Annotated in this window: 57 protein-coding genes (2 of these 57 cut by a window edge); 46 read left to right on the forward strand and 11 right to left on the reverse strand. The window is 70.5% G+C overall.

Annotated features, from left to right (window positions below; translation table 11 throughout):
* Positions 1-316 carry the 5' portion of a DUF4395 domain-containing protein gene (locus J2Y46_RS10980; protein ID WP_310242256.1) on the reverse strand. 224 nt of this gene lie to the left of the window's left edge, so 316 of the gene's 540 nt are visible here — the first part of the coding sequence; it begins with the start codon at positions 314-316; its stop codon lies beyond the left edge, outside the window.
* Positions 309-746: a thioredoxin family protein gene (locus tag J2Y46_RS10985; RefSeq protein ID WP_045297283.1), complete on the reverse strand. Its 438-nt coding sequence runs from the start codon at positions 744-746 to the stop codon at positions 309-311. Before J2Y46_RS10985 ends, J2Y46_RS10980 begins: the two co-directional genes overlap by 8 nt.
* Positions 747-892: 146 nt before the next feature.
* Between J2Y46_RS10985 and J2Y46_RS10990 the strand changes: the two genes are divergently transcribed.
* The 18 genes from J2Y46_RS10990 (at position 893) to dapF (ending at position 18,706) form a co-directional block, all read left to right on the forward strand.
* The gene (locus J2Y46_RS10990; RefSeq protein WP_310242259.1) at positions 893-1,702 is read left to right on the forward strand and encodes a thymidylate synthase; all 810 of its coding nucleotides are present in this window, start codon (positions 893-895) and stop codon (positions 1,700-1,702) included.
* Positions 1,699-2,223: a dihydrofolate reductase gene (locus J2Y46_RS10995; protein WP_310242261.1), complete on the forward strand. Its 525-nt coding sequence runs from the start codon at positions 1,699-1,701 to the stop codon at positions 2,221-2,223. Before J2Y46_RS10990 ends, J2Y46_RS10995 begins: the two co-directional genes overlap by 4 nt.
* Positions 2,224-2,244: 21 nt before the next feature.
* Positions 2,245-3,009 carry an SDR family oxidoreductase gene (locus J2Y46_RS11000; RefSeq protein WP_045297280.1) on the forward strand — a complete coding sequence of 255 codons (765 nt, stop codon included), beginning with the start codon at positions 2,245-2,247 and terminating at the stop codon, positions 3,007-3,009.
* A 416-nt stretch (positions 3,010-3,425) separates the two neighbouring features.
* A complete protein-coding gene (locus J2Y46_RS11005; protein ID WP_045297279.1) occupies positions 3,426-4,313 on the forward strand; it encodes a type IV toxin-antitoxin system AbiEi family antitoxin domain-containing protein in 888 nt (295 codons plus the stop codon).
* A 217-nt stretch (positions 4,314-4,530) separates the two neighbouring features.
* Positions 4,531-5,508, forward strand: a complete 978-nt coding sequence (dapA, locus tag J2Y46_RS11010; protein WP_045297277.1) for a 4-hydroxy-tetrahydrodipicolinate synthase — start codon at positions 4,531-4,533, stop codon at positions 5,506-5,508.
* 69 nt (positions 5,509-5,577) lie between these two features.
* Entirely contained in the window at positions 5,578-7,254 is a 1,677-nt protein-coding gene (locus J2Y46_RS11015; RefSeq protein WP_045297276.1) for a ribonuclease J, read from the forward strand.
* A 159-nt stretch (positions 7,255-7,413) separates the two neighbouring features.
* A complete protein-coding gene (locus tag J2Y46_RS11020; RefSeq protein ID WP_310242264.1) occupies positions 7,414-7,908 on the forward strand; it encodes a GNAT family N-acetyltransferase in 495 nt (164 codons plus the stop codon).
* A 98-nt stretch (positions 7,909-8,006) separates the two neighbouring features.
* Entirely contained in the window at positions 8,007-10,751 is a 2,745-nt protein-coding gene (locus J2Y46_RS11025) for a DNA translocase FtsK 4TM domain-containing protein (protein WP_310242266.1), read from the forward strand.
* A 43-nt stretch (positions 10,752-10,794) separates the two neighbouring features.
* Complete coding sequence (gene pgsA / locus J2Y46_RS11030) at positions 10,795-11,367, forward strand: CDP-diacylglycerol--glycerol-3-phosphate 3-phosphatidyltransferase (protein ID WP_310242267.1); 573 nt, start codon at positions 10,795-10,797, stop codon at positions 11,365-11,367.
* Positions 11,364-11,846 (forward strand): CinA family protein, encoded by a 483-nt coding sequence (locus J2Y46_RS11035; protein WP_045297273.1) that lies wholly within the window; start codon positions 11,364-11,366, stop codon positions 11,844-11,846. The genes pgsA and J2Y46_RS11035 overlap by 4 nt, the downstream gene beginning before the upstream one ends.
* Before the next feature lie 150 nt (positions 11,847-11,996).
* Entirely contained in the window at positions 11,997-12,305 is a 309-nt protein-coding gene (locus J2Y46_RS11040; RefSeq protein WP_045297272.1) for a helix-turn-helix domain-containing protein, read from the forward strand.
* 17 nt (positions 12,306-12,322) lie between these two features.
* Positions 12,323-12,547, forward strand: a complete 225-nt coding sequence (locus tag J2Y46_RS11045; protein WP_045297270.1) for a DUF3046 domain-containing protein — start codon at positions 12,323-12,325, stop codon at positions 12,545-12,547.
* 259 nt (positions 12,548-12,806) lie between these two features.
* The gene (gene recA / locus J2Y46_RS11050; RefSeq protein ID WP_045297268.1) at positions 12,807-13,856 is read left to right on the forward strand and encodes a recombinase RecA; all 1,050 of its coding nucleotides are present in this window, start codon (positions 12,807-12,809) and stop codon (positions 13,854-13,856) included.
* Between the two features lie 40 nt (positions 13,857-13,896).
* Positions 13,897-14,733, forward strand: coding sequence for a regulatory protein RecX (locus J2Y46_RS11055; protein WP_310242270.1), 837 nt, complete (start codon positions 13,897-13,899; stop codon positions 14,731-14,733).
* 119 nt (positions 14,734-14,852) lie between these two features.
* Positions 14,853-16,418: a tRNA (N6-isopentenyl adenosine(37)-C2)-methylthiotransferase MiaB gene (gene miaB, locus J2Y46_RS11060; protein ID WP_310242272.1), complete on the forward strand. Its 1,566-nt coding sequence runs from the start codon at positions 14,853-14,855 to the stop codon at positions 16,416-16,418.
* A gap of 34 nt (positions 16,419-16,452) precedes the next feature.
* Positions 16,453-17,370 (forward strand): tRNA (adenosine(37)-N6)-dimethylallyltransferase MiaA, encoded by a 918-nt coding sequence (gene miaA / locus J2Y46_RS11065; RefSeq protein ID WP_310242367.1) that lies wholly within the window; start codon positions 16,453-16,455, stop codon positions 17,368-17,370.
* Complete coding sequence (locus tag J2Y46_RS11070) at positions 17,367-17,789, forward strand: GNAT family acetyltransferase (RefSeq protein WP_045297376.1); 423 nt, start codon at positions 17,367-17,369, stop codon at positions 17,787-17,789. Before miaA ends, J2Y46_RS11070 begins: the two co-directional genes overlap by 4 nt.
* Positions 17,790-17,833: 44 nt before the next feature.
* Complete coding sequence (gene dapF / locus J2Y46_RS11075) at positions 17,834-18,706, forward strand: diaminopimelate epimerase (RefSeq protein WP_310242274.1); 873 nt, start codon at positions 17,834-17,836, stop codon at positions 18,704-18,706.
* Between the two features lie 6 nt (positions 18,707-18,712).
* Here the strand turns inward: dapF and J2Y46_RS11080 are convergent, their stop codons facing one another.
* Complete coding sequence (locus J2Y46_RS11080) at positions 18,713-19,369, reverse strand: methyltransferase (protein ID WP_310242276.1); 657 nt, start codon at positions 19,367-19,369, stop codon at positions 18,713-18,715.
* Between the two features lie 160 nt (positions 19,370-19,529).
* Between J2Y46_RS11080 and hflX the strand changes: the two genes are divergently transcribed.
* The gene (hflX, locus tag J2Y46_RS11085) at positions 19,530-21,047 is read left to right on the forward strand and encodes a GTPase HflX (RefSeq protein WP_045297263.1); all 1,518 of its coding nucleotides are present in this window, start codon (positions 19,530-19,532) and stop codon (positions 21,045-21,047) included.
* Positions 21,048-21,071: 24 nt separating this feature from the next.
* On the opposite strand, the gene J2Y46_RS11090 is transcribed toward hflX, so the two are convergent.
* Complete coding sequence (locus J2Y46_RS11090) at positions 21,072-23,012, reverse strand: prolyl oligopeptidase family serine peptidase (protein WP_310242278.1); 1,941 nt, start codon at positions 23,010-23,012, stop codon at positions 21,072-21,074.
* Between the two features lie 274 nt (positions 23,013-23,286).
* Here J2Y46_RS11090 and J2Y46_RS11095 point away from each other — a divergent pair, with 274 nt between their 5' ends.
* Both J2Y46_RS11095 and metE read left to right on the forward strand, forming a co-directional pair.
* Positions 23,287-24,249, forward strand: coding sequence for a methylenetetrahydrofolate reductase (locus J2Y46_RS11095; protein ID WP_045297258.1), 963 nt, complete (start codon positions 23,287-23,289; stop codon positions 24,247-24,249).
* Between the two features lie 96 nt (positions 24,250-24,345).
* Positions 24,346-26,676: a 5-methyltetrahydropteroyltriglutamate--homocysteine S-methyltransferase gene (gene metE, locus J2Y46_RS11100; RefSeq protein WP_310242281.1), complete on the forward strand. Its 2,331-nt coding sequence runs from the start codon at positions 24,346-24,348 to the stop codon at positions 26,674-26,676.
* Here the strand turns inward: metE and J2Y46_RS11105 are convergent.
* The gene (locus J2Y46_RS11105) at positions 26,673-28,181 is read right to left on the reverse strand and encodes a hypothetical protein (RefSeq protein ID WP_310242283.1); all 1,509 of its coding nucleotides are present in this window, start codon (positions 28,179-28,181) and stop codon (positions 26,673-26,675) included. The two genes, metE and J2Y46_RS11105, sit on opposite strands and share 4 nt — an antisense overlap.
* 114 nt (positions 28,182-28,295) lie before the next feature.
* Entirely contained in the window at positions 28,296-28,976 is a 681-nt protein-coding gene (gene lexA, locus J2Y46_RS11110; protein ID WP_045297256.1) for a transcriptional repressor LexA, read from the reverse strand.
* A gap of 261 nt (positions 28,977-29,237) precedes the next feature.
* Between lexA and J2Y46_RS11115 the strand changes: the two genes are divergently transcribed.
* The 7 genes from J2Y46_RS11115 (at position 29,238) to J2Y46_RS11145 (ending at position 35,118) form a co-directional block, all read left to right on the forward strand.
* The gene (locus J2Y46_RS11115) at positions 29,238-29,648 is read left to right on the forward strand and encodes a LysM peptidoglycan-binding domain-containing protein (RefSeq protein WP_084695457.1); all 411 of its coding nucleotides are present in this window, start codon (positions 29,238-29,240) and stop codon (positions 29,646-29,648) included.
* Positions 29,649-29,715: 67 nt separating this feature from the next.
* Complete coding sequence (locus J2Y46_RS11120; RefSeq protein WP_396653167.1) at positions 29,716-30,801, forward strand: histidinol-phosphate transaminase; 1,086 nt, start codon at positions 29,716-29,718, stop codon at positions 30,799-30,801.
* On the forward strand, positions 30,798-31,406 hold the full coding sequence (hisB, locus tag J2Y46_RS11125; protein WP_045297255.1) for an imidazoleglycerol-phosphate dehydratase HisB: 609 nt from the start codon (positions 30,798-30,800) through the stop codon (positions 31,404-31,406). The genes J2Y46_RS11120 and hisB overlap by 4 nt, the downstream gene beginning before the upstream one ends.
* Positions 31,403-32,074 carry an imidazole glycerol phosphate synthase subunit HisH gene (gene hisH, locus J2Y46_RS11130; protein ID WP_045297253.1) on the forward strand — a complete coding sequence of 224 codons (672 nt, stop codon included), beginning with the start codon at positions 31,403-31,405 and terminating at the stop codon, positions 32,072-32,074. Before hisB ends, hisH begins: the two co-directional genes overlap by 4 nt.
* A gap of 72 nt (positions 32,075-32,146) precedes the next feature.
* Entirely contained in the window at positions 32,147-32,893 is a 747-nt protein-coding gene (priA, locus tag J2Y46_RS11135; RefSeq protein ID WP_045297251.1) for a bifunctional 1-(5-phosphoribosyl)-5-((5-phosphoribosylamino)methylideneamino)imidazole-4-carboxamide isomerase/phosphoribosylanthranilate isomerase PriA, read from the forward strand.
* Positions 32,877-33,659: an SseB family protein gene (locus tag J2Y46_RS11140; protein WP_045297249.1), complete on the forward strand. Its 783-nt coding sequence runs from the start codon at positions 32,877-32,879 to the stop codon at positions 33,657-33,659. Before priA ends, J2Y46_RS11140 begins: the two co-directional genes overlap by 17 nt.
* 61 nt (positions 33,660-33,720) lie before the next feature.
* Positions 33,721-35,118 (forward strand): aminotransferase class V-fold PLP-dependent enzyme, encoded by a 1,398-nt coding sequence (locus tag J2Y46_RS11145; RefSeq protein WP_310242291.1) that lies wholly within the window; start codon positions 33,721-33,723, stop codon positions 35,116-35,118.
* 30 nt (positions 35,119-35,148) lie between these two features.
* On the opposite strand, the gene J2Y46_RS11150 is transcribed toward J2Y46_RS11145, so the two are convergent.
* Positions 35,149-35,565, reverse strand: coding sequence for a DUF1844 domain-containing protein (locus J2Y46_RS11150; RefSeq protein WP_396653168.1), 417 nt, complete (start codon positions 35,563-35,565; stop codon positions 35,149-35,151).
* A gap of 287 nt (positions 35,566-35,852) precedes the next feature.
* On the opposite strand from J2Y46_RS11150, the gene infC reads away from it, so the two are divergent.
* The 12 genes from infC (at position 35,853) to J2Y46_RS11210 (ending at position 47,174) form a co-directional block, all read left to right on the forward strand.
* On the forward strand, positions 35,853-36,518 hold the full coding sequence (gene infC / locus J2Y46_RS11155) for a translation initiation factor IF-3 (protein WP_084695456.1): 666 nt from the start codon (positions 35,853-35,855) through the stop codon (positions 36,516-36,518).
* A gap of 71 nt (positions 36,519-36,589) precedes the next feature.
* Entirely contained in the window at positions 36,590-36,784 is a 195-nt protein-coding gene (gene rpmI, locus J2Y46_RS11160) for a 50S ribosomal protein L35 (protein ID WP_045297246.1), read from the forward strand.
* A gap of 32 nt (positions 36,785-36,816) precedes the next feature.
* Positions 36,817-37,200, forward strand: a complete 384-nt coding sequence (gene rplT, locus J2Y46_RS11165) for a 50S ribosomal protein L20 (RefSeq protein WP_310242293.1) — start codon at positions 36,817-36,819, stop codon at positions 37,198-37,200.
* A gap of 178 nt (positions 37,201-37,378) precedes the next feature.
* Entirely contained in the window at positions 37,379-38,179 is an 801-nt protein-coding gene (locus tag J2Y46_RS11170) for an RNA methyltransferase (RefSeq protein WP_045297243.1), read from the forward strand.
* A gap of 76 nt (positions 38,180-38,255) precedes the next feature.
* Complete coding sequence (locus J2Y46_RS11175) at positions 38,256-39,071, forward strand: amino acid ABC transporter ATP-binding protein (protein WP_245619512.1); 816 nt, start codon at positions 38,256-38,258, stop codon at positions 39,069-39,071.
* A 115-nt stretch (positions 39,072-39,186) separates the two neighbouring features.
* The gene (locus J2Y46_RS11180; RefSeq protein WP_045297242.1) at positions 39,187-40,104 is read left to right on the forward strand and encodes a glutamate ABC transporter substrate-binding protein; all 918 of its coding nucleotides are present in this window, start codon (positions 39,187-39,189) and stop codon (positions 40,102-40,104) included.
* Positions 40,105-40,183: 79 nt separating this feature from the next.
* Positions 40,184-40,831 carry an amino acid ABC transporter permease gene (locus tag J2Y46_RS11185; protein ID WP_045297241.1) on the forward strand — a complete coding sequence of 216 codons (648 nt, stop codon included), beginning with the start codon at positions 40,184-40,186 and terminating at the stop codon, positions 40,829-40,831.
* On the forward strand, positions 40,828-41,745 hold the full coding sequence (locus J2Y46_RS11190) for an amino acid ABC transporter permease (RefSeq protein ID WP_045297240.1): 918 nt from the start codon (positions 40,828-40,830) through the stop codon (positions 41,743-41,745). The genes J2Y46_RS11185 and J2Y46_RS11190 overlap by 4 nt, the downstream gene beginning before the upstream one ends.
* Positions 41,746-41,789: 44 nt before the next feature.
* The gene (gene pheS, locus J2Y46_RS11195; RefSeq protein ID WP_045297236.1) at positions 41,790-42,839 is read left to right on the forward strand and encodes a phenylalanine--tRNA ligase subunit alpha; all 1,050 of its coding nucleotides are present in this window, start codon (positions 41,790-41,792) and stop codon (positions 42,837-42,839) included.
* Entirely contained in the window at positions 42,839-45,373 is a 2,535-nt protein-coding gene (gene pheT / locus J2Y46_RS11200) for a phenylalanine--tRNA ligase subunit beta (RefSeq protein ID WP_045297234.1), read from the forward strand. The genes pheS and pheT overlap by 1 nt, the downstream gene beginning before the upstream one ends.
* A 21-nt stretch (positions 45,374-45,394) precedes the next feature.
* Positions 45,395-46,135 carry a dienelactone hydrolase family protein gene (locus J2Y46_RS11205; RefSeq protein WP_310242300.1) on the forward strand — a complete coding sequence of 247 codons (741 nt, stop codon included), beginning with the start codon at positions 45,395-45,397 and terminating at the stop codon, positions 46,133-46,135.
* 58 nt (positions 46,136-46,193) lie between these two features.
* Entirely contained in the window at positions 46,194-47,174 is a 981-nt protein-coding gene (locus J2Y46_RS11210) for an NAD-dependent epimerase/dehydratase family protein (protein ID WP_310242302.1), read from the forward strand.
* Here the strand turns inward: J2Y46_RS11210 and J2Y46_RS11215 are convergent.
* Genes J2Y46_RS11215 through J2Y46_RS11230 form a run of 4 tightly spaced genes read right to left on the reverse strand, consistent with a single transcriptional unit; the run spans position 47,165 to position 49,750 of the window.
* Entirely contained in the window at positions 47,165-47,917 is a 753-nt protein-coding gene (locus tag J2Y46_RS11215; RefSeq protein ID WP_310242304.1) for an ABC transporter permease, read from the reverse strand. The two genes, J2Y46_RS11210 and J2Y46_RS11215, sit on opposite strands and share 10 nt — an antisense overlap.
* A complete protein-coding gene (locus J2Y46_RS11220; protein ID WP_310242306.1) occupies positions 47,917-48,807 on the reverse strand; it encodes an ABC transporter ATP-binding protein in 891 nt (296 codons plus the stop codon). Before J2Y46_RS11220 ends, J2Y46_RS11215 begins: the two co-directional genes overlap by 1 nt.
* Positions 48,804-49,103: a transcriptional regulator gene (locus J2Y46_RS11225; protein WP_045297224.1), complete on the reverse strand. Its 300-nt coding sequence runs from the start codon at positions 49,101-49,103 to the stop codon at positions 48,804-48,806. Before J2Y46_RS11225 ends, J2Y46_RS11220 begins: the two co-directional genes overlap by 4 nt.
* Positions 49,100-49,750: a hypothetical protein gene (locus J2Y46_RS11230; RefSeq protein ID WP_045297223.1), complete on the reverse strand. Its 651-nt coding sequence runs from the start codon at positions 49,748-49,750 to the stop codon at positions 49,100-49,102. Before J2Y46_RS11230 ends, J2Y46_RS11225 begins: the two co-directional genes overlap by 4 nt.
* Positions 49,751-50,018: 268 nt before the next feature.
* Here J2Y46_RS11230 and argC point away from each other — a divergent pair, with 268 nt between their 5' ends.
* The 6 genes in view from argC to J2Y46_RS11260 are tightly spaced (at most 13 nt apart) and all read left to right on the forward strand, a layout consistent with a single transcriptional unit that may run on beyond the window.
* Positions 50,019-51,095 carry an N-acetyl-gamma-glutamyl-phosphate reductase gene (gene argC / locus J2Y46_RS11235; protein ID WP_045297222.1) on the forward strand — a complete coding sequence of 359 codons (1,077 nt, stop codon included), beginning with the start codon at positions 50,019-50,021 and terminating at the stop codon, positions 51,093-51,095.
* Positions 51,092-52,249, forward strand: a complete 1,158-nt coding sequence (gene argJ / locus J2Y46_RS11240) for a bifunctional glutamate N-acetyltransferase/amino-acid acetyltransferase ArgJ (protein ID WP_045297221.1) — start codon at positions 51,092-51,094, stop codon at positions 52,247-52,249. The genes argC and argJ overlap by 4 nt, the downstream gene beginning before the upstream one ends.
* Positions 52,246-53,145 carry an acetylglutamate kinase gene (argB, locus tag J2Y46_RS11245; protein WP_045297219.1) on the forward strand — a complete coding sequence of 300 codons (900 nt, stop codon included), beginning with the start codon at positions 52,246-52,248 and terminating at the stop codon, positions 53,143-53,145. Before argJ ends, argB begins: the two co-directional genes overlap by 4 nt.
* Positions 53,142-54,356 carry an acetylornithine transaminase gene (locus tag J2Y46_RS11250; protein WP_045297217.1) on the forward strand — a complete coding sequence of 405 codons (1,215 nt, stop codon included), beginning with the start codon at positions 53,142-53,144 and terminating at the stop codon, positions 54,354-54,356. Before argB ends, J2Y46_RS11250 begins: the two co-directional genes overlap by 4 nt.
* Entirely contained in the window at positions 54,353-55,276 is a 924-nt protein-coding gene (argF, locus tag J2Y46_RS11255; protein WP_310242312.1) for an ornithine carbamoyltransferase, read from the forward strand. The genes J2Y46_RS11250 and argF overlap by 4 nt, the downstream gene beginning before the upstream one ends.
* A gap of 13 nt (positions 55,277-55,289) precedes the next feature.
* Positions 55,290-55,759, forward strand: the start of a protein-coding gene (locus J2Y46_RS11260) for a heparan-alpha-glucosaminide N-acetyltransferase domain-containing protein (protein ID WP_310242314.1). It continues 706 nt past the right edge of the window; the window shows 470 of its 1,176 coding nt (coding positions 1-470); its start codon is at positions 55,290-55,292; its stop codon lies beyond the right edge, outside the window.

Raw genomic sequence — 55,759 nt, forward strand, 5'->3', positions numbered from 1 at the left:
CCTCGAGCTCGCTCGGAGCCGATAGGCGCGGCGCCACGACGGTGCGGTACAGCGCGCCCCACGGCGCGGTGCGCGGCGAGACCACGCCCCACAGGAAGAGGAGGGTCGTCGCGAGCAGCAGGAGGAAGGCGGGGTCGAGGAACCGCTGGGCGACGCTCGCCGCGGAGACCGCCCATCCCTCGGCCGTCTGCGCCGTCGACAGGCCGGTGAGCCCCAGGAACACGACGATGAGCAGCAGCACGGCGGTGATGCCGGCTGCGAAGCGCGGGCCCCGGGGGTCGATGCCGCGTGGGGAAGCGTCCGCTCGGTCAGACATTCGCGTCCTCTGCGATCAGGCGGTTGAGCTCGAGCTCGAGCACGTCGCGGCCGGGCGCGCCGCCGAAACGCGTCTGCACGACGCCGTTGCGGTCGAGCACGAGCGTGGTCGGCGTCTGGAGCACCTGGAAGTGCTTCGCGATGTCGGGGCGGTGGGTGAGGTCGACGTCGAGGTGGCGCACGCCCTCGTGATCGTCGGCGATGGCCGAGAGCGTGCGGTGCACGCCGGGACAACGGGCGCAGAGCTCGGTGCTGAACTGCAGCAGGGTGGCGACTTCGCCGAGTCCGTCGGCGCCGAGGCGGTGAGGTTCGATGACCTCGTGCTCGACGTTGCGGCGGGCGTGGGACTGTCGCCAGTTCAGGAAGACACCGAGTGCCACCGTCGCCGCGAGGAGCGCGGCGAGGGCGATGAGGGCGCCGACGAGGTTCACAGCAGATCAGGCTAACCCCTTTCACCTGAATGGAGGCCGAATCGGGGAATATGACGCGATCGATGTAACAGAAGGGGCGGCGCCGTGAGGGACTCGCACGGTGCGGGCACGGCCGGGATGTCCCGGGCGCCGGTATCGTGGCAGCCGTGACGACGCCGATCCCGACCCCGTACGAAGACCTTCTGCGAGACGTGCTCGAACACGGCACCCACAAGGACGATCGCACCGGCACCGGCACGACCAGTGCGTTCGGCCGGCAGATCCGGTTCGACCTCGCACAGGGCTTCCCGCTCATCACCACCAAGCGCGTCCACTTCAAGTCGATCGCGTACGAGCTGCTGTGGTTCCTCCGCGGCGAATCGAACGTCGCGTGGCTGCAGCAGCACGGCGTGACCATCTGGGACGAATGGGCGGATGCCGCCGGCGAGCTGGGCCCGGTCTACGGGGTGCAGTGGCGGTCGTGGCCGACGCCGTCGGGGGAGCACATCGACCAGATCGCGCTCGTGCTCGACCAGATCCGCGCGAACCCCGACTCGCGTCGGCTGATCGTGTCGGCGTGGAACCCCGCCGACATCCCCGACATGGCACTCGCGCCGTGCCACGCGATGTTCCAGTTCTACGTCGCCGACGGCAAGCTGTCGTGCCAGCTGTACCAGCGCAGCGCGGACCTCTTCCTCGGCGTCCCCTTCAACATCGCGTCGTACGCGCTGCTGACCCTCATGGTCGCGCAGCAGGCGGGGCTCGAGCCCGGCGACTTCGTGTGGACCGGCGGCGACTGCCACATCTACGACAACCACGTCGAGCAGGTGCGCGAGCAGCTCACCCGCGAGCCGTACCCTTACCCGACGCTGCGCATCGCGCGGACGCCCGAGTCGATCTTCGACTACCGCTACGACGACTTCGTGCTCGAGGACTACCAGCACCACCCCGCGATCCGCGGGGCGGTCGCGGTATGACGGCCCCGATCGGCCTCATCTGGGCGGAGGCGCACGACGGCGTGATCGGCGCCGACGGCGGCATGCCGTGGCATGTGCCCGAAGACCTCGCGCACTTCAAGGCCCTGACACTCGGCGCACCGGTCGTGATGGGCCGACGCACCTGGGAGTCCTTCCCCCCGCGCTTCCGCCCGCTGCCGGGGCGGCGCAACATCGTGATCACCCGACAGGAGCAGTGGACGGATACCGGCGCCGAGCGCACCGCATCGCTCGAGGCCGCGCTGGCCCTGGCCGACGAAGGCGGGCCCCAGCGCATCTGGGTGATCGGCGGCGGGCAGCTGTTCCAGGAGGCCATCGAGCTCGCCGACCTCCTCGAGGTCACCGAACTCGATGTCGCGGTCGCGGGAGACACCCTGGCGCCCGACCGCGCCGGCTGGGTCACGGCCGCGACGGACCCGGTCGACGGCTGGCACACGTCGGGTTCCGGCATCCGCTACCGCTTCCTGCGACTGGTGCGGCCGGAGGCGCACGGCTTGAACTGACACGGCAATAGGCTGGCGCGCATGGCGAAGACGGCGCTCATCACCGGTGCGAGTTCTGGTCTCGGTGCGGAGTACGCGCGCCAGCTGGCGGCGAAAGGCGCGCACCTCGTGCTCGTCGCGCGAGACCGGCACGCGCTCGAGCAGCTCGCGGTGCGGCTGCGGTCGACCTACGGGGTCGAGGTCGACGTGCTCGGAGCCGATCTGCTCAAGCGCCGCCAGCGCGAGCGGGTCGAGGCGCGCATCGCCGACGAGGCCCGGCCGATCGAGATCCTGGTGAACAACGCAGGCTTCGGGCTGCCCCTGGCTTTCGAGCGCAACGACATCGAGGACGAGGTCCGTCACCTGGAGCTGCACGTCGAGGTGCCGATGCGCCTCACGCACGCCGCGCTGGGCGCGATGCTGGCGCGCGGGCACGGCCGCGTCATCAACGTCGCGTCGGTGGCCGCCTTCATCCCGCGCTCGACGTACGGCGCCTGCAAAGGGTGGCTCGTGAGCTTCAGTCGCTGGGCGAACGGCCGCTACGGCCCACGAGGCGTCACGGTGACCGCGGTGTGCCCCGGCTACACCCACACCAACTTCCACGAACGCCTCGGGCTGCCGCCGGGGCAGGAGGGCGTGCCCGACGGGATGTGGCTCGACGCGCGCGACGTCGTGGCCGAGTCGCTGCGCGACGCGGCACGCGGTGCCGCGGTGTCGATCCCGTCGCTGCGGTACAAGGCGCTCGTGGCCCTGGCCCGCTTCGCCCCGCCGTCGGTCGCCGCGCGCATCGGAGAGCGCGGCCGCTGAGCCGGCCCGGGTCTCACCGGGGACCCCCTCCCATTGCCGAAACACGGGTCGGCAAGGGCGACACGCCGGTGTCGGATGCCGCGGCCCGGCGTGTCGCGCGATCGACCCGTGTTTCGGCGGAATGCAGCCGGCGGTCGCACCGTCGAGCCCGGCTCGCCTGCAGCCGTCGTGAGATTCACCGGTCTGTGTGCCGAGGCACGGGTCGGTAACGGGGGCACGCCGGTGACGAATGCTGCGACCCGGCGTGTCGGATGACCAGCCAGTGCTTCGGTGGCAGCCGGGGAGGGGCCTCGTGCGCTCGGCGGTGCGACGGGGGAGGGAACCCGGGGTTCCTCCCCTGACGACTCGGCTCGAAGCTTCTCCACTGATCGACCCACCTGGTCCGCCGGTGCGAAGAGATGGCGCGACCGTGAGGCATGACCGTCGAATCCGCCGTTGCTGCCGTGGAGCTGATCGGAGGCGTCGCGCGCACCCGGGACATCGTCGCGCAGGGCGTCCGGAAGAGTGACCTCGGCCGGGCCCACGCCGAGGGGCTCCTCCTGCGACCTCGGGTCGGCGTGTACGCGACACCTTCCACCCCAACAGCAACCGTCGAGGCGCTGAGCCATCGCGGACGCATCGCATGCGTGACCGCGGGACGCGCCTACGGGCTGTGGCTCCTCGACGACGGCGATCAGGAACCGGTCCACACCTGGATCGACGAGAAGCACCACCCGATGCGGATCGCCATCCATCCTGAGCCCGAGGAAGGTGCATGCTGCGCCTTCCACCGTGACATCGCCGTTGACGAGCCGACATTGGCGTCCGTCGGAATCCTTCACTGTCTCCGGCAGATCCTTGCGTGCCGGGGCGAGGAGGCGTTCTTCGCGGCGCTCGAATCGGCTCTGCGGCAGAGTCTGGTCGATGATCAGGCGCGAGAGCGGCTGAAGCTCAGCCTCCCCGCTGGGTTTCGCTGGCTCGTCGACTTCGCTCGCACCGACGCCGGCAGTGGGCTCGAATCCCTCGTTCGGCTGCGGCTCCGCAGGTACGGGCTCGCGCTCACCCCGCAGGTCGCCGTTCCCGGGGTCGGCGTGGTCGATTTCGTCATCGGCGACTGCCTGATCGTGGAGGCCGACGGCGACACCCATGACGGACCGTCTCGGCACCGTGACCGCGTACGCGACGCCGCGGCGATGGCACTCGGCTTCATCACACTTCGCTTCGACTATGCGCTCATCGTGCACGACTGGGAGATCGTCGAGGCTGCGATCCTGGCCGCTTTCTCGCGGAACCTGCACCGGAGCCCCGCCGGCCTCACGTGGTGAGAACGGTCTGCCTCGGTCCGACCCGCGGCACGCAGCATCCGTGTCCCTCCACTCGTGCGAGCGCCGAAACACGGGTCGACGACTTCGACACGCCGGCGACGGAGGCGTCGGCCCAGCGTGTCGCGCGATCGACCCGTGTTCCGGTGAAGCCGGGTCGCCGTCGTGGGGTGACCGTCACCGGGCGCGCCGGGGCGCGGCATCCCGATAACCTGAATGCATGACGCATACGGGCAACCCCTTCGGACAGGTGCTCGTCGCGCTCGTCACCCCCATGACGGCCGACGGCGAGGTCGACTGGCCCGCTGTCGAGAAGCACATCGACGACGTCATCACCGCGGGCGCCGACGGCATCGTCGTGACCGGCACCACGGGTGAGACGTCGACCCTCACCGACGCGGAGAAGATCCGCCTCGTCGAGGTCGGAAAGGATGTCGCCGCCGGCCGCGCCAAGATCATCACGGGCGGCGGGTCGAACGAGACCGCCCACGCGATCGAGCTCTACAAGGCCAGCGAGAAGGTCGGCGCCGACGGCATCATGATCGTCACGCCGTACTACAACAAGCCCACGCAAGCCGGCATCCTGACGCACTTCCGCCTGGTCGCCGATGCGACCGATCTGCCGGTGATCCTGTACGACATCCCGGGCCGCACCGGCGTGCCGATCCGGTACGAGACGATCCTGCGCCTCGCGAAGCACCCGAACATCCTCGCCATCAAGGACGCCAAGGGCGACTTCAGCGAGGTGAGCCGCGTGCTCAACCAGACGGACCTGATGTACTTCTCGGGCGACGACGCCAACGTGCTGCCGCACCTCGCGATCGGCGCCACGGGGCTCATCGGCGTCACCGCGAACATCGCGGCGCAGCCTTACCGTGCGATCGTCGACGCCGTCAACGCCGGTGACCTCAGGACGGCCACCGCAGCGCACCAGCAGCTCGAGCCGCTCGTGCGGGCCGTGATGACCCACGTGCCCGGCACGGTGTCGGCGAAGTACATCCTCCACGGCCTCGGCCGCATCGGCAGCCCGCGTGTGCGGCTGCCGCTGGTCGGACCGGAGGAGTGGGAGGCCGCCAAGATCGAGGACGAGCTCGCTCTCGTGAACGATGTTCCCGGCGCCGACTTCTCGAACTTCCGCCCCGACCGCAACGCCGCCGCCGGCGGCGCGCTGCCGAAGGTCTCGGGCACCACGAGATGACCACCGCGCCGTCGAACCGTCGACGGCGCGCAGATGACGGGCGTCCCAGCGCCCGGAGGAGGCTTCGCAATGCCCACCACCCCGTACGACCCGCCGGAGCTCGAAGCAGGAACCCTACGGATCGTCCCGCTCGGCGGCCTCGGCGAGGTCGGCCGCAACATGACGGTGTTCGAGTACGGCGGGAAGCTCCTCGTCGTCGACTGCGGCGTGCTGTTCCCTGAGGAGCACCAGCCCGGCGTCGACCTGATCCTTCCCGACTTCGAGCCGCTCAAGAAGCGGCTCGACGACATCGTCGGCGTCGTGCTCACGCACGGACACGAGGACCACATCGGCGCGGTGCCGTACCTGCTGAAGCTGAAGAGCGACATCCCGATCATCGGATCGGGGCTGACGCTCGCACTCACCGAGGCCAAGCTCAAGGAGCACCGGATCAAGCCGTACAGCCTCACGGTGGCGGAGGGGCAGCGCGAGAACCTCGGGCCGTTCGAGCTCGAGTTCGTCGCGGTGAACCACTCGATCCCCGACGCGCTCGCCGTCGCGATCCGCACGCCCGCGGGTCTCGTTCTCGCGACCGGCGACTTCAAGATGGACCAGCTGCCGCTCGACGGCCGGCTGACCGACCTCCGCGCGTTCTCGCGGCTGGGGGAGGAGGGTGTCGACCTCTTCCTCGTCGACTCGACCAACGCCGATGTGCCCGGCTTCACGCCCCTCGAACGGTCGATCGGCCCGGTGCTCGACCAGGTGATCGGCAAGGCGCCGCGGCGCGTGATCGTGGCGAGCTTCTCGAGCCACGTCCACCGGGTGCAGCAGGTGCTGGATGCTGCCGCCGCCCACGGCCGCCGCGTGGCCCTCCTCGGCCGCAGCATGCTGCGCAACATGACGATCGCCGAGGACCTCGGCTATCTGCACGTGCCCGAGGGCGTGCTCATCGACTACAAGAAGGCCCGCGATCTGCCGGACGACCAGATCGTCTACATGTCCACCGGCTCGCAGGGCGAGCCGATGGCCGTGCTCAGCCGCATGGCGAACCTCGACCACGCGATCGAGCCCGGCCCCGGCGACACGGTGATCCTGGCGTCGAGCCTCATCCCCGGCAACGAGAACGCGGTGTACCGCGTGATCGACGGGCTCACCAAGCTCGGCGCGAACGTCGTGCACAAGGGCAACGCCAAGGTGCACGTGTCGGGCCACGCCGCGGCCGGCGAGCTGCTCTACTGCTACAACATCCTGAAGCCGAAGAACGTGCTGCCGGTCCACGGCGAGTACCGCCACCTGATGGCGAACGCGCGTCTCGCGCAGGACACGGGGATCGACCCCGAGCGCACGATCCTCGCCGAGAACGGCACCGTGATCGATCTCAAGGACGGCGGCGCGCACGTCGTCGGACAGTACGACCTCGGCTTCGTCTACGTCGACGGGTCGACGGTGGGCGAGATCACGGACGCCGACCTCAAGGATCGCCGGATCCTCGGCGAAGAGGGCTTCATCTCGGTGATCGTGGTGGTCGACGCGTCGACCGGCAAGATCATCTCCGGACCGGAGGTGCACGCCCGCGGCTTCGCCGAGGATGACGCGGTCTTCGAAGACGTCAAGCCCAAGATCGCCGCAGCGCTCGCCGAGGCAGCCAAGTCCGGCGTCCGCGACCAGCACGCACTCTCGCAGATCGTCCGCCGCACGATCGGCCGCTGGGTCAACCAGTCGCTGCGCCGCCGGCCCATGATCGTCCCGCTCGTCATCGAAGCGTAGCGAGATGACCATCAAGCGGAGAATCGAAGCGTAGCGAGATGACCGTCACGCGGAGAATCGAAGCGTAGCGAGATGACCATCACGCGGAGAATCGAAGCGTAGCGAGTTCGCCATCCGCGGAGTATCGAGGCGTAACACGCGAGCCGTACGATCGGCGTCGTGGCCACTTCGTTCCGCATCCGCCCCGCCGTGTCGGCCGACGGCGCCTTCCTCGGCGACATGGTCGTCGAGGCGGCCAACTGGCGCCAGGGCGGCGCGCGGCCCCGTCACGAGGTGATCGGCGGTGCCGAGCACCGGCGCTACGTGGCGGGCTGGATGCGGCCCGGCGATGCCGGCTTCGTGGCGGAGGACGCCAACGGCGAGCCGGTGGGCGCCGCCTGGTACCGCATGCTCCCGCGCGACGAACCCGGGTTCGGGTACGTCGGCACGGGGGTGCCCGAGCTCATCATCGGCGTCCGCCCGATCTGGCGCGCCCACGGGGTCGGGCGCGCACTGCTGCAACGGCTCTGCGAACACGCGGGAGCGCAGGGGTTCGCGCGCATCAGTCTCAGCGTGGAGCGGGGCAACTTCGCCTCGACGCTGTACCGCAGCGAGGGCTTCGCCGTCACGCAGAGCGGATCGGGCCGCGACACGATGGTCAAGCGCCTGCGCTGAGGCGTCCGGCGAAGCGGGCCCCCGCGACGCGCCCGGCCCGCGGCGTCACGGCGGCGTGGTTGCGGGCAAATGTCGGGCTGTCGGCCTACCGTGGGGGGATGGCCAGGAGCTCAAGCCCGACCAGCCGGTCGCGCGCGTCTTCGAGCGCGTCGACGAACGCGCGTTCGAGCGCGTCCTCGTCGACGCGCAAGCCCGCGGCCGCGAAGCCGGCACCCGCACCCAAGCGCTACGTCGACGAACCCGACCGTCCGCCGGTCATCGTGCGGGCGTGGATGGGTCTCGCGCACGCCACCGGCGGCCTGTTCCGCGCGTTCGGTCCCGAGGTGCTCGAGAAGGACCAGCGCCGCGACGGCTTCCCGTTCCTTCTCGTGCTGCTGGCGATCGCCGGCGCCGTGAACGAGTGGTTCTTCATCGGCGGCGAGGTCGCCAAGACCATCAGCGCGTACACCGTGGGGGGCCTCATCGGCCGCGAGGCGTTCGTGCTCCCCGTGCTGCTGCTCGTGCTCGCGGGCTGGATGTTCCGGCATCCGTCCTCCGTGCACGACAACGGGCGCGTGGGCATCGGCTTCGGTTTGCTCGTCGTCACGATCGCGGGCTTCTGCCACGTGGCGGGCGGACGCCCCCAGCCCAACGAGGGGCTGCCGGCGCTGAGCGAGGCGGGCGGCCTCTTCGGCTGGATGCTGGGCGAGCCCCTCGCACTGGTGCTCACCGACGTCGGCGCGTACATCGTGCTGTCGCTGCTGGCGGTGCTCAGCATCCTGATCATCACGAAGACGCCCCCGAACCGCATCGGGCGCCGCCTGGGCGAGCTCTACGCCTGGATGTTCGGCGCGGAGCCCCGGGACGAGAAGGCGACGACGGATGCTGCGGCCCCGGCCGCTGCGGACGACGAAGGCGACCCCTCGCTGCCGTTCTGGCGCCGCAACAAGACCGGACGCGAGAAGGACCCCGAAGGCGGTCTCGGCTCCCAGGATCTGACGGAGCTGCTGCCGGCCGGTTCGTCGCAGGGAGGGTTCGAGCAGGCGGTCGTCCAGCCCGTGCCGCCACCCCCCGCGCCCCCGACCGACGCGCTCACCGAGGTCATCGACCCGGCGGTGCTGTCGGCGGCGAAGGCGGCGACCTCCTCGCGCACGTCGCTCCGCGACGACGCCGAGGTCATCGAAGACGACGGCACTCTTCCCGGCCTCGACGGAATCGGCTCCGTCGCGTCGGTCGATTCCCCGTCCGCACCGTACCGACTGCCCTCGGTCAACGCGCTCGCCGCGGGGTCGCCCCACGTGGCGCGCTCCCAGGCCAACGACGACACGGTCCGGGCGATCACGAGCGTGCTCGACCAGTTCTCCGTCGACGCGCGTGTGACGGGCTTCTCGCGCGGACCGACAGTGACGCAGTACGAGATCGAGCTCGGCCCCGGCGTCAAGGTGGAGCGCATCACCGCGCTCACGAACAACATCGCCTACGCGGTGGCCTCCAACGAGGTGCGCATCCTCGCGCCCATCCCGGGCAAGAGCGCCATCGGCGTCGAGATCCCGAACACCGACCGCGAGATCGTGACGCTCGGCGACGTGCTGCGCTCGCAGACGGCGACCAGCCAGACGCACCCCATGACGATCGGCGTCGGCAAGGACGTCGGCGGCGGCTACGTCATCGCGAACCTCGCCAAGATGCCGCACCTGCTCGTCGCCGGGTCCACCGGTTCGGGCAAGTCGAGCTTCGTGAACTCGATGATCACGAGCCTCCTGATGCGCGCCAAGCCCGCCGACGTGCGCATGGTGCTCATCGACCCCAAGCGCGTCGAGCTGACGTCTTACGCGGGCGTGCCGCACCTGATCACGCCCATCATCACGAACCCCAAGAAGGCCGCCGAGGCGCTGCAGTGGGTCGTGAAAGAGATGGACATGCGGTACGACGACCTCGCGTCGTTCGGCTTCCGTCACATCGACGACTTCAACAAGGCCGTCGTGGCAGGCGAGATCACGCTTCCGCCGGGCAGTGAGCGCGTTCTCAAGCCCTACCCGTACCTGCTTGTCGTCGTCGACGAGCTCGCCGACCTCATGATGGTCGCGCCTCGCGACGTCGAGGACTCGATCGTGCGCATCACGCAGCTCGCGCGCGCGTCGGGCATCCACCTCGTGCTCGCGACGCAGCGACCCTCGGTCGACGTCGTCACGGGCCTCATCAAGGCCAACGTCCCGTCCCGTCTCGCGTTCGCCGTGACGAGCGTCACCGACTCCCGCGTCATCCTGGACCAGCCCGGCGCCGACCGCCTCATCGGCCAGGGCGACGGCCTCTTCCTGCCGATGGGCGCCTCGAAGGCGCTCCGCGTGCAGGGCGCGTGGGTGAGCGAGAAGGAGATCGAGGAGGTCGTCAAGCACGTCACCCACCAGGCGCGACCGGAGTATCGCGCCGACGTGGCGGCGGTGGCCGAGAAGAAGGAGATCGACGCCGATATCGGGGACGACCTCGAGCTGCTGCTCGCGGCGGCCGAGCTCGTCGTGTCGAGCCAGTTCGGCTCGACGTCGATGCTCCAGCGCAAGCTCCGTGTCGGCTTCGCCAAGGCGGGACGCCTGATGGACCTCCTCGAGTCCCGCGAGATCGTCGGCCCCTCCGAGGGGTCGAAGGCCCGCGACGTGCTGGTGACGGTCGAGCAGCTGCCGTCGGTGCTCGCGCGGCTGCGCGGCGAGGATGTGCCCGTCGCGGCGCCCGCACCCGCGGCTCCTGCCGCGGAGGCGGACGACCGCTATGGGGCGGATGCCGTGGCCTCGCAGTACGACGGCTACCCCGTGGTCGAGAGCGAGGACGACGGCTCCGAGGACGCGTGGGGTCTCACCGGCCGCGACTGACCCCAGGCTCCGCCCGACCGGGGCGCGCCGATAAGCTCGGGCCATGGCGATCCCCCGGCAGCTGCCCAACGCGATCACGATCGTGCGCATCCTGTGCGCGCCGGTCTTCCTGTGGATGCTCCTGGCCGACGGGGGAGCGGACGGCGCCCTGCGGTGGTGGGCGGCCGTGCTGTTCATCGTGGCGATCGCGACCGACGGAATCGACGGCTACCTCGCGCGAAAGCACGACATCGTCACCGATCTCGGCAAGCTGCTCGACCCCATCGCCGACAAGGTGCTCACGGGCTTCGCCTTCATCGGCCTGTCGATCCTCGGCGAGCTGCCCTGGTGGATCACGATCATCGTGCTCATCCGCGAGATCGGGATCACGGTGTACCGGTTCATGGTCGTGAGCGACCACGTGCTGGCGGCCGCCTGGATGGGCAAGCTCAAGACCCTCGCCCAGGGTCTCGCCCTGTCCTTCGCCCTGCTGCCGCTGTGGACCCTCGTGGGCGACTGGATCTTCTGGGTCAACGGGGGGCTCATGACGATCGCGGTGATCCTGACGATCGCGAGCGGCATCGACTACATCGTGACCGAGATGCGTGCCGCCGGCGCGAAGCGGAGGGACGCGTGACGGATGCCGCAGCCGCGGTGCTGCGCGCACTCGACGGTCGCGGCTGGTCCATCGCGGCAGCCGAGTCGCTGACGGGCGGGCGCGTCACCGCGACGCTCGTCGACGTTCCGGGGGCCTCCGCGCACGTGCGAGGGGGGATCGTCGCGTACGCCACCGACATCAAGGCGACCCAGCTGGGCGTGGATGCCGATCTTCTGGCGGACCGCGGTCCGGTCGACGCGGAGGTCGCGGTGCAGATGGCGAAGGGCGTGCGTCGCGCGCTGCACGCCGACGTGGGCGTCGCGACGACCGGAGTCGCCGGCCCGGATCCGCAGGACGGCAAGCCCGTCGGCACCGTCCACATCGCGGTCGTGACACCCGAGGAGGTCGTGTCGTCATCCCTCGAACTGGCGGGAACGCGCGACGAGATCCGCACCCGGACGGTCCAGAGCGTCCTGGAGCTCGCGCTCACCGTGGTGGGAGGCATCCGTCATCCGTGAGACCGAGTCCGGGAACAGAAGGTGTTTCGTCTCGGTTACATTCGGTGATTCCCACCCATTGCCCAGTTCACGGGATTAGATTGACATCATCCGGTGCTGTACTGTTGGCCACCCGGACGACGGTGGAATCAGAAGTGAGGAGGGGCCCTGATGATCCTGGTACGTCAAGAGATCGGCGAAGTGCTTCGTGATTTCCGCCAGCAGAAGGGACGGACCCTCCGCCAGGTGGCCAGCCGCGCAAGCGTGGCGCTGGGCTATCTGAGTGAGGTGGAGCGCGGCCAGAAGGAGGCCTCGAGCGAGATCCTCGCGTCGGTGGCCGAGGCGCTCGATGTTCCCATCTCGATCATCATGCGCGAGGTGGGCGACCGCATCTCGGTCCTCGAGGGCCTGCAGACCTTCCCCGACGTCGTCCCCGACGACCTCATGGCATCGGTCGACGCCGAGCTTTCGCTGCGCTGATCGCGCCGCTTCTCCATATGCGTCGCAGTGAGTTCCAGCGCGCCGTGAGCGACGAGTTCGGCGCACGCGCGAACGCCGTCGTGACGGATCTGTATCTGTCGAAGGTGGGCGGTCGAACAGCCGCTGAGGCGATCGATGCGGGCGTCGACCCGCGCGAGGTATGGCTCGCACTGTGCGAAGAGCTCGAGGTTCCCGCCGAGCGCCGGTACGGCGTCGGACGACTCGAGCCGCGCCGCCGCTGACCTGCTCCGCGGCGCGCGTTTCCGCCGCCGCGGCACGGCGTGTCATCGAAGAAGTGTTCGAGATCCGCGTAGGCTCCTGCACAGCAGATGTCGAGAGCGTGTTTTCCACGCAGCGGGAAGGAGCGAAGACGGATGTCGGAGCCCCTCCCTAACGTGAACAGCGTCGAACGACACCTCACGCCTTGTCGCAGCATCCGTCCCACCGGGACCGAGCGCGACAGCCTACAGGCGACGGAACGCGAGCACAGAGGAGCACGTCATGCCATCACCCGTTGACCGCGAGAAGGCCCTGGAATCAGCCCTCGCCCAGATCGACCGGCAGTTCGGGAAGGGCTCGGTGATGCGCCTCGGCAGCGACGAGCGCGCTCCCGTCGAGGTCGTGCCCACCGGCTCGATCGCCCTCGATGTCGCACTCGGCATCGGCGGACTCCCGCGTGGCCGCATCATCGAGATCTACGGACCGGAGTCGTCGGGTAAGACGACGCTGACTCTCCACGCGATCGCCAACGCGCAGCGCGCCGGCGGCATCGCCGCGTTCATCGACGCCGAGCACGCGCTCGACCCCGACTACGCGCAGAAGCTCGGCGTCGACATCGACGCACTGCTCGTCTCGCAGCCCGACACGGGTGAGCAGGCCCTCGAGATCGCCGACATGCTCGTGCGCTCCGGCGCGATCGACCTCATCGTGATCGACTCCGTCGCCGCTCTCGTGCCCAAGGCCGAGATCGAAGGCGAGATGGGCGACTCCCACGTGGGTCTGCAGGCGCGCCTCATGTCGCAGGCGCTGCGCAAGCTCACCGGTGGTCTCAACCAGACCAACACCACGATGATCTTCATCAACCAGCTGCGCGAGAAGATCGGCGTGTTCTTCGGCTCGCCCGAGACCACCGCCGGTGGAAAGGCGCTCAAGTTCTACGCGTCGGTCCGTCTCGACATCCGTCGCATCGAGACCCTGAAGGATGGCGCTGAGGCGGTCGGCAACCGCACCCGCGTCAAGGTCGTCAAGAACAAGATGGCGCCGCCGTTCAAGCAGGCGGAGTTCGACATCCTCTACGGCGTGGGCATCTCGCGCGAGGGCAGTCTCATCGACTTCGGTGTGGAGCACGCCATCGTCAAGAAGTCCGGCGCCTGGTACACCTACGAGGGCGAGCAGCTCGGGCAGGGCAAGGAGAACGCCCGCAACTTCCTCCTCAAGAACCCGGATGTCGCGGCAGAGATCGAGACGAAGATCAAGACGAAGCTCGGCATCGGCGTGCCCAAGGCCACGGGTGAGGTCGCGGACGAGCTGGCGGCGCGCCGCCCGGCCTGATGGTCTTTGTTCCGACGGAGCTCAACGAGCGGGGTGAGCGATGAGCGGCGGGTCCGACGTGGAGAACAACGGCGGGCTCGCCCCCGTGACATCGCTCTTCGGCGACCGTAGCGCGAAGGCGTACCCGAAGACCGCGGCGGACGTCAGGCAGGAGCTCGAGGATCGCATCCCCGCGGGTCGAGTCGACCAGGGCTCCTCGGCCGGGCCCGCTTCCGCGCCCTCGGCAGCGGCTGCGGCTGAGTGGCGGACCGAATGGGACGACGACCCCGGCGCGAGCACGGGCGCACGCACGGGAGCCGAGCACGACGAGCGAGATGAGCAGCCCATCGACCTCGACGCCGAGCGCGCCGGCAGAGGACGCTCGGTCGGGGGTCGGCGAGGTGTGCCGGAGGCCGCCGATGCGGCCGAACTCGGTCTGCTGAAGAAGCTGCGCGCACGGCAGCTCTCGGTCTCGGAGGCGAAGACGTACCTCGGCCAGTACGGGCTCGGCCAGGAAGGCGTCGAGGCGATCCTCGACGCCTTCCTCCAACGCGGCTACCTCGACGACACCCGTCTCTCGGAACAGGTGGTGCACGCCGGCGTCGATCGCAAGGGACAGGGGCGGCAGGCGCTCTCGCAGAGCCTCGCGAAGCGGGGTATCCCGCGCGACATCGCCGACGCGGCGCTCGCAGAGCTGCCCGACGACGACGCCGAACGTGCGCTCGAGTTCGCCCGATCCAAGGCGGGCTCCATGCGCGGGCTCGAGCGGGACGTCGCTCTTCGTCGTCTCGCCGGCCAGCTGGCGAGACGCGGCTACGGAGGCTCGGCGGCGCTCAACGCCGCCCGGCAGGCGCTGGACGAGTCGACGCGTCCCTCCGGGCGCGTGCGGTTCGACTGACGCCCAGGCCTGAGCTCGTCCGTGGCATGCCACGGGCGGGGCCCGGTTGCCGCCGTTCGGGGACGCAGGATCCACTGCCAGCCTCCGCGCATGCGGACGGCTCGTAGAATGGCGGGATCATGTCTTCCCCTTCCGCCACCCCGACTCTGATCGCGCCCTCCCAGGCTGCGCACGATGTCGACGGGCGTGCGCGCACCTATGAGGTGCGCACGTTCGGCTGCCAGATGAACGTGCACGACTCGGAGCGTCTCTCCGGTTCGCTCGAGAGCGCCGGCTACGTCCGCGCCGAGGCGGGCGAAGAGGCCGATGTCGTCGTCATCAACACGTGCGCCGTGCGCGACAACGCCGCCGGCAAGCTGTACGGCACGCTCGGTCACCTCAAGTCCCGCAAAGACAAGCACGAGGGCAGGCAGATCGCCGTCGGCGGCTGCCTCGCGCAGATGGACAAGGATGTCGTGCAGCAGAAGGCGCCGTGGGTCGACGTCGTCTTCGGCACCCACAACATGGGATCGCTGCCGAGCCTGCTCGAGCGTGCGCGCCACAACGGCGAGGCCGAACTAGAGATCCTCGAGTCGCTCGAGATCTTCCCGTCGACGCTGCCCACCAAGCGCGACAGCGTCTACAGCGGTTGGGTGTCGATCTCGGTCGGCTGCAACAACACGTGCACGTTCTGCATCGTGCCGAGCCTGCGCGGCAAGGAGAAGGACCGCCGCCCCGGTGACATCCTGAACGAGATCCGCCTCCTCGTCGACGACGGCGCGATGGAGGTCACCCTCCTCGGCCAGAACGTCAACTCGTACGGCGTCGAGTTCGGCGACCGCCAGGCGTTCGGCAAGCTGCTGCGCGCCGCGGGTGAGATCGAGGGGCTCGAGCGCATCCGCTTCACGAGCCCGCATCCGGCCGCGTTCACCGACGACGTCATCGACGCGATGGCCGAGACCCCGGCCGTCATGCCGCAGCTCCACATGCCGCTGCAGTCGGGCAGCGATCGCATCCTCAAGGCGATGCGCCGGTCGTACCGCAGCGATCGGTTCCTCGGCATCCTCGACCGTGTCCGCGAGAAGATGCCCGACGCGGCGATCACGACCGACATCATCGTCGGGTTCCCGGGCGAGACCGACGAGGACTTCGAAGACACGATGCGCGTCGTCGAGCAGGCGCGATTCGCGAGCGCCTTCACGTTCCAGTACTCGATCCGCGAAGGCACCCCGGCGGCGACCATGCCCGACCAGGTGCCCAAGGAGATCGTGCAGGCGCGCTACGAGCGGCTCGCCGCCCTGCAGGAGCGCATCTCGCGCGAAGAGAACGAGAAGCAGCTCGGTCGCGAGCTGCAGGTGCTCGTCTCGACCGGCGAAGGCAAGAAGGACGCCGAGACCCACCGCCTCACGGGCCGCGCCGAAGACAACCGGCTCGTCCACTTCGAGGTGCCCGAGGGCTCCGAGACCCCGCGCCCCGGCGACGTCGTCTCGGTCGTGGTGACGCATGCCGCGCCGTTCCACCTGCTCGCCGACGGGGTCGATGGCGCGCCGCTGCGCATCCGTCGTACGCGCTCCGGCGACGCGTGGGACCGCTCGCAGGCGGAGTCGTGCGGCATCCCCGCACCAGCCGGTGGCGCTTCGACAGGCTCAGCAGGCGCACCGCGCGCGGTCTCGCTGGGCCTGCCGACGCTGCGCATCGGCGTCTGACCCCTCCGTGAACACCCCGGCCGACGACGCCGCAGTGACGCCGCCGCGCCTGTGGGCCGTCGTCGGTGCGACGGGGACGGGCAAGACCGCGCTGTCTCTCGAGCTCGCCGCAGCGCTCGCGGCCGGCGACCGCCCGGCAGAGATCGTGAACGCCGACGCGATGCAGCTCTATCGCGGCATGGATATCGGCACCGCGAAGCTCCCCGCAGCCGAGCGGCGAGGCATCCGTCATCACCTCTTCGACGTGCTCGACGTCACCGACGACGCCGCGGTCGCCTGGTATCAGGATGCTGCGCGCACGGCGATCCGCGAGGTCCATGGTCGCGGCGCCGACGCCGTGCTGGTCGGCGGTTCCGGGTTGTACGTGTCGAGCGTGCTCTTCGACTTCCGCTTCCCGCCGCGCGATGAGGAGCTCCGCGCGCGCCTCGAGGCGGAGCTGGACGCGCGCGGCCCCGGAGCCCTCTACGGGCGCCTGCGCGAGCTGGATCCCGCGACGGCGGCCAAGGTCGATCCGCGCAACGGCCGCCGCATCGTGCGCGCGCTCGAGGTGCTCGAGCTCGGTGAGCGCACCCACGGCGCGATGCTGCCCGACGCGCCCGTCCGCTGGTATCCCGACACCCGCATCATCGGCGTCGCCGTGCCCCGCGATGAGCTCGTGGTCCGCCTCGACGCGCGCGTGGAGGCGATGTGGCGAGACGGGCTCCTCGACGAAGTGCGGGCGCTGCGCGCGCAGGGCCTCGAACGCGGGGTGACGGCGCGCCGTGCCATCGGCTACGCGCAGGCGCTGGCTCAGCTGACAGGCGAGATGACCGAGGCCGAAGCGATCGCCGAGACGCAAGCGCTGACGCGCCGTTACGCCCGGCGCCAGGTCTCGTGGTTCAAGCGCTACGACGATCTCCGGTGGGTGGATCCGGGAACGGATGCTGCGGCCCTGGCAGACTCGTGGTCATGAGCATCGCGATCCGGGCCTTCGATCTCCCCGACACCGAGGCGGTCGTCTCGCTGTGGCAGCAGGCGGGGCTCACGCGGCCGTGGAACAACCCGTACCAGGACATCCGCCGCAAGCTCTCCGTGCAGCCGGAGCTGTTCCTCGTCGCCGTCGACGACCGAGCGATCGTCGGCACGGTCATGGCCGGCTACGACGGCCACCGGGGCTGGCTCTACTACCTCGCGAGCGCGCCGGACCGGCGCGGCGAGGGCATCGCACGCAAACTGGTCGCCGAAGCCGAGGAGCTTCTGACCGAGATGGGCTGCCCGAAGGTGCAGCTCATGGTGCGGCCCGAGAACGGGATCGCGAGGGGGTTCTACGACTCGCTCGGCTACGAGCCGTTCGAGACGTGGAACACCGGCAAGCGCCTCATCGCCGACTGAGCCGGGCCGGGCCGGGGCCCGGATCCCGCCCGTAGACTGGTGCGATGCCGCAGACGATCGCGTTCACCAAGGGCCACGGCACCGGCAACGACTTCGTGATCGTCCCCGACCCCGACGGCGCGCTCGACCTCAGCGACGACCAGGTCGCGGTGCTGTGCGACCGGCGCTTCGGGATCGGCGGCGACGGCATCCTGCGCGTGGTGCGCGCGGGAGCGATCGACGAGGCCGCCCAGGCGGCGGAATCCGGGGCCGAGTGGTTCATGGACTACCGCAACGCCGATGGTTCGAAGGCGGAGATGTGCGGCAACGGCGTGCGGGTCTTCGTGCGCTACCTCGTCGACGTCGGCTGGGCCGACGTCGACGGTGAGCCGCTCAAGGTCGGCACCCGCGCGGGCATCAAGACCGTCACGCGCAGCGACCGCGGGTACGAGGTCGACCTCGGCCCGTTCGTCGTCGACGACTCCGGAGTGCTCGTGCGCACGCGCGGCGGGGGCGCTCCTCGTCCGGGTGTCGGGATCGACGTCGGCAACCCTCACGTCGTCGTGGCGCTGCCCGACGACGCCGAGCTCGAGGGACTCGACCTCGCGGCGCAGCCCCTGCTGCAGCCGGAGCCTCCCCACGGCGCGAACGTCGAGTTCGTCGTGCCGAGCGACCCGCTCGTGCACGAGGGCGTCGGCTCGATCCGCATGCGTGTGTTCGAGCGTGGGGTGGGCGAGACGCTGAGCTGCGGCACCGGGGTCGCGGCCGCGGCGCTCGCGGTGCGGCACTGGGCCGGTCCTGCGGCACCGGACCACTGGGTCGTCGACGTCCCCGGCGGCACGCTGGGCGTGCGGATGCCGGAGATCGACGGCGAGCGGCACGTGCTCCTGTCGGGTCCCGCGACCCTCGTCTACACCGGCGAGGTCACGCTCGCGTAGCGGCTCTCAGCCCTCGGGCAGTTCGGGCAGGTCGATCGGTTCGCTCGGCGGTGAGCCGTGGCGGCGCACCTTGAGCACGCGGAAGCCGCGAGCGGTCGCCGCGCGGTGCACGGTGAAGCGGCGGTCGAGCGTCGCCGCGAGCCATCGCTGGAGCGAGTCCGAGCCGAGGTTGCGCTGCACCGCGAGCCAGGCGTCCGCGCGGTCGTCGAGCCGGGGGAGCCAGCGCTCGAGCAGGCCGTGCAGCTCGTTCTTTCCCACGCGGATGGGCGGATTCGACCGGATCGTGCGGAACAGGATGTCGTCGGGAACATCATCGGGCAGCGACGCGTTGACGTTGGAGAGCCCGAGTGCTGCCGCGTTGCGGCGCACCAGGTCGAGCGCTCGCTCGTTCACGTCGACGGCCCATACCGTCGCGTGCGGCGCGTCGAGCGCGAGGCTGAGCGCGATCGGTCCCCACCCGCACCCGAGGTCGAGGAAGTTCCCGCTCGCCGGAGGCGGGGGAGTGTTCGACAGCAGCACCGCGGTTCCCGAGTCCACGTGATCGGGGCTGAAGACGCCCCCGGCAGTCGTGACCTCGAGATCGCGACCGGCGAGTGTGACCCGGATGCGGCGCAGGTTCTCGGGGCTGGCGGGCGTCGCACTGAAGTAGTGGTCGCTCCCCATGGCTGACGAGCCTAGCGGAGGTGCTCCGCACAACGGGAGCGCGCCGGCGATCCAGGGGTTCGGGGCGAAGCCCCATCGGGCAGAGCTAGAATTCACGGATGCTGCGAACCGGCCGATGAACGGCGGAAAACGGCATCCACGGCAACAAGCGAAGGAACACATGACGGATACCACGACACCCCAGAGCACCGACGAGACGCCGGTCGACCCGGTGGATCGCGTGCTGGCGCGCGCCGAAGCGCGCTCGGGGGTGCACGTCTTCGGAGCCGCCCAGGCGCTCCAGGACGAGGCGACGATCGGGCGTGCCGACACCGACGGCGAGCAGTGGGACCGCGAGGAGCGGGCCGCACTGCGGCGCGTCCCCGGGCTCTCCACAGAGCTCGAAGACGTCACCGAGGTCGAGTACCGGCAGCTGCGCCTCGAGAACGTCGTCCTCGTCGGCGTGCACCCGCAGGGGGAGACCGAGGACGCCGAGAACTCGCTGCGCGAACTCTCGGCGCTGGCCGAGACCGCCGGAGCGGTCGTGCTCGACGGCGTGCTGCAGCGGCGTCCGCACCCGGACCCCGCGACCTACGTGGGTCGCGGCAAGGCGGAGGAGCTGCGCGACATCGTCGCGTCGGTCGGCGCGGACACCGTGATCGCCGACACCGAGCTCGCGCCCAGCCAGCGGCGCGCCCTCGAGGACGTCGTCAAGGTGAAGGTGATCGACCGCACGACGGTGATCCTCGACATCTTCAGCCAGCACGCGAAGAGCCGCGAGGGCAAGGCCCAGGTCGAGCTGGCGCAGCTCGAGTACCTCCTTCCGCGCCTGCGCGGCTGGGGTGACTCGATGAGCCGCCAGGCCGGTGGCCAGGTGGGCGCGGGCGGCGCGGGCATGGGCTCGCGCGGCCCCGGTGAGACGAAGATCGAGCTCGATCGTCGCCGCATCCGCACGCGCATGGCGCAGCTGCGCAAGCAGATCCGCGACTTCGCGCCGGCGCGCGACGCCAAGCGGGCCGAGCGCAAGCGCAACACGATCCCGTCGGTCGCGATCGCCGGGTACACCAACGCCGGCAAGTCGTCGCTGCTGAACCGCCTCACGAGCGCGGGCGTGCTCGTCGAGAATGCCCTGTTCGCGACGCTGGACGCGACCGTGCGGCGCACCGAGACCGGCGACGGCCGGATCTACACGCTCACCGACACGGTCGGGTTCGTGCGCAACCTGCCCCACCAGCTGGTGGAGGCGTTCCGGTCGACCCTCGAAGAGGTCGGCGACGCCGACGTCATCGTGCACGTCGTCGACGGCTCGCACCCCGACCCGGCCGCACAGCTGGCGACGGTGCGCGATGTGATCGGCGACGTCGGCGCGCGCGACATCCCCGAGATCATCGTCTTCAACAAAGCCGATCTGATCGACGACGACGCGCGGCTCCTGCTGCGTGGACTCGAGCCGAAGGCGGTGTTCGCGTCCTCTCGCACGGGCGAGGGGATCGACGAGCTGCGGGCCCTCATCGAGGAGACGCTGCCCCTGCCGGCCGTCGAGGTGCGGGCGCTCGTGCCCTACGACCGCGGCGACCTGGTGTCGGCGATCCACGAGCAGGGGATGATCCTCTCGCAGGAGCACGAGGAGGGCGGCACTGCCGTGCACGCCCGCGTGGGCCAGCACCTCGCCGCGCGTCTGTCCCCCTTCACTGTCTGAGACCGCGAGCCGCCGCTCGAGACGCTAGTCGAGCTCGAGCGGCGGCACTCCCGGCGTGTCGAAGCCGAACACCTGCCCGAGGAACGCGAGTTCGGCCTCCATCGTGCGCACGAGCGTCGTCGCGCCGCGGAAACCGTGCCCTTCGCCCTCGAACGCGAGGTACGCATGGGCGACGCCGTTCGCCGCGAGAGCGTCGCGCACGGCCTCGGACTGCGACGGCGGTACGACGCGATCGTCGAGGCCCTGCTCGATCAGCAGCGGGGTGCGCAGTCGATCCAGGTGCGACAGCGGCGACCGCTCCACGTACAGCGCCTCCGCCTCGGGAAGCGGCCCGACCATGCCGTCGAGATAGCGGGCTTCGAAGTCGTGCGTGTCCTCAGCCAGCTTGCGCAGGTCGGCCACGCCGTAACGGCTGATGCCCGCGCCGAACGCGTCGGAGTTCGTCAGTGCGCACAGCACCGTCCAGCCGCCCGCCGAGCCGCCCGCGATCGCCAGCCGGCCCCCGTCGGCCGAGCCCGCCTCCGCGAGTCCGCGGGCCGCGGCCACGACGTCGTCGACGTCGACCACGCCCCACTGCCCGAGCAGGCGCTCGCGATAGGCGCGGCCGTAGCCGCTCGAGCCGCCGTAGTTGACGTCGAGCACGCCGATTCCCCGGCTGGTCAAGTACGCGATCTTCCCGGATGCCGCGCCGCCCACGTGATCCGTCGGACCGCCGTGCACGAACACGACGTACGGCGCTCGCTCGTCATCGGGCGCCACGACCCCCGGGTTCGTCGGCGGGTAGTCGAAGGCGTGCACCGGCCCGTGCGGCCCGGGCACGGTGATCGGGCGGGAGCGCGGCATCCACTCGGCTCCCCACGGTGAGGTACCGCCGACGATGAGCCGTGTCGCCGCGGGATCGTCGACGCGGACCTCCCACAGCCCGGCGCCCCCGGAGCCTGCGCCCGAGAGCAGCACGCGGGTGCCGCGGGCGTCCTCGATCGACAGACGCGTCACCGCGTCGACGGGCAGCGCGCGCCGCTCGCCGGCGGCACCGAGAACGACGAGCTCCTCCGCCCCGTTCGCCTCGACCGCGGCGATGCGCCCGTCGGCGAGCAGCGTGAACCACCGCGTGCCGAGCACCCACAGCGGACCGCCGGTGTCGGCGTCGACAGCCGCGACCGGCTCGTGGTGGAGGTCGGCCGTGAGCCGCAGCCGCCACAGGTTCCAGCGGCCCGTCGGGTCGTCGGCGTAGACGAGGTCGTCGTCGTCCACCCACTCGGGCTGCAGCGGCGAGGAGCCGCCGCCGGCGACCGTGGTCCATTCCGGACCGTCCCCGCCGACGAGTCGGCCGACGCGCAGCTCTGCGCGATCCCAGGCCATGTGGGGGTGGTTCCACGCGATCCAGGCGAGACGCGAGCCGTCGGGCGACAGCGCGGGGTGGGCGACGAAGTCGCTGCCGCTCGCGAGCGATGCCAGGCGTGCTGCTGAACCCACGCCCCCTCCGTCCCGGGGGATGTCCACGATGTCGCGAGCCGGGACCGCGGTGCCGCGGGTGTGATCCTCGCGCACGGCGAGCAGGCGGCCGTGCTGCAGCGTCAGGCCGCCGAAGCGGACGTCGCCGCCCTCGGGCGTGAGCGGGCGCGGCTCAGCGCCCGGGTCGAGCCGCCAGACGCGCTGGTCGGTCTTCTCGACGAAGTACAGCACACCTTCGTCGTCGGCCGTCCATGAGCCGCCGCCGTACTCGTGCACGCGCGATCTGGCGCTCCACGGCGCGGGGAGCACATCGACGACGGCTCCGGATGCCGCCCTCCGGCGCACCGCGGAGCGGCCGCCCTCTTCGGGCACGGACTCGCCCCACCACACGTCCGGCTCATCCGCACCGACGAAGCGCGCACCCTCCAGACGCGGCGAGGCCGCGGAGACCTCCGCGGCGGAGATGGGGGAGGGCCAGCTGCCGTAGGGGCGCACGTGCGGTGTCGTCACGACACCACGGTACGACGAAGCCGGCCGGAGCCGCGATCGAAACAGAACGTCACAGGCGGCACCACGGCGGTGCGCTCCGCTACCGTGGACGAATCGTCGCCCGGTCGTCCTCACGGACGCCCCGAACCTCGGGGCCCGGGCAGGAGCGACAGCCGAGCCCGGCACCCGCCCGCGAATGACACCCCTTCCGCCGTCCCGGCGGGTGGAGGTGCCGCGGCCGATCGGGCCTTCCCGTACGGCTCAGCCCTGTCCGCCGATCCCTGAGAAGCAGGCCATGTCGATCGACCTGAGCACTCCTCCCGTGCCGATCTCCTTCGAGGTGTACCCGCCGCGCTCCGACGCGGGCGTCGCCGCCCTCCACGAGACGATCCGCCACCTGGCGTCGGTCGACCCGCGGTTCATCTCGGTGACCTACGGAGCGGGCGGCTCCACCGGCGGTCGTTCGCTCGAGCTGCTCACCCACATCCTGCGCGAGACCCACGTCGACCCGCTCGCGCACCTCACGTGTGTCGGAAACACCTACGCCGGCGCGAACGCGCTGATCCGGGAATTCCTGGATGCCGGGATCACGAGCTTCCTCGCACTCCGAGGCGATCCGCCGGCAGGCGTATCGGAGGACGACGTCTTCCTCGGCGATCTCGACAGCGCGGCGCAGCTCGTGCAGCTCATCGACCGCGTGCAGGCGGAGCGTGAGCCCTACAGCGAAACGCCCATCCCCGGCGTGCCGGGTGCGGTCCGGCTGGCGGAGCGCCCTCGCGTCGACATCGCCGTGGCGGCGTTCCCGAACGGCCACCCGCGGTCGAGGCATCCGTTCGAAGACATCGACGCGCTGCTCGCGAAGCAGGCGGCCGGCGCGACGCTCGCGATCACCCAGCTGTTCTTCCACGCTGACGACTATCTGGCGTTCGTGCAGCGATCGCGCGAAGCCGGTGTCACGATCCCGATACTCCCCGGCATCATGCCGATCACCTCGCCCACACGGCTGCGCCGGGTGCTCGAGCTGACAGGCGAGCAGCTGCCGGCGGACCTCGCCGTCGCGCTCGACATCGAGCCCACCGTCGAAGGCCAGCGCGAGGTCGGCGTCGCGCACGCCGCGCGACTCGCTCGCGAGGTCGTGGACGGGGGCGCCCCCGGCGTCCACCTGTACGCGTTCAACAACCACGAGACGGTTCTGGACGTGCTGAGCGAAGCCGGGGTGCTCGACCCCGCCACGCGAATGCCCGACGCCGTCCGCTGACCCCGGACGCCGCGATCCGTCGTATGCCCGACGGGTCTCTTCGGCGACCCCGAAAGCCCCCCACTCCGAGATGAACGAAGCGAAAGAGAGAGCACGATGACCGAACCTCGCAGCACCTTCCCCCACGGCACGATCCTGGGCTATCCCCGGATCGGGCGCCGCCGCGAGCTCAAGCGCGCAGTCGAGGCGTACTGGGCCGGCACCGCCGACGCCGTGACCCTGGAGCAGACGGCGGCTGGCCTGCGCCGCGCGACGCGGGAGCGCCTCGCGGCGCTCGGCCTCGGCCGCGACGACTCGTCGATCCCCGAGTCCTTCTCGTTCTACGACCAGGTGCACGACGCGGCGGTGACCGTCGGGGCGCTGCCCGAGCGGTTCGCCGCGCTGCGAGATGCCGACGGCGCCATCGGCCTCGACGCGTACTTCACCGCCGCGCGCGGGGCGGGCGACGATGCTCCCCTCGAGATGACCAAGTGGTTCGACACGAACTACCACTACCTCGTTCCCGAGGTCGGCCCCGAGACGGTCTTCTCCCTCTCGAGCGACCGGTTCGCGCGGCAGGTGGCGGAGGCAAAGGCGGACGGCTTCACCGTCCGACCGGTGATCGTGGGCCCGGTGACCCTCCTCGCGCTCGCGAAGGCGACGTATTCCTCCCCCCGGGGCTTCGACCCGCTCAGCCGCCTCGACGACCTGCTGCCGGTGTACGCCGAGCTGCTGTCCGCCCTTCGCGCCGCGGGCGCCGAATGGGTGCAGCTGGACGAGCCCGCGCTGGTGAGCGAGAGCCTGCCCGCGGACCCGGCCGTGCTGGCGGACGCCGCGGCCCGCGCCTATGCCGCGCTGGGGGTTCGCGGGGACCGGCCCGCGATCCTCGTCGCGGCAGGTTATGCGCAGTTGTCGCCGGAGGCCTGGACGGCTCTCGCGGCGGCGCCGATCGAAGCCCTCGCCATCGACCTCACCCGCGGCGCGGTGCCCGAGGCCGTGCCGGGCCTGGACCGCAAGACTCTCGTGGGCGGAGTCGTCGACGGACGGAATGTCTGGCGCGGTGACCTCGACGCCGCATGGGAGCGCCTGCAGGTGCTGAGCGCCGTGGGCGCCTCGGAGATCAGCGCGGGCACCTCGACCTCGCTCCAGCACGTGCCCCACGACGTCGCCGACGAGTCCGCGCTCGATGAGCGGCTCGCGTCGTGGCTCGCGTTCGCCGACCAGAAGGTCGCGCAAGTGGTGGCGCTCGCCACCGGTCTGGTCGACGGGCGGGAGGCCATCGCCGAGCCGCTGGCCGAGGCATCCGCCGCCCTCGCGGACCGTCGCACCGCACCCGGCGTGCGCGACGGCGCGGTGCGCGCGCGGGCCGCGGTGCTGGACTCCGGTGACTTCGAACGCGGCGACTACGACGCCCGCGTCGCGGCGCAGGATGCCGAGCTCGCGCTTCCGGTGCTGCCCACCACCACGATCGGGTCGTTCCCGCAGACCGGCGACATCCGCCGGGCGCGTGCTCGCCACGGCCGCGGCGAGCTCAGTGCCGACGAGTACCAGCGATTCCTGCGCGACGAGATCGCGCGCGTCGTCACGCTCCAGGAGGACATCGGCCTCGACGTCCTCGTGCACGGCGAGGCCGAGCGCAACGACATGGTGCAGTACTTCGCCGAGAACCTCGACGGCTTCGCAGTGACAGAGAACGGCTGGGTGCAGTCGTACGGTTCGCGCGCGACGCGGCCGTCGATCCTGTGGGGCGACGTGGCGCGACCGGCGCCCATCACCGTCGCGTGGTCGACTTTCGCCCAGTCGCTCACCGACAAGCCCATGAAGGGGATGCTCACGGGGCCGGTGACGATCCTGGCGTGGTCGTTCGTGCGCGACGATCAGCCGCTCGGCGAGACCGCGAACCAGGTGGCGCTGGCGCTGCGGGATGAGATCGCCGACCTCGAGGGCGCGGGCATCCGTGTCATCCAGGTCGACGAGCCGGCGCTGCGGGAGCTCCTCCCGCTCAAGGCGGCGGACCAGCCGGCCTACCTCGAGTGGTCGGTCGGCTCGTTCCGCCTCGCGACCGCGGGTGCCGCGCAGGCGACCCAGGTGCACACCCACCTCTGCTACTCGGAGTTCGACGTGGTCATCGACGCGATCGCGGCGCTCGACGCCGACGTGACCTCGATCGAGGCCGCCCGCAGCCGCGGCGAGGTGATCGGCGACATCCGGGCGTCGGGCTTCACGGCCGGCATCGGCCCGGGCGTCTACGACATCCACTCGCCCCGCGTGCCGTCCGTCGGCGAGATCGCCGATCTCCTCGGCCGTGCGGTCGCCGAACTCCCGCTGCGCCGCGTCTGGGTCAACCCCGACTGCGGGCTGAAGACGCGCGGGTACGACGAGACGGTCGCATCGCTGAAGAACCTCGTCGAGGCGACCGAGGCGGTGCGGGCGAGCGTGCCGGCCTAGGAGCCCTTCTTCTTCGACCCGGATGCCGCGGCCACGTCGGTCGCGGCATCCGTCGCGTCCGGGATGACCTCGGTGTCGTTCAGCGGCTCCAGGACGGCGGTCTCCGCATCGCCCGCCTCTTCGTCGACGACATCGGCTTCGGCGACATCGATCTCGAGGTCCGCGGCGGCGGCCAGAGCCTCGTCGGGGCGACGCTGCAGCAGCTCGAAGACCCACCAGACGATGAGCCACACGATCAGCACGAGGAACACCTCGCTCACGCTGAGCGGCCGAAGAAGCATGAGCCAGAGGATCGCCAGGCCTCCCAGCACGATGCGCACGAGGATCCGCTGCGCGTAGAGCCACGTCCCGAAGCGGCCGGTGTCGATGCCGCGCTTCAACGCGGCCCCCCGCAGCCCCGCATTCACCGAGGCGACACCGCTGCGTGCCGCCGTGGCACCACGCCAGCGACCGGACATCCACGCGATCACGGCGATCACGACGCCCAGCAGCGTGAGCACGATCGCCGTATCGCGCATCGCGGCGGTGATCTGCTCGTACATCGACGCGAGGGCACCTGCGGGTACGCCGAGGTTCGGCGCGCTGAGCGCAAGCACCGAACCCCCGATGCCCAGCGCGATCGCAAGGATCCCCGCACCGACGGCGATCCCGACCCCGCTGCCGAGGACGGCGGTGGAGCGCCGCCGCGCGATCAGGATGCCCGCCAGGAAGAGCACGAGCGCGATGATCGGGGTCCACCAGCCGGCGGCGACGGCGAGGTTGTAGACGGTGCCGACCACCGTGAGGGCGTCGCTCTGCGCGACGACGATGGTCTTGTCGATGACCGGGATGGACTCGGCGAAGGTGATGCCGCGATCTACGAGGCGCTTCTTGACCTCCTCGATGATCGGGCCGAGCTGGATGCCCACCTCGCCGGTGTCGCTGATCACCACGGCGCCGCCGGAGGTGCCCCCGGCGGCGACGGCCGCCAGCGACTTGTGACTGGCTCGCAGCGCCGTCTCCCACACATCGGCGAACGCGTCGGACTGCACCAGACGCGTCACCGTGGTGTCGACGAGGTTCTGCAGACCTTGGGCGGCGGGTGCCCGCAGCAGATCGAGAGCGGCGAGAGCCCGCGGCGGCAGATCGAGCTGCTGGATGCCGTCGAACAGGTCGTTCGTCAGGCCCTCGAGGTCGAGCGAGTCCTCGATCGCCGTGGTGACCTGGTCGGCCACGAGTGCCTGCACCTGCGGATCTTCGGCGAGCGGGGCGAAGGTCTCCACGAACCGGGTCTCGTCGACCAGTTCGACCCGCGCCCATGCCGCGACGATCGAGACCGGCACCAGGATCGTCGCGATGACGATGCACAGCGCCGACAGGAAGGCCCGCCAGCGGTTGCCGTGCGCCCTCTCGGAAGGAGCTGGCGGCGGCGGCGATCCGGCGCGCAGTCGGGCGTTCTCGGCCTCGAGGGCGTCGAGGCGGGCGCGGAGCGCGGCGGACTCGTCCGCGGCGGTGACGTCGGTCATTCCCCCCTTATAGCGCTTGGCCGTGATCCACCGCCACCCGCCTCACGAGTTGGTGTCGAACTGTGCCTGAACGAAGGTCGACGAGATCGGCACGGCTGCGCTCGATCAACGGATTCAGACCGCGCGCAGCACCGCGACGACCTTGCCGAGCACGGTGGCGTCGTCGCCCAGGATCGGCTCGAACGCGGAGTTGCGGGGGAGGAGCCAGGTGTGGCCGTCGCGCTGGCGGAACGTCTTCACGGTCGCCTCGCCGTCGAGCATCGCCGCGACGATGTCGCCGTTGTCGGCGGTGGCCTGCGATCGCACCACGACCCAGTCGCCGTCGCAGATCGCGGCGTCGATCATCGACTCGCCGGAGACCTTGAGCATGAAGAGGTCGCCCTTGCCGACGAGCTGGCGCGGGAGCGGGAAGATCTCCTCCACCTGCTGTTCGGCCGTGATGGGAACGCCCGCGGCGATGCGTCCGACCAACGGAACGAGCGCGGCGTCGCCGACCGACGGCGCCGCGTCGGCGGGGCTCTCGGTGGCGGTGCCGGGCAGGTCGATGAGGACCTCCATGGCGCGGGTCTTCCCGGCATCGCGCCGCAGGTAGCCGCTCAGCTCGAGCTGGTTGAGCTGGTGCGTGACGCTCGACAGCGACTTGAGGCCGACGGCATCGCCGATCTCGCGCATGCTGGGCGGGTAGCCGTGACGGGCGATCGAGCGCTGGATCACTTCGAGGATCGCGAGCTGCTTGTCGCTCAGGCTCTTGCGCCGGCGGGTCTGGGGCTTCTCTCGCCCGGCCGCGTCGCTCATCTTCCGGCTCCGTCCTGCGCTCGGCCCGAGCGCTGTTTCTTCGAATGTCGGAGGCCCGTGGTGGGGTTCTCGTATCGAAACCGTATCCGGATCGCACGCGATGAGGTGGCAACCTCCCCGCGTGTCGCGTTCGAGAGATCGACGTCGGAATCCGGTATTGACATCGTACAGACTCGAAGATAGCTTCGGAAGAGAGGTTCGCATTCCCCACTCCCGGCCGAGTGGAGAATGCGAATCTCTCCCCATCAGGAGGAGACGAGCATGACCGCGATCGACTTCACGACGACCGTCCCGTCGCCGGCCCGGGCAGCCGGCGCCGCAGCCCAGCGCGCCACGCGCGCCGTCGCCGGGCGATCCACGCGTCTGCGGTTGACGGTGCGCGGTCGTCGCGTGCTCGCCGTGCTGGCCGCCCTTCCGGCGGTGATCGCCCTGAGCGTGGCGGTGCTCGGCGGCGGCGTGGCGCTTGCGTCGCGCGACGCGGGTGCCCCCGCGGGATCGTTCACCACGGTCACGGTCGCGCCCGGCGAATCGCTGTGGACGATCGCCGAAGAGGTCGCCCCCGACCGCGACCCGCGCGACGTCGTCGACGAGCTCGTGCGGCTGAACGCGCTCGACACCGTCCTCGTCCAGGCAGGCCAGCGTCTCGCGATCCCGGCGGCGTACGGCCGCTGATCCAGCGGTGCGTCGCGCGGCGTCACGCGGCGACGACGTGCCGACGGGCGGGCCTACCATGGGATGGGTGAGTGCACGTCTCGAAGACCTCCCCATACGCGCCGATCTCCGCGGGCAGAAGCCCTACGGCGCCCCGCAGGCGCCGCTTCCGGTCGCCCTGAACGTCAACGAGAACACGCACCCGGTTCCCGCCGAGGTCGCGGACGACATCCTCGACTCGATCGCACTCGCACTGCGCGACGTCAACCGCTACCCCGACCGCGAGTTCACCGCCCTGCGCGAGGGCTTCGCCGGCTATCTGGGTCACGGTCTCACCCGCGACCAGATCTGGGCTGCGAACGGCTCGAACGAGGTACTGCAGCACATCCTGCAGGCGTTCGCAGGCCCGGGGCGCACCGCCTTCGGGTTCACGCCCACGTACTCGATGTACCCGCTGCTCACGCGCGGCACCGGCGCGGAATGGATCTCGGGCACCCGCTCGGCCGACTACACGATCGACGCCGAAGACGCGGCGTCCCAGATCGCGGACGCCTCGCCCGACGTGATCTTCCTGTGCTCGCCGAACAACCCGACGGGCACACCTCTTGGCCTGGACGTCGTCGAAGCCGTGTACGAGGCGAGCGACGGAATCGTCATCGTCGACGAGGCGTACTTCGAATTCGCCCCGCACGACGAGCGCTCGGCGCTGACGCTGCTGTCGGGGCGCGAGCGCCTCGTCGTGTCGCGCACCATGAGCAAGGCATTCGCGTTCGCCGGGGCGCGCGTGGGCTACCTGGCCGCGGATCCCGCCCTCATCGACGCGCTGCGCCTCGTGCGCCTGCCCTATCACCTCAGTGCGCTGACCCAGGCGGCGGCGTCGGCCGCGCTGCGCCACGCCCCCGTCATGCTGGGCATGGTCGACGAGATCGTCGCTCAGCGCGACCGCATCTCGGCCACGGTCGAGGCGCTCGGCTACACGCCCCACGAGTCGTGGACGAACTTCGTGCTGTTCGGGGGCGTCGCCGATCCGGCGGCCACCTGGCAGGCCCTGTACGACGAGGGCGTGCTCATCCGCGACGTCGGCATCCCGTCTCACCTGCGGGTCACCGCGGGCACCGCGGATGAGACCACCGCATTCCTCGACGCCCTCGCCTCGGTAGGATCGGCGACATGAGCGCCGCACCACGTACCGCCTCGCTGCGCCGGGCGACGAGCGAGTCGACGGTCGAGCTCGAGCTCGATCTCGACGGCACCGGCCGCAGCCGCATCGACACCACGGTGCCGTTCTTCGACCACCTCCTGACGGCGTTCGCGAAGCACTCGCTCACCGACCTCACGGTCCGGGCGTCGGGCGACACCGACATCGACGCCCATCACACCGTGGAGGACATCTCGATCGTGCTCGGCCAGGCCATCCGCGAGGCGCTCGGCGACAAGTCGGGCATCTCGCGCTACGGCGACGCGCTCGTGCCGCTCGACGAGGCGCTCGCGCAGGCGGTGGTCGACATCAGCGGCCGCCCCTACCTGGTGCACACCGGCGAGCCCGCAGGCTTCGAGCACCACCTCATCGGCGGCCACTTCACCGGATCGCTCGTGCGGCACACCTTCGAGGCCATCGCTTTCAACGCGGCGCTGACCGTGCACGTGCGCGTGCTGTCGGGGCGCGATCCGCACCACATCGCCGAGGCGGAGTACAAGGCGTTCGCGCGGGCGTTCCGTCAGGCGAAGGCGCTCGACCCGCTCGTCGATGGCGTCCCGAGCACGAAGGGCGCCCTGTGACCGCAAGCACTCCCGCCGAGCGGGAGAAGCCGCTCGTCGCCGTCCTCGACTACGGTTCGGGCAACGTGCACTCCGCGGTCAAGGCCCTGGTCGCGGCCGGCGCCGACGCGCGTCTGACCTCCGATCGCGGCTTCATCATGGACGCGGACGGACTCTTCGTTCCCGGTGTCGGCGCATTTCGCGCGGTGGCCGAGGCGCTCCGCGCCAGCCGCGGCGACGAGCTCATCGAGCGCCGCCTCGCCGGGGGCCGTCCGGTGCTCGGCGTGTGCGTCGGCATGCAGATCTTCTTCGAGCGCGGAGTGGAGCGCGGCGTCGACACCGAGGGCATGGGGGAGTGGCCGGGCGTCGTGACCGAGCTCGACGCCCCCGTACTGCCCCACATGGGCTGGAACACCGTCGAGCCCGGTGAAGGCTCGCGCCTCTTCCGCGGCATCGAGCAGGAGCGGTTCTATTTCGTCCACTCGTTCGGCGCGCAGAAGTGGCTGCTCGACGTCCAGCCGCCGTTCCCCGAGCCCGTCCTGACGTGGTGCGAGTACGGCACGCCGTTCCTCGCCGCGGTCGAGAACGGGCCGCTGTCGGCCACGCAGTTCCACCCGGAGAAGTCCGGGGATGCCGGCATCCGTCTCCTCACGAATTGGATCGACGGCCTCGGCGGGGCTACCCTCTGAGACCGTGCCGTCTGCGGGAGCGCGTGCTTCCGCGATCCGCCCCACAGCTTCCCCACGTCTGAGTCAGGATCCATGAACGATTTCGCGTCCACACCCAAGCTCGTCCTCCTGCCCGCTGTCGATGTCGCCGACGGCAAGGCCGTCCGCCTGACGCAGGGCGAGGCCGGCACCGAGACCAGCTACGGCGACCCCGTCGACGCAGCCCTCGACTTCGCGCGGCAGGGTGCGGAGTGGATCCACCTCGTGGACCTCGACGCAGCCTTCGGTCGTGGCAGCAACGCCGGCGTGCTCCGCAAGGTCATCAAGCAGGTCCGCGGCGTGCAGGTGGAGCTCTCGGGCGGCATCCGCGACGACCGCACGCTCGAGGCCGCCCTCGAGAGCGGCGCGTCGCGCATCAACCTCGGCACCGCCGCGCTCGAGAACCCGGAGTGGGCCGCCGACGTGATCGGCCGCTACGGCGACGCGATCGCCGTGGGCCTGGACGTGCGCGGCACGACGCTCGCCGCGCGCGGCTGGACGCGTGAGGGCGGTGACCTGTGGACCGTGCTCGACCGCCTCGAGGCGGCAGGCTGCAGCCGCTACGTCGTGACCGACGTCACCAAGGACGGCACCCTCAAGGGGCCGAACCTCGACCTCCTGCGCGAGCTGACCACGCGCACCCCGAAGCCGATCGTCGCCTCGGGCGGCGTGTCGAGCCTCGACGACATCGCGGCGCTGCGCGACCTCGTCCCGCTCGGCGTCGAGGGCGCGATCGTGGGCAAGGCCCTGTATGCCGGCGCCTTCACGCTCGCCGAGGCGCTGGATGTCGCCGGACACTGACCCTCACGGACACGCGCACGGCGGCGACTCCGCCGGCGTGCCGTGGGAGGGGCGCAGCTTCCAGGCGAACCCGCACGCCTCCGACGACGGCTCCGCCGATCCGGCGCTGCTGGGCGCGCTCACCGCGTTCCGCGCGGGCACCGGCGGCCAGCGGGAGGTCGTCGACGCCTACCGTGCCGCGCGCCTGCTGATCCCGCTGGTCGCCGAGAAGGGCGACCACGGCATCGGGGCGCACGGCCTCGAGGTCGACAAGACGCAGGAGCTCTCCATCGTCACGGTGGCCGCTCCGGACGGCCGCCGCGTGCTCCCGGTGTTCACGTCGGTCGATGCCATGAGGCGATGGGATGCTGCGGCCCGGCCGGTTCCGGCCGACGGCGTCCGCACCGCCCTGTCGGCTGCGGCCGACGACACCGACCTCATCGTGGTCGACCCGGCGTCCGAGACCGAGTTCGTCATCCGGCGCCCCGCCGTGTGGGCGATCGGCCAGGGCCTGCCGTGGGAGCCGAGCTTCCTGTCGCCGGAAGTGGTGGCGGGACTCCACGAGAGCATCGGCGGCGAGCTGTCGGTCATCGACCTGGCCGTCGAGGCCGGCGACCCCGACGCGCGGCTGCGCGGCCCCGAGCTCGTGGTGCGCCTGCACCTGATGGACGGACTCGAGAAGGCCGAGCTCGACGCGGTGCTCGCGCGCCTCGCGAAGCGCTGGGCGGCCGACGACCGCATCGCCGTCCTCGTCGACTCCCTCACCGTCAAGCTCGTCCGCGCCTGAGCCCACCCCTTGCGCACGGGCGACCGCGCGGCGGAGGATCGGCTCGGCGAAGGGGGCTCCTATGGGCGACGGCGCGGTGACGGAGCAGTATCGGCAGGCGCTCGAGGTCGCTCACAGGCACGCGGCCGGGTGGCTGGACACGCTCGCGGATCGTCCGATCCGCCCCGAGGTCGACGTCGACGGCGTGCGTGCCCGGTTGGACGGAGTCCTCCCGGAGGAGGGGAGGGATCCCGTCGCGGTGGTCGAGGAACTGGCGGCGGCATCCGCGGATGGTCTCATGGCGATGGGATCGCCGCGCTTCTACGGCTTCGTGATCGGCGGCACATACCCCGCTGCGCTCGCGGCGGACTGGCTGGTGACCGCGTGGGACCAGAACACCGGCTCCCGTCAACCCACTCCGGCGACGGCGGCCGTCGAGGAGGTCGCAGCGACCTGGCTCCTCGACCTGCTGGGACTGCCCGCGGAGAGCGGGGTCGGCTTCGTGACGGGTGGCACGATGGCGAACTTCTCCTGCCTGGTCGCAGCGCGCGACGCGGTGCTGCGCCGGGCGGGCGCGGATCCGGCGGCGGGGATCCAGGCCGGGCCCGCCATCCGATTCCTCGCCGGCGACGCGGTGCACACGTCGATGGTGCTTGCCGGCCGCCTCGCGGGGCTCGGGGCCCCGAGGACCGTCGGCGCGGACGATCAGGGACGCATCGACGTCGCGGGCCTCGAGCGGGCGCTCGGCGCGGCGACAGGACCGGCGATCGTCGCGCTGCAGGCCGGCGACGTGCACTCCGGCGCGTTCGACGACTTCGCCGCTGCCGTCGCCGTCGCGCACCGCGCCGGCGCGTGGGTGCACGTCGACGGCGCCTTCGGACTGTGGGCTGCGGCGAGTCCCCGGCTGCAGCATCTCGTGCGCGGGATGGCCGACGCCGACTCGTGGGCGACCGACGCGCACAAGACCCTCAATGTGCCCTACGACTGCGGTGTCGCGATCGTGCGCGACGAGCCGGCGATGACGGCGGCTCTGGGGGCGCACGCGGCGTATCTGCCGAGCGTGGAGAGCATCTCCGATCCGTACGATCGCACGCCGGAGCTGTCACGCCGTGCGCGGGGGGTCCCCGTCTGGGCGGCTCTGCGCTCGCTCGGCCGTCAGGGGGTCGCCCGTCTGGTCGACGGGCTGACGGATGCCGCCACCGCCCTCGCCGCCGGCTTCGCCGGGATCCCCGGGCTCGAGGTGCTGAACGACGTGCCGTTCACCCAGGTCTGCCTCGCAGCCCCCGATGACGGGGCGACCGCGGCGCTGGGGGACTGGCTGCGAGCCGAGGGGACGGTCTGGGCCTCGTCGTCCACGTGGCGCGGCCGCACGGTGGTGCGCTTCGCGGTGAGCAATCACGGGACGGATGCGGAAGCCGTCCGGCGAACGGTCGACGTCGTGGCCCGAGGCGCGGCCGCGCTCGGCATCGGAGAGCGATGAGCGGGCGTCGCGGAAGTCAGCGCGACCGGATCAGGTGACCGGGCCGGTCCACTTCTCGCCAGGGCCCTTGCCGATCGGGTCGGGGATGACCGAGGCCTCGCGGAACGCGAGCTGCACCGAGCGCAGGCCGTCGCGGAGCGACCGAGCGTGCATGTCGCTGATCTCGGGCGCGCCGGCGGTGATGAGCCCCGCCAGAGCGTTGATGAGCTTGCGGGCCTCGTCGAGGTCGGTCTGCGTCTCGGGGTCGTCCGCCAGTCCCACCTTCACGGCGGCGGCGCTCATCAGGTGCACAGCGGCCGTCGTGATGACCTCGACGGCCGGCACATCGGCGATGTCGCGCGAGGCGGAGGCGGCCGCCCGCTCCTGCTCCTCCCAGCGCGCCTGGCGCTCAGCATCCACTGCCGTCGCGCTCGTCGGATCGCCGTCCTGGTCTCGAATCGTGTCCACGCCGTTCTCTCTGATAGACTGCTGCGGTCTCCGGTGCGTTCTGTACCGGATCGGAAAGTGGATCACATCCCACCCGCGCTTGCCGTTCCAGGCTACCGGGTCATGCACTCCGCCCCGACCGTTCCGCGGCCGGGGTAGCCGTCAGGGCGACCGGGCGGGAACTCCGTCACCGGAGAGGGTGCAGGAAGTCGGCGCTCGAAGCGTCTGACGGGTGGAGTGGATCTTCCTCCGCCCGCGATACGACTGCGTGTCGCGGTGGTCCAGCCCATATACCCAAGGAGTTCCGCATCAGCGATCCCCGCACCAACGACCGCATCCGCGTCCCCGAGGTCCGCCTCGTCGGACCCGCGGGTGAGCAGGTCGGCGTCGTCCGCATCGAGGTGGCGCTGCGCCTGGCCCAGGAGGCCGACCTCGATCTCGTCGAGGTGGCCCCGAACTCGAAGCCGCCCGTGGTCAAGATCATGGACTACGGCAAGTTCAAGTACGAGGCTGCGCAGAAGGCCAAGGAAGCGCGTCGCAATCAGGCGAACACCGTCCTCAAGGAGGTCCGGTTCCGTCTGAAGATCGAGGCCCACGACTACATCACCAAGCTCAAGCGCGCCGAGGGCTTCCTCCAGTCCGGCGACAAGGTCAAGGCGATGATCCTGTTCCGCGGTCGTGAGCAGTCGCGTCCTGAGCAGGGCGTGCGTCTGCTCCGCAAGTTCGCGGAGGACGTGGCCGAGTTCGGCACGGTCGAATCGAACCCCACGATCGACGGCCGCAACATGGTGATGGTCGTCGCACCGCACAAGAACAAGTCCGAGGTGAAGACCGAGCAGAACGCTCAGCGCGCCGCGAACAAGGAAGCTGCCCGCTCCGCCCGCAGCGGCGGTGCGACGCAGGCCGGCGCTCCGGCCGAGGCCCCTGAGGCCGACGCCCCGGCCGCCGCCCCCGAGGCAGCCCCGGCCGAGTAAGGCCCCACAGACTCCCGCACCGCGGGATACCGACTCCCGCCTGGGCGGGAAGTGAAACGAAGGAAGAAGAGATGCCGAAGCAGAAGACCCACTCGGGCGCCAAGAAGCGCTTCAAGGTCACCGGCAGCGGGAAGCTCATGAAGCAGCAGGCGAACCTTCGCCACAACTTCGAGGGCAAGCCCAGCCGCCGTACCCGCCGCCTGTCGCAGGAGCAGGTCCTCGCCCCGGGCGACGCCAAGGTCGCGAAGAAGCTCCTCGGCCGCTGACGCGCGCCGACGCAAGTTAGGAACATCAAGAAATGGCTAGAGTCAAGCGGGCCGTCAACGCCCACAAGAAGCGTCGCGTCATCCTCGAGCGCGCCTCGGGTTACCGTGGCCAGCGTTCGCGCCTGTACCGCAAGGCGAAGGAGCAGGTCACCCACTCGCTCGTCTACGCGTACCGCGACCGTCGCAAGCGCAAGGGCGACTTCCGCCGCCTGTGGATCCAGCGCATCAACGCCGCCGCGCGTCAGAACGGCATCACGTACAACCGCTTCATCCAGGGTCTCGGCCTCGCGGGTGTGCAGGTGGACCGCCGCATGCTCGCCGAGCTCGCGGTGAACGAGCCGAAGACGTTCGCGTCGCTCGTCCAGACCGCCAAGGAGGCGCTGCCCGAGAACGTCAACGCTCCCAAGAGCGCCTGACCACGGCATCCGTTGTCTCGAAAGGGGCGTCCTCCTCGCGGAGGGCGCCCCTTTTCGCATGCCCTGCGGCGAGAATCGCATGCCGGAGACGCATCCCCACGCCCTCTCCAGACGCCGCTGGCGCGTCGTCAGGAGCCTCTGGGCGCGTGGGCCCAGCCGCGACTCTAGACTGAGAGCCGTGCTCGAGAACCCTCGCTCTCCGCGTGTCCGCGCCGTCGCGAAGCTGACGAAGCGCAGCGCCCGTCAGGAGACCGGCCTGTTCCTGCTGGAGGGTCCGCAGGCCGCCCGCGAGGCGCTGGCGTACCGACCCGACACCCTCGTGGAGATCTTCGCCACGCCCACCGCGCTCGAGAAGCACACCGACGTGCGCGACGCCGCGCAGGACGCCGGACTCGAGATCGTCTACACCACCGAGGCGGTGCTCGACGCGATGGCCGACACCGTGACGCCGCAGGGCATCGTCGCGGTCGCACGTCAGTCGCCGACGTCCCTGCGCGACGTCTTCGCCTCCTCTCCACGTCTCGTCGCGATCTGCGAAGAGGTGCGCGACCCCGGCAACCTCGGCACGATCATCCGTGCGGCCGACGCGGCCGGTGCGGACGCCGTCGTGCTCACCGGACGCACCGTCGACCCGTACAACCCCAAGGTCGTTCGTGCGACGACCGGGTCCCTCTTCCACGTGCCGGTCGCGGTCGGGGTCGATCTCGCGACCGCCGTCGCAAAGGCGCACGAGGCAGGCGTCCGCGTGATCGCCGCCGATGTCGGGGGAGGGGACTTCCTCGCGTCGCGCGACGTGCTCGCGGAGCCGACGGCATGGCTCTTCGGCAACGAGGCGCGCGGACTCGAGGACGACGCTCTTGCGCTCGCCGACCTCTCGCTGCGGCTGCCGATCTACGGCGCGGCCGAATCGCTGAACCTGGCCACCGCGGCCAGCGTCTGCCTGTACGAGACCGCCTTCGCGCAGCGCGCGGCACGCTGAGGCGTCCTGTTACAACACGGTTAAGACGCGGGCAAGGCCCTGGCATCGTGTCGGAGCGCGGCTCTATGGTGTGGCTATGACGCCCGATGACAGTGCGCAGGCGCAACCGCCGGCCGCGCAGGCGAATCCGACGAGCAACATCTCGGTCCGCCGCGGTGACCCCCTCGTCCAGATCTCGAACGTTCAGAAGCACTACGGCGATTTCCAGGCGCTGAAAGACATCGACCTCACCGTCAACCGCGGTGAGGTCGTCGTCGTGATCGGTCCGTCAGGCTCCGGCAAGTCGACGCTGTGCCGCACGATCAACCGACTCGAGACCATCACGAGCGGCACGATCAGCATCGATGGCAAGGAACTCCCGAAGGAGGGGAAGTCCCTCGCGGAGCTGCGTGCCGACGTCGGGATGGTCTTCCAGTCCTTCAACCTGTTCTCGCACCTGACGATCCTCGAGAACGTCACCCTGGGGCCCATCAAGGTCAAGAAGATGAAGAAGGCGGAAGCCGAGGCCGTGGCCAAGCAGCTGCTGGACCGGGTAGGGGTGGGGCACCAGGCATCCAAGCTCCCCGCCCAGCTGTCGGGCGGTCAGCAGCAGCGCGTCGCCATCGCGCGCGCCCTGGCGATGCAGCCCAAGGTGATGCTGTTCGACGAGCCGACCAGTGCGCTCGACCCGGAGATGATCAACGAGGTGCTGGACGTCATGGTCGGCCTCGCCCAGGACGGCATGACGATGATCGTCGTCACGCATGAGATGGGCTTCGCCCGCAAGGCCGCGGATCGCGTCGTCTTCATGGCAGACGGTCAGATCGTCGAAGAGTCGACCCCGGAGGAGTTCTTCACGAATCCGCAGAGCTCGCGCGCGAAGGACTTCCTCTCGAAGCTGCTCACGCACTGACCCTCGCTGCAGCCGTCGAAAGGACGACACGAGCACACATCTCAGACTTCGAACCGCACGAACCCGACGTCGGAACATACGGAACCCGTGGAAACACATGCAACAGGAGGAACACATGCGCAAGACGAAGTTGATCGCGGGCGTCGGCCTCGCCGCCGCCGCCCTTCTCGCCCTCACCGCGTGCAACAGCGGCACGCCGGGGGCGGCCCCGTCGGAATCAGCGGCAGGCGGTGGCGAGGAGACCTCGTCGACGCCCTGGACCGTGGCCACCGACGTCACGATCGAGGGAAGCCCGACCTTCGACGCGATGACCGAGCGCGGCAGCGTCAAGGTCGGCGTCAAGGAGGACCAGCCCGGTCTCGGCTACCTCGACCCCACCACTGGTGAGCGGACCGGTTTCGACATCGACATCGCGCGCTGGATCGCGGCATCGCTCGGGTTCGACGAGGACCAGATCGAGTTCCAGGCGATCCCGTCGGCGAACCGCGAGCAGGCGATCGTGAACGGCGACATCGACTACTACGTCGGCACGTACTCGATCACCGACAAGCGCAAGGAGCAGATCTCCTTCGCCGGTCCGTACTTCGTGACCGGCCAGGGCCTGCTGGTCGCCGCCGACAACGACACCATCGACGGGCCCGAATCACTCACGTCCGACATGGTGGTCTGCTCCGCGACCGGCTCCACCTCGATCCAGCGGATCAAGGACATGGGCACGGCGCAGACGAAGGAGTACGACACCTATTCCGCTTGCGTCGAGGACCTGAAGAACGGGCAGGTCGACGCGGTGACCACCGACGAGGCGATCCTCATCGGCTACGCCGCTCAGGATCCTGACAACCTCAAGGTGGTCGGTGACGTCTTCAGCGAGGAGCGCTACGGCGTGGGTCTCGCCAAGGGCGACACGGCGCTGCAGGAGTACATCAACACGATGTTCACCGACGGCGGCGACATCTGGCAGCAGATCTTCGACAACAACCTCGGCGCTTCGGGCGTCGAGGGTGAGCAGCCGGAGGTCGACCCGGTCAGCTGACCCGATCCGTGGCGGCGCCGTCCCGGCGCCGCCACGGCAGGTCGGTTGCCGCGGCGGTGTGGACGAGGAAGGCGGTGCGATGGGAGTCATCACAGACAACGGCGACCTGTGGAGCGAGGCGATCGTCGGCACATTGGTGCTGTTCTTCGGCGGCGGGCTGATCGCGCTCGTGCTCGGGTTCATCGTTGGAGCCATGCGCGTGTCGCCGGTGCCGATCGCGCGCGCCGTCGGCGGGGTTTACGTGAACTGGATCCGCAACACCCCGCTCACGCTCGTGATGTTCTTCTTCGCGTTCTGCCTGCCGATCATGCTGCAGCAGCGCGTGTCGCCGATCGTGCTGGCGACAGCCGCCCTCGGCATCTACACGGCGACCTACGTCGCCGAGACGATCCGCTCGGGCGTCAACACCGTTCCGGTGGGGCAGGCCGAGGCCGCCCGCGCTCTCGGCCTCACGTTCGGACAGGTGATGTCGCTCATCGTGCTTCCGCAGGCGACGCGGTCGGTCATCCCGCCGATGATGAGCGTGTTCATCGCCCTGCTCAAGAACACGACGGTCGCCGCGGGCTTCTCCGTCGTCAATCTCGGCACCGTACGTTCCAATCTCAGCGAGCGCGGCGAGAACCAGCTCGTCGTGCTGCTGTGGGTGATGGTGATCTTCGTCGTCCTGGTGCTCCTGCTCGCCTGGCTCCAACGCATCCTCGAGCGAAAGTGGAGGATCGCCCGATGAGCAGCTCCGTCCTCTACGACCTCCCCGGTCCGCGGGCGGTCGTCCGCAACCGCATCATCGGCGCGGTGACCATCCTCGTCGTGCTGGGCTTCATCGGCTGGGTGCTCTGGCGCTTCTACGAGACCGGCCAGTTCAGTGCCGAGAAGTGGGAGCTCTTCACCTACTCCTCGATCTGGATGCTGTTCCTCGAGGCGACGTGGAACACGCTGTCGGCGTTCGCCGTGGCGGCGGTCGGCGCCATCGCGCTCGGCTTCGTCCTGGCGCTCGGCCGCATGTCCGATCATGCGTGGCTGAGGATTCCCGTGGGCTGGATCGTCGAGATCCTGCGGGCCATCCCCGTGCTGATCTTCATGATGCTGCTGTACTACGGCCTCCCCGTGATCGGCGTCAAGATGTCGCCGTACTGGGCGGTCGTCATCGCCCTGATCGCGTACAACGGCTCCGTGCTCGCCGAAGTGATCCGCGCCGGCGTCGAGTCGCTGCCCCGCGGGCAGAGCGAGGCCGGCTATGCGATCGGGCTGCGCAAGTCGGGAGTGATGCGGCTCGTGCTGCTCCCGCAGGCGGTCCGCGCGATGCTGCCGGTCATCATCTCGCAGCTCGTCGTCACCCTGAAGGACACCGCGCTCGGCTTCATCATCACGTTCCATGAGCTGCTCTACCTCGTGAAGCTGCTCGGCTCGCAGGCGCTGTACAACTCGCCGCTCATCCCATCGGCCATCATCGGCGGCTCCATCTACGTGGCGCTGTGCCTCGCCCTGTCATACGTGGCCTACCTCGTCGAGAAGCGCACGCGCCGCTCGCCGCGCGTGCCGCAAGTCGCCGCCGCCAACGCTCCGGCGGGCACCGACACGGAGCTCATCGTTGCGCAGCGCGTCAATGACGGATCCGACTACCGCACCGGCGGAGGCGCCTGAACGCGGGCCGGTCCTGCCCCGAGCCGTCGGTAGACTCGTGTCTCGTGTCCGACGCTCCCGAAACCACTGAGATCACGCCTGAGGCGGTGAACTCCGCCGTCGACGCCGCCCTCGAGGCCATCGCGGCCGCGGGCGACACCGCGACGCTGAAGGCCGCGCGCTCCGCGCACTCCGCGGAGGGCTCGCCGCTGGCGAAGCTCAACGCGCGGCTGCGCGACGTGCCGAACGACAAGAAGGCCGAGTTCGGCAAGCTCGTCGGTCAGGCCCGCGGCCGGGTGAATCAGGCGTTCGCCGCGCGCGAGGAGGAGCTCGCCGCGGCCGAGACCGTCGCGAGGCTCGAGGCGGAGCGCGTCGACATCACGGCGCTCGCGGCTCGCGCGCGCGTGGGGGCGCGGCATCCGATCTCCCTCCTGCAGGAGCAGATCGCCGACATCTTCGTCGGCATGGGCTGGGAGATCGCGGAGGGTCCCGAGCTCGAGCACGAGTGGTTCAACTTCGACGCGCTCAACTTCGACGTCGACCACCCCGCGCGCCAGATGCAGGACACGTTCTTCGTCGATCCGGTGGAGCGCCACCTCGTCATGCGCACGCACACGAGCCCCGTCCAGGTGCGCTCGATGCTCGAGCGCGACCTGCCGCTTTACGTCCTGTGCCCCGGGCGCGTGTACCGCACCGACGAATTCGACGCGACGCACCTGCCCGTCTTCACCCAGTTCGAGGGCATCGTCGTCGACAAGGGCATCACGATGGCGCACCTCAAGGGCACGCTCGACCACGCCGCCAAGGTGCTGTTCGGGGCCGAGGCGAAGACGCGCTTCCGTGCGAACTTCTTCCCCTTCACCGAGCCGTCCGCCGAGCTCGACCTGTGGCACCCCACGTTCAAGGGCGGCGCCCGCTGGATCGAGTGGGGCGGCTGCGGCATGATCAACCCGAACGTGCTGCGCGCGGCCGGGATCGACCCTGAGGAGTACTCCGGCTTCGCGTTCGGCATGGGGATCGAGCGGACGCTCATGTTCCGCAGCGACGTCCAGGACATGCGCGACATGGCCGAGGGTGACGTCCGCTTCAGCGAGCAGTTCGGAATGGTGGTCTGATGCGCGTCCCGCTCTCATGGCTTCGTGAGTATGTCGACGTCCCGGCGGATGCCGCGCCCGAGGACGTCCTCGCGGCGCTCGTGCGCGTCGGGTTCGAAGAGGAGGATGTCCACCGCTTCGAGCTGCAGGGTCCGATCGTGGTCGGCGAGGTCCTCGAATTCGTCGAGGAGCCGCAGTCCAACGGCAAGACGATCCGCTGGTGCCAGGTGCGCGTCGCGCCCGACGGCGAGACCGCCGCGGACGGCGGCGACGCGGTGCACGGCATCGTGTGCGGCGCCCGCAACTTCTTCGTCGGCGACAAGGTCGTGGTGACCCTTCCCGGCGCGGTGCTGCCCGGCCCGTTCCCGATCGCCGCGCGCAAGACGTACGGCCACGTGTCGGACGGCATGATCGCCTCGGCCCGCGAACTGGGGCTCGGCGACGAGCACAACGGCATCCTCCGGCTCGTCGAACTCGGCATCGACGCGCCCGTCGGCACCGACGCGATCTCCCTGCTGGGACTCGACGACGTCGCGGTCGAGATCAACGTCACGCCCGACCGCGGCTATGCGCTGTCCATCCGCGGTGTCGCGCGAGAGTACTCGCACTCCACCGGCGCCGCGTTCCGCGACCCGGCAGAGCGCACGTGGGAAGACGTCGCGCCCGGTGCGGGCTTCCCCGTGAGCGCCGAGGACCTCGCCCCCATCCGCGGCCGCGCGGGAGTCACCGAGTTCGTGGCGCGGGTCGTGCGCGACGTGGACCCCACGAAGCCCACCCCCGCCTGGATGATCTCGCGGCTGTCCCTCGCGGGCGTCCGCTCGCTCGGCATCCTCATCGACATCACCAACTACGTGATGCTCGAGCTCGGCCAGCCGATCCACGGCTACGACCTCGACAAGCTGCAGGGCGGCATCACCGTGCGCCGGGCGACGCCGGGCGAGAAGCTCGAGACGCTCGACGGCAAGGTCCGCACCCTCGACCCGGAAGACCTGCTCATCACGGACGACTCTGGCCCGATCGGCCTCGCCGGCGTCATGGGCGGCGGCACGACCGAGATGGGCGAGGCGACCCGCAACGTGCTCATCGAGGCCGCGACGTTCGACACCGTGTCGATCGCGCGCACCGCTCGCCGGCACAAGCTGCCGAGCGAGGCTTCCCGCCGCTTCGAGCGCGGCGTCGACCCGCTCGTGCCCTTCGTCGCCGCCCGTCGCGTAGCCGACCTCATGGTCGAGTACGCCGGCGGCACCAGCGACGACGAGTACGGCGCCGCGCTGTTCGCCGAGGTGTTCATCCCCGGCATCGAGCTTCCGCCGACTTTCGTTCAGCGCCTCATCGGCGTCGACTACACGCCGGGCCAGATCGAGGCCGCGCTGCGGCTCATCGGCTGCGACGTCGTCGGCGCCGAGGGCAGCGAAGGATGGCAGGTCATCCCGCCGTCGTGGCGCCCGGACCTCACCGACAAGTGGACGCTCGCCGAGGAGGTCGCCCGCATCGAGGGCTACGACCGCATCCCGTCGGTGCTGCCGCTGCCGCCCTCGGGCCGTGGCCTCACCGCCGCGCAGCAGGGCCGTCGTCGTGTGGCGAACGCGCTCGCCGCTGCGGGCTTCGTCGAGACGCCGTCGTTCGGGTTCACCAGCGAGGAGCAGAACGATCTCCACGGCTCTGCGTCGGGGGAGCAGCTCCCGAGCGTCAAGCTGGCGAACCCGCTCGACGGGCAGGCTCCGTTCCTGCGCCGTTCGCTCGTGCCGGGCCTTCTGCAGGTCGCGCACCGCAATGTATCGCGCGGCTTCACGGACCTGTCGCTCTTCGAGACCGGCGTCGTCTTCCTCCCGAAGGTCGGCGTGCGGTACGGAACGTCGTTCGTGCCGCCGCTGGCGGTGCGACCGGATGCCGCGACCCTTGCCGAGCTCGACGCCTCGATCCCGCCGCAGCACCGCCACGTCGCCGTGCTGCTCACGGGCAGCCTGGTCGCGAAGCAGCCCGGCGTCGCGCCGGTGACGGCCGACCTCGCCGACGCCCTCGATGCGGTCCGAACGATCGCGGCAGCCGCGGGCGTCACGATCGATGTCGCCCAGGGTCAGCGCGCCGCGCTGCACCCGGGCCGCACCGGCGTGCTGTCCGTTGACGGCACCGAGGTCGGCTACGTCGGCGAGCTGCTGCCGGCGGTGGCCGAGGCGTCCGATCTTCCGGGTCGCGTCATCGTGGCGGAGCTCGATCTCGATCTCGTGCTCTCGCTTGCGGGGGACAAGGTCGTCGCGGCTTCGCTGTCGGGGTTCCCGGCAGCGACGCAGGACGTGTCGCTGGTGCTCGGCGCCGACGTCCCGGCCGCCGAGGTGCGCGGTGCGCTCGTCTCCGGCGCCGGCGAACTCCTCGAGTCGGTGCGCCTGGTCGATGACTATCGCGGACAGGGCGTGCCCGAGGGCGAGAAGAGCCTGACGTTCGCGCTCCGATTCCGCGCCACCGACCGCACGCTCACGGCCGCCGAGGCGACCGAGGCGAAGCTGGCGGGGGTGGCCGTCGCGACCGAGCGTTTCGGGGCGACGCTGCGCGAGTAGCATCCGTACCGGAGGTGCCCGATGCCCGAGATGGTCACGGTGCCGCTCGCCGACGGCGGGCTCATCGACGTCTACGTCGCCCGCCCTGCGGGCGAGCCGATCGGGGGTCTCGTGCTCATCCACGAGATCTGGGGCCTGGTCGGTCACATCACCGACGTGGCCGACCGCTTCGCCGCCGAGGGATGGCTGGTCGCGGCGCCCGACATCCTGAGTCACGGCGGCGTGGCACCGGCGCTCGGCGAGGAGCTCTTCGCGCTGATGAACAGCGATGACGAGGAGACCCGCACCGCGGCGCAGCCGCGCATGCGCGAGGCCCTGTCCGGCATGCGTGCACCCGAGTACGCGAACTGGGCGGTGGCCGCTCTTCGCGCGACGGTCGACTGGCTGACGGAGCAGCCCGGGGTCGACGACCGGATCGCCGCGACGGGCTTCTGCTTCGGCGGGACCTACGCGTTCCTCATCGCTGCGCACGACGACCGCGTGCGCGCCGTCGCGCCCTTCTACGGCACGGCGCCGCCGGCGGACCGTATCGCCGATATCTCCGCGCCGGTGCTGGCCGTCTACGGGCAGCGCGACCCCGCGCTCATCGACGCCCTTCCCGCTGTGACCGAGTCGATGGCGGAGGCCGGCGTCGACTTCACGGCCGTCGTGTACCCCGACTCGGCGCACGCGTTCTTCAACGACACCGGCCGCCGGTACAACCCGACCGACGCGGCCGACGCCTGGGAGCGCGTGACGACCTTCCTCCGCAGCCACGCCTGACGTTCTGCCCTCGGCGGAGAGGGATGCCTCGGCACGGTGCATCTGGTTGGGTGGAGGCGTGACCGACGTACTGGTGCTGGGCGGGACGGGCTGGCTGAGCGGGCGCATCGCCGAGAGGTGGGCGGATGCCGGCGCCGTCGTCACCTGCCTCGCCCGAGGCGGACGCGACGCACCGTACGGGACGGCGCTCGTCGTGGGTGATCGCAACCGCGAAGACGCGTACGACGAGGTCGCGCGCCGCGAGTGGGACGAGATCGTCGACGTGTCGTCGAACCCCGACCATGTCGCCGGGGCCGTGACGGCGCTGGGGGAGCGCACGCGGCACTGGACGTACATATCGACGGTCTCGGTCTACGCCGCCGACGACGCGCCCGGCGCCGACGAGTCCGCCGGCCTGCTGACACTCGCCGGCCCCGGCGAGGACGAGGGCTACGGTCGCGCGAAGGTGCGGGCAGAGGCATCCGTCCGCGCCGGTCTCGCGTTCCGCGCCGCCATCGTGCGGCCGGGGCTGATCGTGGGACCCGGCGACCCGACCGATCGATTCGGATACTGGGTGGGCCGATTCGCTCTCGCTGCGACGGACGACGTGCTCGTGCCCGAGACGGTCGATCGGGGTGCGCAGGTGATCGACGTCGACGACCTCGCGGTGTTCGTGCAGGCCGTGGGGCGCGAGAAGTGGACGGGGGTCGTGAACGCGGTGGGCGACCCGGTCGGCCTCGACCGGCTCTTCGCGGAGGCGCGCGCCATCGCCGGTCATTCCGGCGCCCTCGTCGCCGCGGACGACGACTGGCTCGAAGAGCACGATGTCGCGTACTGGATGGGGACGCGGTCGCTGCCGTTGTGGCTGCCGGGCGGAATGCCCGGGTTCTGGACCCGCTCCAATGTTCTGTACCGGCTCCTGGGCGGGCACCTGCGTCCGCTGCGCGAGACCCTCGAGCGCACCCTCGGCGACGAGCGCGCTCGAGGTCTCGATCGCGAGCGCCTGGCCGGGCTCACCCGGCCCGATGAACTCGCTCTGCTCGGCGAGGCTCAGCGGTAGCGACGACCTTCGTCGCGTCGGTACAGCCAGACCGCGAGGACCCCCAGCACCAAGGTCCACGCGAGGATGCCGAGCACCGCCCACAGCGGCGCGCTCTCGCCGAGGGCGGCCGCGATGACGATCTCGCGTGCTTCGCGCACCCACAGGAACTTCGAGGCGAGGTCGAGCCATTCGGGGAACAGGATCGGGGGGAGGAACAGTCCGCCGCCGAACGCGAGCAGGAACATCACCACCTGTGTGATGGCGATCGCAGCCTTCGGCCCGGCGGTCGTGCCGATGATCGTCCCGAGCAGTGCCGAGGGCACCGCCGTGAGGACCGCCAGCCCGATCGCCGCGAACAGATCCCCGGGGTGCACGGCTGCTGCGGTGAAGATCCCACCGACGATCAGGAGCGGGATCATCGCGAGGATCGAGACGACGAGCGTCGCCGCCATCAGCCCGATGATCCGCGCCGCCGGCGAGCCCGGGAGCGTGCGCAGGTAGGGCCACCAGGCCTTGGAGCGCTGATCCGCCATGTCCAGGCCGATGCTGAACAGGCTCGCCGACATGAAAGCGAAAACGACCATCGACGCGATGGCGGCCGTCGCGAAATCGGGTTCGTCGACGACCATGCGCTGCGGCAGGACGAACAGGCAGAACGCGAGCGTCGGGAACACGAGCGATCCGATCACGGCGATCGGCACGCGCATGGTCTCCAAGAGGTTGTACTTCGTGTGGACGGCAGCGAGCGTCAGCGTCGACATCAGACCATCGCTCCCTTCGTGATCGTGAGGAAGGCTTCTTCGAGGGATGCTCCCCGCACCGTCAGGTCGGTGAAGGGGGCGCCGGACGCGACGAGCGCCCGGATGAGCGCGTCGGAGTCCGAGACGACCGCGGTCACGAGGCCGTCGTCCGGGTCCGCGGCGACGGCCGCTTCGGGATCGAGTGCGAGGATGCCTGCGACGGTGACCCCGCGCAGGGTCACGCGGCGGCGGCTCACGCCCGCCACCACGGCGGCGAGCGTGTCGTCGGCCCGCACCACGCCGTGGTCGATGACGACGACGCGCTCCGCCAGCTGCTCGATCTCCTCGAGGTGATGGCTGGTCACGACGACGGCGGCGCCTTCGCGATGGCGGGTCCGCACGGCCTCCCAGAGCGAGCGCCGGGCGTCGACATCGAGGCCGGTCGTCGGCTCGTCGAGGAGGACGAGCTCGGGGTCGCCGACGAAGGCGAGGGCGACCGCGACGCGACGCTGCTGGCCCCCCGAGAGCGCCCCGCACTGTTTCGCGAGCAGCGGGCCGAGGTCGAACTCCCGGATGACGCGATCCACCGGGCCCGGGGCGGGGTAGTGGGATGCGACGAACCGCAGCACCTCGCGCACCTTGAGCGCCTCCGGCAGCGCGGTGGCCTGCGGCGTGGATCCGAGCCGCGCGCGGCTCGCCGGGGTGCGCGGATCGCCGTCGAAGAGGCGCACCACACCGGAGGTCGGCGGCCGCAGGCCCTCGACGAGGGAGAGCAGGGTCGTCTTGCCGGCCCCGTTGGGCCCGAGGAGGCCGACGCACTCCCCGGCGTGGATGTCGAGCGTGACACCGTCGAGGGCGACGGTGTCCCCGAATCGCCGTGTGAGGGCTTCGGTGTGGACGACTGCGGTCATGCGGATCCTCCGAGGAGCGCGAGCAGCTGCGTGCGATATGCGCGGAACGCTCCGCGCCCGGCGTGGGTGAGTGTGATCTCGGTGACGGGCTTGCGGCCGGCGAACGACTTCGCGACCTCGACGTACCCGGCATCCGACAGCTTGGCGAGATGGGTGGTGAGGTTGCCCGCGGTCATGCCCAGGAGCTTCTGCAGCGCCGGGAAGGTGATCGTGTCGCCGTCCCCGAGCACCTCGACCAGCGTCGTCATGATGCGCAGCCGTGCCGGGGCGTGGATGACCGGGTCGAGTTCGTTCATGACCGCTCCGCGGCACCGGGTGCGACCGGTCCCCAGAGCATGAGCGCGGCCACGATGAGCATCGCAACGGGTCCGGCGATCGCGTAGACGAGGAAGTGGGTCGGCGCGCCGAAGAAGAGCCCGACGACGGCGATCACGATGAGGAAGCCGCCCAGGATGTACATCGGCACCGCCCGCCACACGGCGCCGCCTGACAGATAGAGCACGCCCACCAGGAAGATGTAGAGACTCGGGTACAGCAGCTGCGAGAGCTCCTGCGACAGGCCGTTGCTCTGCAGGCCCGAGATCAGCCCCCACGCCGCCACCATGACGATCGTCCACGAGCAGCCGTACAAAGCTCCCTGCAGCTGGCTGCGCCCGCGGATCCCGTCGCTGCCCGCGCGGATGCCGACCACTGCCGACCACACGATCGCGATGACGAGCGCACCTGCGAAGATCCACCAGCCGACTGCGGTGGGGAGCACGTCGACGCCTCCGACCCCGCCGGTGAGCCAGAGCGCACCGAACCCGACGCCCCATGCGATCGCCCAGAGCACCAGCAGCCCGGCGTAGCGACCGGTGATGCGACGGACGGCCTCACGACGGGTCGTGTCGATGAGGTCGAGCATCCGGCGCGGGTCGTTCGCGGCATCCGTTTCGTCGTCCATGCAAAGTAGTTTGCAGCGCAAAGTACTTTGCGTCAAGAGCCGCCCTGGACGAGCGGATTTGCGGATGCCGCGGCCCGGCGGCTATCGTCGGCCCATGCCTTCGGCGACCCAGGGACTCTCGACGCTCGTTCCGAGCGTCGCTCCCGCGCGCCGACGCCGTCTGGGCGAGCGCCGACTCTAGGCGACCCCGCACGCCGTCCTGTCATGGACCGTCGCGAGTGGGCGTCGCCGTCTCCGGCCCTCAGCCCCAGACTCTAAGGTGGAATCCATGACATATTCGGTCGCCGTCTCCGGCGCATCCGGCTATGCGGGCGGCGAGATCCTGCGGATCCTCGCCGCGCATCCCGACGTCGAGATCCGCACCGTGACCGCGCACTCCAACGCGGGACAGCCGCTCATCCAGCACCAGCCGCACCTGCGCTCCCTCGCGCACCTGACCCTCGCCGAGACCTCACCCGACGTGCTCGCCGGTCACGACATCGTCTTCCTGGCATTGCCTCACGGCCAGTCCGGGCAGTACACCGACGCCCTCGGCGACACGCCCCTCGTGATCGACGCGGGAGCCGACCACCGGCTCGAGTCGGTCGCCGACTGGGATCGCTTCTATGGGGGCGACTTCCACGAGCCGTGGGTCTACGGCGTTCCCGAGCTTCCGGTGGCCGGCACGAAGCAGCGCGAGAGGCTCGTAGGCGCATCCCGCATCGCGGCTCCGGGCTGCAACGCCTCCACGGTGAGCCTGAGTCTCGCGCCAGGTGTCGCTGCCGGCGTCATCGACCCCTCCGACATCGTCACGGTGCTCGCCGTCGGCCCGTCGGGGGCGGGCAAGAGCCTCAAGACCAACCTTCTCGGCAGCGAGATCCTCGGCACGGCCAACCCGTACGCCGTCGGGGGTACGCACCGGCACATCCCCGAGATCCGCCAGGCCCTCGCCGCCGCGCGCACCGCAGCGATCGAGCCGGGTGCGGACTCACCGGACCAAGGAATCCGGATCTCTTTCACCCCCGTGCTGGTGCCGATGTCGCGGGGCATCCTCGCGACCTCCACCGCCCCGATCGCTCCCGGCGTGACCGACGACGAGATCCGCGCCGCGTGGGAGTCCGCGTACGGCGACGAGACGTTCGTGCAGCTGCTGCCGGCGGGGCACTTCCCGCGCACGGCCGACGTCCTCGGTGCCAACACGGCGCTGATGGGCCTCGCGATAGACCGCGCGGCGAACCGGGTGACGGTCGTCACCGCGGTCGACAACCTCGTCAAGGGCACGGCCGGAGCCGCCGTGCAGTCCATGAACATCGCGCTGGGGCTCGCCGAGGGCACCGCGCTCACCGTGAACGGAGTCGCGCCGTGAGCGTCACCGCGCCCCAGGGATTCGAGGCGGCGGGCGTCGCCGTCGGCCTGAAGTCGACCGGCAGACCCGATGTGGCGGTCGTCGTCAACCGCGGTCCGCTCAAGGTCGGTGCCGCCGTCTTCACGAGCAACCGCGCGAAGGCCAACCCGATCATGTGGTCGCAGGAGGTCATCCGCGACGGCGTGGTGGAGGCGATCGTCCTCAACTCCGGTGGGGCGAACTGCTTCACGGGCTCGTTCGGCTTCCAGACGACGCATCAGACCGCCGAGACGGCCGCCGAGCTGCTCCAGGTGAGCGCCGGAGACATCCTGGTCTGTTCCACGGGCCTGATCGGCACCGGGGACGAGGTGTTCCGCGCCAAGGTGCTCGCCGGCACCGAGCAGGGCATCGCCGAGCTCTCCACCGACGGCGGGGAGGCAGCATCCCTTGCGATCATGACCACGGACTCGAAGCCGAAGCGCGCGGTCGCGAGCGGCGACGGCTGGTCGATCGGCGGCATGGCGAAAGGCGCCGGGATGCTGGCACCCGGCCTCGCGACGATGCTCGTGGTGATCACGACCGACGCGGTGCTGGATTCGGCACAGGCCGACGCTGCGCTGCGCGACGCCACCGGCCGCACTTTCGACCGGCTCGACTCGGACGGCTGCATGTCGACGAACGACCAGGTCACCCTCATGGTCAGCGGCGCCTCCGGCGTCACCCCCGATCCCCACGCGTTCGCGGCGGCGCTCGCCGAGGTCTGCCAGGATCTCGCGCAACAGCTGCAGGGCGACGCCGAGGGTGCGAGCCACGACATCACGATCGAGGTGGTCAACGCCGCGTCGGAGGACGACGCCGTCGAGGTCGGCCGGTCGGTCGCGCGCAACAACCTGTTCAAGGCGGCGATCTTCGGCAACGACCCGAACTGGGGCCGCGTGCTCGCCGCGATCGGCACGACGCGGGCCGCGTTCGACCCGTACGACGTCGACGTGTGGATGAACGGCGTGCGCGTGTGCAGCGCCGGGGGTCCCGACGCGCCGCGCGAAGCCGTCGACCTCACGCCGCGAGCGACCCGCCTGGTGATCGATCTGAAGGTCGGCGCGGCGACGGCGACGATCCTCACCAACGACCTCACCCACGACTACGTCCACGAGAACAGCGCGTACTCCTCATGACCGACCTGCAAGAGACCGATCCCGGCGAAGCCAGCGCCAGGGCGGTGACCCTCATCGAGTCGCTGCCGTGGCTCAGGCGCTTCCGCGACCAGATCGTCGTCGTGAAGTACGGCGGCAACGCGATGGTCAGCGAAGAGCTGCAGGATGCCTTCGCCGCCGACATCGCCTACCTCCGCTACGTCGGGGTCAAGCCCGTCGTGGTGCACGGCGGGGGCCCGCAGATCTCGTCGATGCTCGACCGCCTCGCGATCCCGAGCGAGTTCAAGGGCGGCTACCGCGTCACCTCGACCGAGGCGATCTCGGTGGTGCGCATGGTGCTCACCGGCCAGATCAATCCGCAGCTGGTCTCGAAGATCAACGCGCACGGACCGGTCGCGACCGGCCTCAGCGGTGAGGACGCCGGCCTGTTCGGCGGCCGTCGCCGCGGCGTCGTCATCGAAGGCGTCGAGCATGACCTCGGTCGTGTCGGCGACGTCGTCGAGGTCGATCCGCAGCCGGTGCTCGATCAGATCGAGGCCGGCCGCATCCCCGTCGTCTCGAGCATCGCGCCCGACCTCGACCACCCGGGACACTCGCTGAATGTGAACGCGGATGCCGCGGCATCCGCCCTCGCCGTCGCGCTCGGCGCGGCGAAGCTCGTGGTGCTCACCGACGTCGCGGGGCTCTATGCCGACTGGCCCAATCGCGACTCGCTCGTGTCGCACCTGACCTCGACGGAGCTGAAGGCGATGCTGCCCACGCTCGAATCGGGCATGATCCCGAAGATGGCGGCGTGCCTGGAGGCCGTCGAGGGCGGCGTCGAGACCGCGGCCATCATCGACGGGCGGGTGCCGCACTCGGTACTCGTGGAGATCTTCACCAGCAAGGGAATCGGAACAGAGGTGGTGCTCGGATGACGTGGCAGGACGATGCGGGGCGCGACCTCGTGAAGAGCTTCGGTGCTCGCATGCAGATGTTCGTGCGGGGCGAGGGCTCGTACTTGTGGGACGCCGACGGCAAGCGCTACCTCGACTTCCTCGCGGGGATCGCGGTCGATTCGCTCGGCCACGCACACCCGGTGTTCGTCGACGCGATCGCCGCGCAGGCTGCGACGCTGGCGCACGTCTCGAACTACTTCGCGACGCCACCGCAGCTCGCGCTGGCCGCGACCCTGAAGCGCCTCGCCGGCACCGGCGACGAGGGCCGCGTGTACTTCGGCAACTCCGGCGCCGAGGCGAATGAGGCTGCGTTCAAGCTCGCCCGCCTCCACGGCGGCGCCGAGCGCCCGCGCATCCTCGCGCTCACCGACGCGTTCCACGGCCGCACGATGGGCACGCTCGCCCTCACCGGCAAGCCCTACATGCAGGAGCCCTTCCTCCCGATGACCCCCGGCGTCGAGTTCATCGACTCCACTGTCGACGCGCTCGAGGCCGCGATCGACGACCGCGTCGCGGCACTGTTCGTCGAGCCCGTCAAGGGCGAGGCCGGCGTGATCCCGCTGCCTGAGGGCTACCTCGCGGCGGCGCGCGAGCTCACCGAGCGCCATGGCGCGCTCCTCATCATCGACGAGATCCAGACCGGCGCCGGTCGCACGGGGGAGTGGTTCGCCTTCCAGCACGAGGGCGTCACCCCCGACGCGATCACGGTCGCCAAGGGCATCGGCGGCGGCTTCCCGATCGGAGCGCTCATCACGTTCGGCGCTGCGAGTGAGCTGTTCTACCCCGGCACGCACGGCTCGACCTTCGGTGGCAACGCGCTCGGCACCGCCGTCGCGGGCGCCGTGCTCGGCGAGATCGAGCGGGCAGAGCTGGTGCGCAACGCCGCGGAGCGCGGTGCACAGCTGCGGGCGGCGATCGAGGGCATCGACTCGGATCTGATCGACGGATGCCGCGGCTCGGGCCTGCTGATCGGCATCGGGCTGACGCATCCTGTCTCGAAGGCGCTCGTCGCGGCGGCGCAGGAGCATGGTCTCGTGATCAACGCACCGAACGACGAGACCATCCGCCTCGTCCCCGCCCTGACGATCGGCGACGTCGAGATCGACGAGTTCGTCGAGCTCTTCACCGCGACCCTGCGCACCGTCGAGGACGCGCTCGTGCTCGATGCGTCGACGGAGGTTCCCGCATGACCCGCCACCTGCTGCGCGACGACGACCTGACGCAGGCCGAGCAGGACGAGATCCTCGATCTCGCGGTCGCGCTGAAGGAGGACCGCTGGAAGCTCAAGCCCCTCGAAGGTCCGCAGACCGTCGCGGTCATCTTCGACAAGTCCTCGACCCGCACGCGCGTCTCGTTCGCGGTCGGCATCGCCGACCTCGGCGGCTCGCCGCTCATCATCTCGACCGCGAACAGCCAGCTCGGCGGCAAGGAGACCCCGGCCGACACGGCACGCGTGCTCGAGCGCCAGGTGGCGGCCATCGTGTGGCGCACATACGCACAGGCCGGCCTCGAGCAGATGGCCGAGGGCACCCGTGTGCCCGTCGTCAATGCCCTGAGCGACGACTTCCACCCGTGCCAGCTGCTCGCCGACCTGCTCACCATCAAGGAGCACAAGGGCGACCTGGCCGGGCTCACCCTGTCGTTCTTCGGCGACGGCAAGTCGAACATGGCCCACTCGTACGTGCTGGCCGGTGTGACCGCCGGCATGCACGTGCGCGTCGCCTCGCCCGAGGCGTACGCGCCGCGGGACGACGTGATCGCCGACGCCGACCGCCGCGCGGCCGAGACCGGCGGCTCGGTCACCCTCTACACCGACGCCAACGAGGCGGCGGCCGGTGCCGACGTCATCGTCACCGACACGTGGGTATCGATGGGCAAGGAGGAGGAGAAGCTCGAGCGCCTCCGCGACCTCGGCGGGTACAAGGTGACCCAGGAGCTCATGGGGCTCGCGAAGGACGACGCGATCTTCATCCACTGTCTGCCCGCCGACCGTGGCTACGAAGTCGACGCAGAGGTGATCGACGGCCCGCAGAGCGTGGTGTGGGACGAGGCCGAGAACCGGCTCCACGCCCAGAAGGCCCTGCTCGTCTGGCTCCTCCGCCAGGACTGAGAGCGCCCGATCGGTGAGCGGGCCAGGGCTGAGCGACACTGAGCGCTCCGCGCCGCGCGCCGACGGCTGGCTCGCCACGCGCTGGGAGCGCCTGAACGGTCCCGCGCGCATCGACGGGGTCGATCTCGCGCGCGGTCTCGCGGTGCTCGGCATGTTCGCCGCGCACCTGCTCTCGATCACGGAGCCGTTCGACGTGCTCGAGCCCGACACGTGGATCGCCGTCGTGTCGGGACGTTCCTCGATCCTGTTCGCGACGCTCGCGGGGGTCTCGATCGGGCTGGTCACCGGAGCCAGGACGCCGCTCACGGGCGATGCGATGAGCACCGCGCGAGGGCGGCTCGCCGTGCGGGCAGGACTGCTCTGGGTGCTCGGCATCCTGCTCATCGCCACCGGCGTGCCTGTGTTCGTGATCCTTCCGGCCTATGCGCTGATGTTCCTGCTGGCGCTGCCGCTGACGTCCCTGCCGGCGCGCGTGCTGCTGCC

It is taken from the genome of Microbacterium sp. BE35 (genome assembly GCF_031457705.1).
Lineage (GTDB): Bacteria > Actinomycetota > Actinomycetes > Actinomycetales > Microbacteriaceae > Microbacterium > Microbacterium trichothecenolyticum.

Excerpts from the sequence above, each read along its gene's own strand:
- J2Y46_RS10995 (WP_310242261.1), top strand. The coding sequence starts at position 1,699 with ATGACGGCCCCGATCGGCCTCATCTGGGCGGAGGCGCACGACGGCGTG.
- J2Y46_RS11000 (WP_045297280.1), top strand. The coding sequence starts at position 2,245 with ATGGCGAAGACGGCGCTCATCACCGGTGCGAGTTCTGGTCTCGGTGCG.
- J2Y46_RS11005 (WP_045297279.1), top strand. The coding sequence starts at position 3,426 with ATGACCGTCGAATCCGCCGTTGCTGCCGTGGAGCTGATCGGAGGCGTC.
- dapA (WP_045297277.1), top strand. The coding sequence starts at position 4,531 with ATGACGCATACGGGCAACCCCTTCGGACAGGTGCTCGTCGCGCTCGTC.
- J2Y46_RS11015 (WP_045297276.1), top strand. The coding sequence starts at position 5,578 with ATGCCCACCACCCCGTACGACCCGCCGGAGCTCGAAGCAGGAACCCTA.
- J2Y46_RS11025 (WP_310242266.1), top strand. The coding sequence starts at position 8,007 with ATGGCCAGGAGCTCAAGCCCGACCAGCCGGTCGCGCGCGTCTTCGAGC.
- pgsA (WP_310242267.1), top strand. The coding sequence starts at position 10,795 with ATGGCGATCCCCCGGCAGCTGCCCAACGCGATCACGATCGTGCGCATC.
- J2Y46_RS11040 (WP_045297272.1), top strand. The coding sequence starts at position 11,997 with ATGATCCTGGTACGTCAAGAGATCGGCGAAGTGCTTCGTGATTTCCGC.
- J2Y46_RS11045 (WP_045297270.1), top strand. The coding sequence starts at position 12,323 with ATGCGTCGCAGTGAGTTCCAGCGCGCCGTGAGCGACGAGTTCGGCGCA.
- recA (WP_045297268.1), top strand. The coding sequence starts at position 12,807 with ATGCCATCACCCGTTGACCGCGAGAAGGCCCTGGAATCAGCCCTCGCC.
- J2Y46_RS11055 (WP_310242270.1), top strand. The coding sequence starts at position 13,897 with ATGAGCGGCGGGTCCGACGTGGAGAACAACGGCGGGCTCGCCCCCGTG.
- miaB (WP_310242272.1), top strand. The coding sequence starts at position 14,853 with ATGTCTTCCCCTTCCGCCACCCCGACTCTGATCGCGCCCTCCCAGGCT.
- J2Y46_RS11070 (WP_045297376.1), top strand. The coding sequence starts at position 17,367 with ATGAGCATCGCGATCCGGGCCTTCGATCTCCCCGACACCGAGGCGGTC.
- dapF (WP_310242274.1), top strand. The coding sequence starts at position 17,834 with ATGCCGCAGACGATCGCGTTCACCAAGGGCCACGGCACCGGCAACGAC.
- J2Y46_RS11080 (WP_310242276.1), bottom strand. The coding sequence starts at position 19,369 with ATGGGGAGCGACCACTACTTCAGTGCGACGCCCGCCAGCCCCGAGAAC.
- hflX (WP_045297263.1), top strand. The coding sequence starts at position 19,530 with ATGACGGATACCACGACACCCCAGAGCACCGACGAGACGCCGGTCGAC.
- J2Y46_RS11095 (WP_045297258.1), top strand. The coding sequence starts at position 23,287 with ATGTCGATCGACCTGAGCACTCCTCCCGTGCCGATCTCCTTCGAGGTG.
- metE (WP_310242281.1), top strand. The coding sequence starts at position 24,346 with ATGACCGAACCTCGCAGCACCTTCCCCCACGGCACGATCCTGGGCTAT.
- J2Y46_RS11105 (WP_310242283.1), bottom strand. The coding sequence starts at position 28,181 with ATGACCGACGTCACCGCCGCGGACGAGTCCGCCGCGCTCCGCGCCCGC.
- lexA (WP_045297256.1), bottom strand. The coding sequence starts at position 28,976 with ATGAGCGACGCGGCCGGGCGAGAGAAGCCCCAGACCCGCCGGCGCAAG.
- J2Y46_RS11115 (WP_084695457.1), top strand. The coding sequence starts at position 29,238 with ATGACCGCGATCGACTTCACGACGACCGTCCCGTCGCCGGCCCGGGCA.
- hisB (WP_045297255.1), top strand. The coding sequence starts at position 30,798 with ATGAGCGCCGCACCACGTACCGCCTCGCTGCGCCGGGCGACGAGCGAG.
- priA (WP_045297251.1), top strand. The coding sequence starts at position 32,147 with ATGAACGATTTCGCGTCCACACCCAAGCTCGTCCTCCTGCCCGCTGTC.
- J2Y46_RS11140 (WP_045297249.1), top strand. The coding sequence starts at position 32,877 with ATGTCGCCGGACACTGACCCTCACGGACACGCGCACGGCGGCGACTCC.
- J2Y46_RS11145 (WP_310242291.1), top strand. The coding sequence starts at position 33,721 with ATGGGCGACGGCGCGGTGACGGAGCAGTATCGGCAGGCGCTCGAGGTC.
- rpmI (WP_045297246.1), top strand. The coding sequence starts at position 36,590 with ATGCCGAAGCAGAAGACCCACTCGGGCGCCAAGAAGCGCTTCAAGGTC.
- rplT (WP_310242293.1), top strand. The coding sequence starts at position 36,817 with ATGGCTAGAGTCAAGCGGGCCGTCAACGCCCACAAGAAGCGTCGCGTC.
- J2Y46_RS11175 (WP_245619512.1), top strand. The coding sequence starts at position 38,256 with ATGACGCCCGATGACAGTGCGCAGGCGCAACCGCCGGCCGCGCAGGCG.
- J2Y46_RS11180 (WP_045297242.1), top strand. The coding sequence starts at position 39,187 with ATGCGCAAGACGAAGTTGATCGCGGGCGTCGGCCTCGCCGCCGCCGCC.
- J2Y46_RS11185 (WP_045297241.1), top strand. The coding sequence starts at position 40,184 with ATGGGAGTCATCACAGACAACGGCGACCTGTGGAGCGAGGCGATCGTC.
- J2Y46_RS11190 (WP_045297240.1), top strand. The coding sequence starts at position 40,828 with ATGAGCAGCTCCGTCCTCTACGACCTCCCCGGTCCGCGGGCGGTCGTC.
- pheT (WP_045297234.1), top strand. The coding sequence starts at position 42,839 with ATGCGCGTCCCGCTCTCATGGCTTCGTGAGTATGTCGACGTCCCGGCG.
- J2Y46_RS11205 (WP_310242300.1), top strand. The coding sequence starts at position 45,395 with ATGCCCGAGATGGTCACGGTGCCGCTCGCCGACGGCGGGCTCATCGAC.
- J2Y46_RS11215 (WP_310242304.1), bottom strand. The coding sequence starts at position 47,917 with ATGTCGACGCTGACGCTCGCTGCCGTCCACACGAAGTACAACCTCTTG.
- J2Y46_RS11220 (WP_310242306.1), bottom strand. The coding sequence starts at position 48,807 with ATGACCGCAGTCGTCCACACCGAAGCCCTCACACGGCGATTCGGGGAC.
- J2Y46_RS11225 (WP_045297224.1), bottom strand. The coding sequence starts at position 49,103 with ATGAACGAACTCGACCCGGTCATCCACGCCCCGGCACGGCTGCGCATC.
- J2Y46_RS11230 (WP_045297223.1), bottom strand. The coding sequence starts at position 49,750 with ATGGACGACGAAACGGATGCCGCGAACGACCCGCGCCGGATGCTCGAC.
- argC (WP_045297222.1), top strand. The coding sequence starts at position 50,019 with ATGACATATTCGGTCGCCGTCTCCGGCGCATCCGGCTATGCGGGCGGC.
- argB (WP_045297219.1), top strand. The coding sequence starts at position 52,246 with ATGACCGACCTGCAAGAGACCGATCCCGGCGAAGCCAGCGCCAGGGCG.
- J2Y46_RS11250 (WP_045297217.1), top strand. The coding sequence starts at position 53,142 with ATGACGTGGCAGGACGATGCGGGGCGCGACCTCGTGAAGAGCTTCGGT.
- argF (WP_310242312.1), top strand. The coding sequence starts at position 54,353 with ATGACCCGCCACCTGCTGCGCGACGACGACCTGACGCAGGCCGAGCAG.